This window comes from Synechococcus sp. UW106 (assembly GCF_900474015.1).
In the GTDB taxonomy this organism is placed as follows: Bacteria; Cyanobacteriota; Cyanobacteriia; order PCC-6307; family Cyanobiaceae; genus Parasynechococcus.
The window spans coordinates 57,672-105,333 of the sequence record NZ_UCNV01000002.1; the positions used below are offsets into that span (position 1 = coordinate 57,672).

At 60.2% G+C, this 47,662-nt stretch carries 53 protein-coding genes and 2 tRNA genes (1 of these 55 running past the window's edge); 25 read left to right on the forward strand and 30 right to left on the reverse strand.

Features of this window, described 5'->3' with window-relative positions; translation table 11 throughout:
- Positions 1–260, reverse strand: the 5' portion of a protein-coding gene (locus DXY30_RS01050; RefSeq protein WP_115093010.1) for a GNAT family N-acetyltransferase. Its footprint begins 253 nt before the window's first position; 260 of the gene's 513 nt are visible here — the first part of the coding sequence; its start codon is at positions 258–260; the stop codon falls past the left edge of the window.
- A gap of 3 nt (positions 261–263) precedes the next feature.
- Between DXY30_RS01050 and lysA the strand changes: the two genes are divergently transcribed.
- The 5 genes from lysA to DXY30_RS01075 all read left to right on the forward strand — a co-directional run bounded on the left by lysA (position 264) and on the right by DXY30_RS01075 (position 5,598).
- Entirely contained in the window at positions 264–1,643 is a 1,380-nt protein-coding gene (lysA, locus tag DXY30_RS01055; RefSeq protein ID WP_115093011.1) for a diaminopimelate decarboxylase, read from the forward strand.
- Positions 1,644–1,665: 22 nt separating this feature from the next.
- On the forward strand, positions 1,666–2,496 hold the full coding sequence (gene cdaA / locus DXY30_RS01060; RefSeq protein ID WP_115025105.1) for a diadenylate cyclase CdaA: 831 nt from the start codon (positions 1,666–1,668) through the stop codon (positions 2,494–2,496).
- Positions 2,493–3,275: an isoprenyl transferase gene (locus DXY30_RS01065; protein WP_115093012.1), complete on the forward strand. Its 783-nt coding sequence runs from the start codon at positions 2,493–2,495 to the stop codon at positions 3,273–3,275. The genes cdaA and DXY30_RS01065 overlap by 4 nt, the downstream gene beginning before the upstream one ends.
- Positions 3,272–4,264 (forward strand): biotin synthase BioB, encoded by a 993-nt coding sequence (bioB, locus tag DXY30_RS01070; protein WP_115025107.1) that lies wholly within the window; start codon positions 3,272–3,274, stop codon positions 4,262–4,264. Before DXY30_RS01065 ends, bioB begins: the two co-directional genes overlap by 4 nt.
- 908 nt (positions 4,265–5,172) lie before the next feature.
- Positions 5,173–5,598, forward strand: coding sequence for a cupin domain-containing protein (locus DXY30_RS01075; protein WP_115093013.1), 426 nt, complete (start codon positions 5,173–5,175; stop codon positions 5,596–5,598).
- Positions 5,599–5,612: 14 nt separating this feature from the next.
- On the opposite strand, the gene DXY30_RS13780 is transcribed toward DXY30_RS01075, so the two are convergent.
- Positions 5,613–5,765, reverse strand: a complete 153-nt coding sequence (locus DXY30_RS13780; RefSeq protein ID WP_170951076.1) for a hypothetical protein — start codon at positions 5,763–5,765, stop codon at positions 5,613–5,615.
- A gap of 1,111 nt (positions 5,766–6,876) precedes the next feature.
- On the opposite strand from DXY30_RS13780, the gene DXY30_RS01080 reads away from it, so the two are divergent.
- Genes DXY30_RS01080 through DXY30_RS01090 form a run of 3 tightly spaced genes read left to right on the forward strand, consistent with a single transcriptional unit; the run spans position 6,877 to position 9,382 of the window.
- Positions 6,877–7,830, forward strand: a complete 954-nt coding sequence (locus tag DXY30_RS01080) for a rhodanese-related sulfurtransferase (RefSeq protein ID WP_115093014.1) — start codon at positions 6,877–6,879, stop codon at positions 7,828–7,830.
- A gap of 48 nt (positions 7,831–7,878) precedes the next feature.
- A complete protein-coding gene (locus DXY30_RS01085; RefSeq protein ID WP_115093015.1) occupies positions 7,879–8,850 on the forward strand; it encodes a DUF952 domain-containing protein in 972 nt (323 codons plus the stop codon).
- A gap of 34 nt (positions 8,851–8,884) precedes the next feature.
- A complete protein-coding gene (locus tag DXY30_RS01090; protein ID WP_115093054.1) occupies positions 8,885–9,382 on the forward strand; it encodes a hypothetical protein in 498 nt (165 codons plus the stop codon).
- Here DXY30_RS01090 and lipA read toward each other — a convergent pair.
- Both lipA and recR read right to left on the reverse strand, forming a co-directional pair.
- Positions 9,367–10,266 (reverse strand): lipoyl synthase, encoded by a 900-nt coding sequence (gene lipA / locus DXY30_RS01095; protein WP_115093016.1) that lies wholly within the window; start codon positions 10,264–10,266, stop codon positions 9,367–9,369. The two genes, DXY30_RS01090 and lipA, sit on opposite strands and share 16 nt — an antisense overlap.
- Before the next feature lie 61 nt (positions 10,267–10,327).
- The gene (gene recR, locus DXY30_RS01100; RefSeq protein WP_115093017.1) at positions 10,328–10,906 is read right to left on the reverse strand and encodes a recombination mediator RecR; all 579 of its coding nucleotides are present in this window, start codon (positions 10,904–10,906) and stop codon (positions 10,328–10,330) included.
- A 113-nt stretch (positions 10,907–11,019) separates the two neighbouring features.
- Between recR and DXY30_RS01105 the strand changes: the two genes are divergently transcribed.
- Positions 11,020–11,670: a hypothetical protein gene (locus DXY30_RS01105; protein WP_137006759.1), complete on the forward strand. Its 651-nt coding sequence runs from the start codon at positions 11,020–11,022 to the stop codon at positions 11,668–11,670.
- 3 nt (positions 11,671–11,673) lie between these two features.
- Here DXY30_RS01105 and DXY30_RS01110 read toward each other — a convergent pair whose 3' ends face one another.
- Entirely contained in the window at positions 11,674–12,255 is a 582-nt protein-coding gene (locus tag DXY30_RS01110; RefSeq protein WP_244281187.1) for a nucleoside deaminase, read from the reverse strand.
- Here DXY30_RS01110 and psbP point away from each other — a divergent pair.
- The gene (gene psbP, locus DXY30_RS01115; protein WP_115093019.1) at positions 12,236–12,817 is read left to right on the forward strand and encodes a photosystem II reaction center PsbP; all 582 of its coding nucleotides are present in this window, start codon (positions 12,236–12,238) and stop codon (positions 12,815–12,817) included. The two genes, DXY30_RS01110 and psbP, sit on opposite strands and share 20 nt — an antisense overlap.
- On the opposite strand, the gene DXY30_RS01120 is transcribed toward psbP, so the two are convergent.
- From DXY30_RS01120 to DXY30_RS01130, 3 genes are all read right to left on the reverse strand, one after another.
- Positions 12,818–13,765: an LCP family protein gene (locus DXY30_RS01120; protein WP_115093020.1), complete on the reverse strand. Its 948-nt coding sequence runs from the start codon at positions 13,763–13,765 to the stop codon at positions 12,818–12,820.
- Positions 13,766–13,834: 69 nt separating this feature from the next.
- Positions 13,835–15,934, reverse strand: a complete 2,100-nt coding sequence (locus DXY30_RS01125; protein ID WP_115093056.1) for a cation:proton antiporter — start codon at positions 15,932–15,934, stop codon at positions 13,835–13,837.
- 62 nt (positions 15,935–15,996) lie between these two features.
- Positions 15,997–17,754: an ABC transporter ATP-binding protein gene (locus tag DXY30_RS01130; RefSeq protein WP_170951077.1), complete on the reverse strand. Its 1,758-nt coding sequence runs from the start codon at positions 17,752–17,754 to the stop codon at positions 15,997–15,999.
- 141 nt (positions 17,755–17,895) lie between these two features.
- Here DXY30_RS01130 and DXY30_RS01135 point away from each other — a divergent pair, with 141 nt between their 5' ends.
- Positions 17,896–18,051 (forward strand): hypothetical protein, encoded by a 156-nt coding sequence (locus tag DXY30_RS01135; protein WP_244281189.1) that lies wholly within the window; start codon positions 17,896–17,898, stop codon positions 18,049–18,051.
- A 3-nt stretch (positions 18,052–18,054) separates the two neighbouring features.
- Here DXY30_RS01135 and DXY30_RS01140 read toward each other — a convergent pair whose 3' ends face one another.
- Entirely contained in the window at positions 18,055–18,342 is a 288-nt protein-coding gene (locus DXY30_RS01140; RefSeq protein ID WP_115093022.1) for an RNA-binding protein, read from the reverse strand.
- A gap of 197 nt (positions 18,343–18,539) precedes the next feature.
- On the opposite strand from DXY30_RS01140, the gene DXY30_RS01145 reads away from it, so the two are divergent.
- Positions 18,540–18,734, forward strand: a complete 195-nt coding sequence (locus DXY30_RS01145) for a hypothetical protein (RefSeq protein ID WP_115093023.1) — start codon at positions 18,540–18,542, stop codon at positions 18,732–18,734.
- Between the two features lie 20 nt (positions 18,735–18,754).
- Here the strand turns inward: DXY30_RS01145 and DXY30_RS01150 are convergent, their stop codons facing one another.
- The 5 genes from DXY30_RS01150 to DXY30_RS01170 form a co-directional block, all read right to left on the reverse strand.
- A complete protein-coding gene (locus DXY30_RS01150; protein WP_115093024.1) occupies positions 18,755–19,003 on the reverse strand; it encodes a hypothetical protein in 249 nt (82 codons plus the stop codon).
- A complete protein-coding gene (locus DXY30_RS01155) occupies positions 19,003–20,784 on the reverse strand; it encodes a DEAD/DEAH box helicase (RefSeq protein WP_115093025.1) in 1,782 nt (593 codons plus the stop codon). The genes DXY30_RS01150 and DXY30_RS01155 overlap by 1 nt, the downstream gene beginning before the upstream one ends.
- A gap of 105 nt (positions 20,785–20,889) precedes the next feature.
- Positions 20,890–21,231 carry a phosphomannose isomerase type II C-terminal cupin domain gene (locus DXY30_RS01160; RefSeq protein WP_115093026.1) on the reverse strand — a complete coding sequence of 114 codons (342 nt, stop codon included), beginning with the start codon at positions 21,229–21,231 and terminating at the stop codon, positions 20,890–20,892.
- Positions 21,232–21,244: 13 nt separating this feature from the next.
- Complete coding sequence (locus tag DXY30_RS01165; protein ID WP_115093027.1) at positions 21,245–22,825, reverse strand: ATP-dependent RecD-like DNA helicase; 1,581 nt, start codon at positions 22,823–22,825, stop codon at positions 21,245–21,247.
- The gene (locus DXY30_RS01170) at positions 22,822–26,430 is read right to left on the reverse strand and encodes a UvrD-helicase domain-containing protein (protein ID WP_115093028.1); all 3,609 of its coding nucleotides are present in this window, start codon (positions 26,428–26,430) and stop codon (positions 22,822–22,824) included. The genes DXY30_RS01165 and DXY30_RS01170 overlap by 4 nt, the downstream gene beginning before the upstream one ends.
- A gap of 244 nt (positions 26,431–26,674) precedes the next feature.
- Here DXY30_RS01170 and DXY30_RS13785 point away from each other — a divergent pair, with 244 nt between their 5' ends.
- A complete protein-coding gene (locus DXY30_RS13785) occupies positions 26,675–26,845 on the forward strand; it encodes a hypothetical protein (protein ID WP_170951078.1) in 171 nt (56 codons plus the stop codon).
- On the opposite strand, the gene DXY30_RS01180 is transcribed toward DXY30_RS13785, so the two are convergent.
- The 5 genes from DXY30_RS01180 to DXY30_RS01200 form a co-directional block, all read right to left on the reverse strand.
- Positions 26,842–30,081, reverse strand: coding sequence for an exodeoxyribonuclease V subunit gamma (locus DXY30_RS01180; RefSeq protein WP_115093030.1), 3,240 nt, complete (start codon positions 30,079–30,081; stop codon positions 26,842–26,844). The genes DXY30_RS13785 and DXY30_RS01180 overlap by 4 nt on opposite strands.
- Positions 30,075–30,755, reverse strand: a complete 681-nt coding sequence (locus DXY30_RS01185; RefSeq protein WP_115093031.1) for a metallophosphoesterase — start codon at positions 30,753–30,755, stop codon at positions 30,075–30,077. Before DXY30_RS01185 ends, DXY30_RS01180 begins: the two co-directional genes overlap by 7 nt.
- A gap of 67 nt (positions 30,756–30,822) precedes the next feature.
- Positions 30,823–31,158: a hypothetical protein gene (locus tag DXY30_RS01190; protein WP_115093032.1), complete on the reverse strand. Its 336-nt coding sequence runs from the start codon at positions 31,156–31,158 to the stop codon at positions 30,823–30,825.
- Complete coding sequence (locus DXY30_RS01195) at positions 31,158–31,478, reverse strand: MgPME-cyclase complex family protein (RefSeq protein WP_115093033.1); 321 nt, start codon at positions 31,476–31,478, stop codon at positions 31,158–31,160. The genes DXY30_RS01190 and DXY30_RS01195 overlap by 1 nt, the downstream gene beginning before the upstream one ends.
- A complete protein-coding gene (locus tag DXY30_RS01200; protein WP_115093034.1) occupies positions 31,475–32,224 on the reverse strand; it encodes a pyridoxine 5'-phosphate synthase in 750 nt (249 codons plus the stop codon). Before DXY30_RS01200 ends, DXY30_RS01195 begins: the two co-directional genes overlap by 4 nt.
- Before the next feature lie 80 nt (positions 32,225–32,304).
- Between DXY30_RS01200 and DXY30_RS01205 the strand changes: the two genes are divergently transcribed.
- The 4 genes from DXY30_RS01205 to grxD are packed head-to-tail and all read left to right on the forward strand — an operon-like array spanning position 32,305 to position 34,203.
- Positions 32,305–33,006 carry a 1-acyl-sn-glycerol-3-phosphate acyltransferase gene (locus DXY30_RS01205; RefSeq protein ID WP_170951079.1) on the forward strand — a complete coding sequence of 234 codons (702 nt, stop codon included), beginning with the start codon at positions 32,305–32,307 and terminating at the stop codon, positions 33,004–33,006.
- A gap of 28 nt (positions 33,007–33,034) precedes the next feature.
- The gene (locus tag DXY30_RS01210) at positions 33,035–33,562 is read left to right on the forward strand and encodes a hypothetical protein (protein WP_115093035.1); all 528 of its coding nucleotides are present in this window, start codon (positions 33,035–33,037) and stop codon (positions 33,560–33,562) included.
- 48 nt (positions 33,563–33,610) lie between these two features.
- Positions 33,611–33,859: a BolA family protein gene (locus DXY30_RS01215; protein ID WP_115093036.1), complete on the forward strand. Its 249-nt coding sequence runs from the start codon at positions 33,611–33,613 to the stop codon at positions 33,857–33,859.
- Between the two features lie 20 nt (positions 33,860–33,879).
- Complete coding sequence (grxD, locus tag DXY30_RS01220; RefSeq protein WP_115093059.1) at positions 33,880–34,203, forward strand: Grx4 family monothiol glutaredoxin; 324 nt, start codon at positions 33,880–33,882, stop codon at positions 34,201–34,203.
- 1 nt (position 34,204) lies between these two features.
- Here the strand turns inward: grxD and DXY30_RS01225 are convergent, their stop codons facing one another.
- Positions 34,205–34,477 (reverse strand): DUF6761 family protein, encoded by a 273-nt coding sequence (locus DXY30_RS01225; RefSeq protein ID WP_115025131.1) that lies wholly within the window; start codon positions 34,475–34,477, stop codon positions 34,205–34,207.
- Between the two features lie 74 nt (positions 34,478–34,551).
- Between DXY30_RS01225 and DXY30_RS01230 the strand changes: the two genes are divergently transcribed.
- Positions 34,552–35,319, forward strand: a complete 768-nt coding sequence (locus DXY30_RS01230) for a response regulator transcription factor (protein WP_115093037.1) — start codon at positions 34,552–34,554, stop codon at positions 35,317–35,319.
- Positions 35,320–36,058: 739 nt separating this feature from the next.
- Here the strand turns inward: DXY30_RS01230 and DXY30_RS13790 are convergent.
- A complete protein-coding gene (locus DXY30_RS13790) occupies positions 36,059–36,238 on the reverse strand; it encodes a hypothetical protein (protein WP_170951072.1) in 180 nt (59 codons plus the stop codon).
- 215 nt (positions 36,239–36,453) lie between these two features.
- Between DXY30_RS13790 and DXY30_RS14360 the strand changes: the two genes are divergently transcribed.
- Entirely contained in the window at positions 36,454–36,840 is a 387-nt protein-coding gene (locus DXY30_RS14360) for a hypothetical protein (RefSeq protein ID WP_244281190.1), read from the forward strand.
- A 183-nt stretch (positions 36,841–37,023) separates the two neighbouring features.
- Here DXY30_RS14360 and DXY30_RS01240 read toward each other — a convergent pair whose 3' ends face one another.
- The 7 genes from DXY30_RS01240 to DXY30_RS01270 form a co-directional block, all read right to left on the reverse strand.
- Positions 37,024–37,578 carry a hypothetical protein gene (locus DXY30_RS01240; RefSeq protein WP_115093038.1) on the reverse strand — a complete coding sequence of 185 codons (555 nt, stop codon included), beginning with the start codon at positions 37,576–37,578 and terminating at the stop codon, positions 37,024–37,026.
- Positions 37,575–37,859 carry a hypothetical protein gene (locus tag DXY30_RS01245; protein ID WP_115093039.1) on the reverse strand — a complete coding sequence of 95 codons (285 nt, stop codon included), beginning with the start codon at positions 37,857–37,859 and terminating at the stop codon, positions 37,575–37,577. Before DXY30_RS01245 ends, DXY30_RS01240 begins: the two co-directional genes overlap by 4 nt.
- Positions 37,860–37,894: 35 nt before the next feature.
- Positions 37,895–39,451: a carotenoid isomerase gene (gene crtH / locus DXY30_RS01250; protein ID WP_115093040.1), complete on the reverse strand. Its 1,557-nt coding sequence runs from the start codon at positions 39,449–39,451 to the stop codon at positions 37,895–37,897.
- Between the two features lie 23 nt (positions 39,452–39,474).
- Positions 39,475–40,440 carry a cation transporter gene (locus DXY30_RS01255; protein ID WP_115093041.1) on the reverse strand — a complete coding sequence of 322 codons (966 nt, stop codon included), beginning with the start codon at positions 40,438–40,440 and terminating at the stop codon, positions 39,475–39,477.
- On the reverse strand, positions 40,437–41,807 hold the full coding sequence (trmFO, locus tag DXY30_RS01260) for an FADH(2)-oxidizing methylenetetrahydrofolate--tRNA-(uracil(54)-C(5))-methyltransferase TrmFO (RefSeq protein ID WP_115093042.1): 1,371 nt from the start codon (positions 41,805–41,807) through the stop codon (positions 40,437–40,439). The genes DXY30_RS01255 and trmFO overlap by 4 nt, the downstream gene beginning before the upstream one ends.
- Before the next feature lie 49 nt (positions 41,808–41,856).
- Positions 41,857–41,979, reverse strand: a complete 123-nt coding sequence (locus DXY30_RS13795) for a photosystem II protein Y (protein ID WP_166017357.1) — start codon at positions 41,977–41,979, stop codon at positions 41,857–41,859.
- Positions 41,980–42,172: 193 nt separating this feature from the next.
- Positions 42,173–42,679, reverse strand: coding sequence for a gamma carbonic anhydrase family protein (locus tag DXY30_RS01270; protein WP_371638485.1), 507 nt, complete (start codon positions 42,677–42,679; stop codon positions 42,173–42,175).
- A gap of 86 nt (positions 42,680–42,765) precedes the next feature.
- Between DXY30_RS01270 and DXY30_RS01275 the strand changes: the two genes are divergently transcribed.
- From DXY30_RS01275 to DXY30_RS13460, 4 genes are all read left to right on the forward strand, one after another.
- A tRNA-Lys gene (locus DXY30_RS01275) sits at positions 42,766–42,837 on the forward strand.
- 196 nt (positions 42,838–43,033) lie between these two features.
- Entirely contained in the window at positions 43,034–44,200 is a 1,167-nt protein-coding gene (locus DXY30_RS01280) for an NAD(P)-binding protein (protein WP_244281192.1), read from the forward strand.
- A 13-nt stretch (positions 44,201–44,213) separates the two neighbouring features.
- Positions 44,214–44,287: transfer RNA gene (locus DXY30_RS01285), tRNA-Pro, on the forward strand.
- 205 nt (positions 44,288–44,492) lie between these two features.
- Positions 44,493–44,717: a hypothetical protein gene (locus tag DXY30_RS13460; RefSeq protein ID WP_137006760.1), complete on the forward strand. Its 225-nt coding sequence runs from the start codon at positions 44,493–44,495 to the stop codon at positions 44,715–44,717.
- 120 nt (positions 44,718–44,837) lie between these two features.
- Here DXY30_RS13460 and DXY30_RS13810 read toward each other — a convergent pair whose 3' ends face one another.
- On the reverse strand, positions 44,838–44,993 hold the full coding sequence (locus DXY30_RS13810; protein WP_170951082.1) for a hypothetical protein: 156 nt from the start codon (positions 44,991–44,993) through the stop codon (positions 44,838–44,840).
- A gap of 53 nt (positions 44,994–45,046) precedes the next feature.
- On the opposite strand from DXY30_RS13810, the gene DXY30_RS01295 reads away from it, so the two are divergent.
- Complete coding sequence (locus DXY30_RS01295; RefSeq protein ID WP_115093046.1) at positions 45,047–46,282, forward strand: hypothetical protein; 1,236 nt, start codon at positions 45,047–45,049, stop codon at positions 46,280–46,282.
- A gap of 121 nt (positions 46,283–46,403) precedes the next feature.
- Positions 46,404–47,078 carry a class I SAM-dependent methyltransferase gene (locus tag DXY30_RS13815; protein WP_206749515.1) on the forward strand — a complete coding sequence of 225 codons (675 nt, stop codon included), beginning with the start codon at positions 46,404–46,406 and terminating at the stop codon, positions 47,076–47,078.
- Between the two features lie 298 nt (positions 47,079–47,376).
- Here the strand turns inward: DXY30_RS13815 and DXY30_RS14640 are convergent, their stop codons facing one another.
- A complete protein-coding gene (locus tag DXY30_RS14640; protein WP_256359537.1) occupies positions 47,377–47,490 on the reverse strand; it encodes a hypothetical protein in 114 nt (37 codons plus the stop codon).
- Positions 47,491–47,662: the final 172 nt, after the last annotated feature.

The window sequence follows — 47,662 nt, forward strand, 5'->3', positions numbered from 1 at the left end:
ACTGCCGTGATGTGGAGTTCATCGGCCACCAACCAGCCGCAGGCAACTCCTAACAATGTTTCGGAGTCAACAAGACCGATGCAGAGGCGCCTGGGGTCGTCCAGCTCACGCCGCCATTGGTCAGCCGTCCAAAGACCATCGAGAGCAGTCTGATCCAGAACCAGACAGGCGTGCTGCCATGAGGGATCAAGACGCAGGATCTGCGGGGTCGATCCACCCACCGCAGGGTCGATTCCTAGATTGCCCTTCGACGCCGACACTCCGTGACCCAAACCATCACTAGTCAACGGCCCTTCGAGGCGAACCGGGATGCGGAGAGCCCCAATCGCAACCTGGCACCGCTTACCACCGAGCTCGACGCCACAGACCGACTGGTGGTCGGAGGTTGTCGTCTCAGTGATCTGGCGGCGCGCTACGGCACACCTTTATATGTGCTGGATGAGGCGACCGTTCGCGTCACCTGCCGGGCCTATCGCGAGGCTCTGGCCAAGCACTACGCAGGTTCATCTCTGCCGATCTACGCCTCAAAAGCCAATAGCTCCCTGGTGATGAGCAGCATTGCGGCCTCTGAGGGCTTGGGCCTGGATGCTGTTTCCGCCGGTGAACTGCTGACGGCGCTGCGCGGAGGGATGCCAGGGGAGCGCATGGTGCTCCACGGAAACAACAAATCAGACGAGGAGCTGCTGCTCGCCTACGCCAACAAGGTCACGATCGTTGTGGACAACCAACACGATCTGGACCGCCTGGCCGAACTGGTGCCCGCCGGATCAGAACCAGCGCGCCTGATGCTGCGCTTCACCCCAGGCATTGAGTGCCATACGCACGAATACATCCGCACGGGTCACCTAGACAGCAAGTTCGGCTTCGATCCCGATCAGGTGGAGCCCGTGCTGCGCAAACTTGTGGGACAACCCTGGGCCCAACTCACCGGCCTGCACGCCCACATCGGATCTCAAATCTTTGAACTCGAACCCCACCGTGATCTAGCCGCGGTGATGGCCGACAAACTGAAGCTCGCCCGCGACCTGGGCCATCCCGTCAACGACCTCAACGTTGGTGGCGGACTTGGGATCCGCTATGTGGAATCCGATGATCCGCCGAGCATTGAGCAATGGATCCAGGTGGTGGCCGAAGCCGTCACAGCGGCATGCCGTGAGCGTGGCCTCGAGCTGCCACGGTTGATGTGCGAGCCGGGCCGTTCGCTGGTGGCGACCGCAGGTGTGACCTTGTACACCGTGGGCTCCCGCAAAACGATCCCCAACGTCCGCACCTACGTGGCCATCGACGGTGGAATGAGCGACAACCCCCGCCCGATCACCTACCAATCGCTTTACACCTGTCACCTGGCTGACCGCCCTCTGGCCCAGGCTGACGAAAGCGTGAATCTGGTGGGCAAGCACTGTGAATCCGGCGATGTGCTGCTGAAGGACCTTCCCCTGCCCAGCACCGAGAGCGGAGACATCGTCGCCGTGTTCGCGACCGGTGCCTACAACGCCTCGATGAGCTCGAACTACAACCGGATCCCGAGGCCTGCAGCCATCTTGGTGCATGACGGATCCGCGGAGCTGGTTCAAAAGCGAGAGCAGCCGGATGACCTGCTGCGCTACGACGTTTTGCCAGAACGATTCAACGCGTTACGTTGACGTCAGCGGTTCGTATAGCGGAGTGAACGTGTTGGCGGTGGTGGATCCGCGCCTGGTGCTCGACGTTCTCTTTGCATCTTCCATCGGCTTTCTTCTGTTCTCGCGTGTCAACGAGCAGCGCACCCTTTGGTTGCTGCGGGGCTGGTTGTTCCTTGTGGCAATGGCGTGGTTTGTCCAGCGCTTCGCCAACCTGCCTCTCACCACAAAACTGGTGGACGGTTTGGTGATGGCCTGCTCGCTATCGCTAGCCATTCTTTGGCAGGGGGAGCTGCGGCGCTTGATGGAGCTGCTGGGAACTGGTCGACTAGCGGTGTTGCTGGGGAATCCCCAGAAGGAGTTCCGGGCTTCCGCCGGCACCGTGAGCCAGATCACCGATGCCGCTGGCCGGCTGTCTCAGCTGCGCCGTGGGGCCTTGATCGTTGTTGACCTGGGGAGCGACCTCAGGCCCGAGGATTTTCTCAATCCCGGTGTTGCTATCGGCGCAGTGCTGAGTCGCGAGTTGATGCTGAATCTGTTTGCTGCCGACACACCACTGCACGATGGTGCCGTTCTGGTGCGTGGGAACCGGATCGAATCGGCCGGGGTCATTCTTCCGCTCTCCCGGCACAGCGTGAGTCGTTTCGGCACTCGGCATCTGGCGGCGCTTGGCATTACCGAACGCTTTGATCGCTGCATCTGCATCGTGGTATCCGAGGAAACAGGGACGCTGTCCCTGGCCAACCAGGGCAAGCTGGAACGCCCGATCACAAGCTCTCGCCTTAAGGAACTGCTGCAGGAGCTGTTCAGCACCGCCGAATCGATGCCGCCGGCACGACGTACGGTGGGAAGCTCTCAGTCTGAATCGCTGTCTTGAGCCGCCCTCCGGCCACCAGCACTGACACGGCCGATCGTTCGCTTCTCCCTGCGGACCTCGACCCAGGCCGGCTCCCGCAGCACGTGGCCTTGATCATGGATGGCAACGGACGTTGGGCGAAATCGCGCGGGTTACCTCGGGTGATGGGGCACCGTGCCGGCGTGGAGGCATTGAAAACCAGCCTGCGGCTCTGCAGCGACTGGGGCATCCCAGCCTTGACGGCCTACGCCTTCTCCACGGAGAACTGGTCGCGTCCAGGGGAGGAGGTGAATTTCCTGATGACCCTGTTCGAAGGGGTGTTGCAGGCCGAACTTCAGGCACTGGAAGCCGAACAGGTGCGGATTCGCTTTCTCGGAGATCTGGAAGCCTTGCCCCAGAAACTGCAGCAGTTGATCGCTGACGCCACGACCCGTACAGCCTCCAACAACGGCATTCATTTCAACGTGTGCACGAATTACGGCGGGCGACGGGAACTGGTGCAGGCAGCCCAGCGCCTCGCCCGACGCGCTGCATCGGGGGAGCTCGATCCGGACAGCATCGATGAGAACAGCATCGCCGCTGAATTGTTCACCGCTGGCGAGCAGGATCCCGATCTGTTGATCCGCACCAGCGGGGAACACCGCATCAGCAATTTTCTGCTCTGGCAGCTGGCCTATGCCGAAATCCACGTCACCGACGTGCTATGGCCCGACTTCAATGCCGATGCGTTGAAAGAGGCCCTACTCGATTTCCAACGCCGTAACCGCCGCTTCGGCGGACTCGATCCGATCAGCCCATGACGCTCAGCATCCGCCACAACTGGACCACCGCGGAGATCCAGACCCTGCTGGAACTCCCCTTGATGGAGCTGCTTTGGCAGGCGCAAACCATTCATCGTGAGGCCAACCCTGGCTATCGGGTGCAGCTGGCCTCGCTGCTGAGTGTGAAAACAGGGGGCTGCGAAGAGGATTGCGCTTACTGCTCTCAGTCGATCCATAACAGCAGTGATGTGGCGGCCTTTGAGGCCCAAATGCAGGTGGAACCGGTGCTGCAGCGCGCCCGAGCTGCCAAGGAGGCCGGTGCCGATCGCTTCTGCATGGGCTGGGCCTGGCGGGAAATCCGCGACGGTGCCCCCTTCGAAGCCATGCTTGAGATGGTGCGCGGAGTGCGCGGCATGGGGATGGAGGCCTGCGTGACCGCGGGGATGCTTACCGATCAACAAGCGGAACGATTAGCCGCAGCCGGGCTCACTGCCTACAACCACAACCTCGACACCAGCCCCGAGCACTACGACCAAATCATCTCCACACGCACTTATCAAGAGCGGCTGGAAACACTCCAACGCGTCCGCAACGCCGGTGTCACCCTCTGCTGTGGCGGCATCATCGGCATGGGAGAAACCCTGCGGGACCGAGCCTCGATGCTGCAGGTGCTCGCCAGCATGAACCCTCATCCCGAAAGCGTGCCGGTGAACGGATTGGTGGCCGTTGAAGGCACCCCTTTGGAAGAGCAAGCCCCCTTTGAGCCCTTGGAGCTGGTGCGGATGGTGGCGACCGCCAGAATCCTGATGCCCCACGCCCGGGTGCGGTTGAGCGCGGGCCGTGAATCGATGAGCCGGGAAGCCCAGATTCTCTGCCTCCAGGCAGGTGCCGATTCAATCTTCTACGGCGATGTTCTGCTCACCACTGGAAACCCCGATGTGGAGGCCGATCGCCAGCTGCTCGCCGATGCCGGGGTAACCGCCAACTGGCAGGAGGAGGCTGCTCCTGCCAACTGTGCTCCCCGCTAAACAGGACGCGCCCCATTCCGAACCCCCGACAACATCTGCGGGACGCTTGCAGAGCAACCTTCCGCAATCGTTAGGCCTAACTCCAGTGGGTGTTGATTAACCAGACTGATTTTCGACAGCCCTATGGATGAAACGCCTAAGCAATGAAATCGGCCATCCTTTCCATTGAAAGGACTGAGCGATGTCATCAATTGGTCGAGATCACTCCTCCACAGAAACGTTCTCTAAAGGACCGTTTCATGCTCCACGGAGTGCGTCATCTGTTTAGGCATCATAAATTTTGCATCCGGGTGCAGTTGGCGACACATCGCAACGCTCTTCCCAGTACAGGTCGTGTTGCGACTGGATTGCTTGTCGAGGCTCGGAATCCTGTTTGGATTGCGTTTTATCGACCAAACCGAGAGGGATGCAGATATCAAAAAAACCAGAGCAGATCGTGATCATCGCTATCCTTGCTACTGATTTCTGTCTACTCCTCTAGGCGATAAAAACAATAGGTACTTAACCCGAGAAGAGGAAGCGAAAGAATCACCTCACAAACATGAGGCGACCCTTTTGGCCACGGCTACATCAATCCAGGATGATCAAGACCAGAGAGACATGAGCCACACAGCTCAACAACCATGCCCTTGCTTGTCGCGAAAAAACTTACAAGGCTGTAATCCGATTGAAGGAGAAATAATTCTCTTCTCCTCCCAGCCCAAAGCACCCATTGCATGGGCAAACGCATCACCAAACCAAAAAGGGAAACCTTTCAAAGTCACCTCCTTTGAAGATGAGAAATCTGTAGAACAGATGTCTAGCGGTTGACCATAGGCACTTAAAACTCACCAACTTCAAACAACAAAAATCTGACCCGACAGCCACCAGCCGCCAAATCGGGTAAGAAGGTGCATCATCAAAAGACTATGCCGTTCAAACGTTTTGGCTTGACCGCCGGCATCTTGCTTCTGGCCAGCAGCGTGCAGGCTGCACCTCAGCCAGAGATTCAGGAGTTGTTCAGGGCGAGTCGAACACCAGGCGAACGGATCGTGGCCTATCCGCAGGGCACGCCGGAGCTGAGGGTGGTTCGGGTCAGCCTCCCCGTTGGAGCAACGATTCCACTCCACACCCATCCCTCACCGGTGGTCGTTGTGGTGACGAAGGGCGCGATGACCAACGTGCGCCTTGTCGACGGCAAAGAGGTTGTAAGCGTGGTCGGGCCCGGCAATGGCTTCCTGGAGGGCCACCCGGATGAACCTCACTTCGTGACCAACAAGGGCCCAGAACCAGCAGAAGCAATGGTGACCTTTGCCAGCGTTGAAGGTCTCCCCAACATGATCCCCATGAAGTGAGCCATCAACCCAATTCACAACGAGCGTTGACCCATCTGCTTCAGCATTAATTTGGCATCCTGCTCCGTCAGCGGTGACACCATCCGCAGCACCTTGCGATGGATCTCCTGGGGTGCGGTGACATGGCCCTGCATCGATCCCCAAGACCTTTCCCAGAGTTCAGCCAATTGATTTTTATGTTGCATTGAAGGATGAAAATTCATGCGTCGTCTGCATGAATGATCCGAAGCGCATTGACATAGATGCCAATGAAGATTGCTACTAATACAAAAACCATGCATCGATTTCGTCTAGAGATGTTCTAAGGGCAGAGACGTGAAACAACCTCCCTCAACTGAGTGATTGTCGGGTCCGCTTGCCTCCACCGAATGGGGGACGGACGGCGACCACCAGCCGTCCGTGTAACAATCCTTCTACTGGCACACAGTCTGAGCGGGCGCAGGGCTAGACCAGGGGTAGCCCTTCAGCGAGGAGCCGTGATTGACCCCATCGTCCTTCCATCACTATTTGGCCTCTTTGTTCTTTCCGTCATTCTTGAGGCCATAAAAGACGACCAAGTGCGTCACCACCATCGCCGTTATTGAGTGCTGGTTTAACGCTGCTTCCCCTTCACGAAGCCAGGGGCATTTGATCTGGACGACAACTCCTTGATCAGGGTTGCTGTGATGATCAACGCTACAAAGACAAGTTCCATCGCTAAAGCCAATCAGTACTTGTTGTGAAACACAGTTCCGATGGCTGTGGCTGTGAAGACAACAGCGATTAAAGCGAGTGCCATAGACGGAAGCGGAGCACCTTTCCGTGATGGCATTGAAGTCACTCAAGCGGCCGTATCGAAAAGCACCATCACAGTGGAATCGGCAGAAGTAACTAGGAACGAACCTGACGCGCCAGGGTCAAAATCAAATACGCCGTCACCAAAGCCAGGAGTGCAACCACGATCCGTCTCTGACCCAGAACACCGTTCAAACCAAAGGATCGTCCGGGTGAAGCAGACCGGTTGAGCCTCTTGCTACCAAGCAAGACCTAAACACTGCAAGAAAGACTCATTGTTGGTGGCATCCATGTTGAGCTACACCGGATAGGTCAGAGGCTCAGCCATGAAGATCGACAGCGCAAACGCTCAACCCATGGGAAGCCTCATTTTTGAAGAGGGGCACAAGCCCTTTCATGCCCTGGCCTGTCCACTGCGGCCTGCCTCTGTACGCATCAGCAGGAAAGCCTGAAGGGGACCCAGCGTCCTGATGCAGGCTGGTGGGACGTTGAACCTGGAGCACCGTGGACCCGATCCGCCAAGAGCCTGTGCTGGGGAAAGACAGCCGACTCCTGGTGGCTGCTTTTTATGCCTTCACAGCCCTGGATGACGAGCGTCGCGAGACGTTGCTCGAGACCTTGCCGACGCTCGCTTGCGATGGCAAGGTTCTCGGCTCGGTTTTGGTCGCCCTAGAAGGAGTCAACGGCACAATCAGTGGACCGGAGGTAGGCGTTAACGCAGTGCTGGATCACTTGCGCTCCTCCCTGGAACTCGGCAGCGACCACTTCGCGCGGCTCGAAGTGAAGCGCAGCTGGGCCGACAAGCCGGTGTTTCGCCGCTTCAAAGCCAGGCGCAAAAAAGAGATCGTGACCATCGGCGTGAGCAGCGTGGACCCCCGCGCCAGCGTGGGCACCTACGTGGAACCTGAACACTGGAATGCGCTGGTGGATGATCCCGGCACGCTGGTGATCGACACCCGCAACAGTTACGAAACAGCGATCGGCACGTTTGACGGCGCCATCGACCCCGGCACCGAGAGCTTCCGTGAATTTCCGCAATGGGCGGAAGAAACGCTGCGGCCTCTGATGGAACAAAACGGCAGCCAGCGCATCGCCATGTTCTGCACCGGTGGCATCCGCTGCGAGAAGGCCAGCAGTTATCTGCAACAACGGGGCTTTGGCGAGGTGCATCATCTGCGCGGCGGCATCCTCAAGTACCTCGAGCAGGTGCCGGAAGCCGAGAGCCGCTGGCAGGGGGAGTGCTTTGTCTTCGATCAGCGGGTGGCCCTGAACCACCGCCTTGAACCCGGAGAACACAGCCTCTGCCATGCCTGCGGCCTGCCGGTGTCACCCGAACAACGCACACTGCCGAGCTACATCAAAGGCGTGCAATGTGTGCATTGCGTGGATCGCTTCACCGACGCCGACCGGGAACGGTTTGCGATGCGGCAACGGCAAATCGATCAACAGCGACCTTGAGAGATTCAGACCGCATCGGACAATCCTTGCAAGGACGACTCCGATGCCGTGCTGCCGATCCTCTACAGCTTCCGCCGCTGCCCCTACGCCATGCGCGCCCGCTGGGCCCTGCTGGAGGCCGGTCTTCTGGTGCAGTGGCGAGAAATCGCGCTGAAGGCCAAACCGGCTGAGATGTTGGCGGTCTCCCCCAAGGGAACCGTTCCGGTGCTGGTGTTGCCAAACGGAGAGGTCATCGAAGAAAGCCGTGCGGTGATGCACTGGGCCCTGAATCAGGCGGACCCACGGGAGCTGCTGTGGTCCAGCGACACGTCAGCGCTGATCGAGCAGAACGACGGACCGTTCAAGCACCACCTGGACCGGTTCAAATACACCGATCGCTATCCCGGCACCAACAAGGAAGAGCAGCGGAACGCCGGCCTCACGATTCTGAAAAACTGGAACCAGAGGATCGCCGACCAGGGCTGGCTGCTTGGCGAGCGCATCTCACTGGCGGATGCGGCCATCTGGCCCTTTGTACGGCAATGGCGCATCGCCGATCCTGAAGGATTCGACAACGACAACTCGCTTGGGGCCTTGCACAGCTGGCTCAACCGCTTCCTGGAGGATCCCCGCTTCGAACGGGTGATGCAGCGGGCCGATCCCTGGAGTGCCGGTGGGCAACAGCACCACTTCCCCGCCGATGCCGTGGCGGTGCCCCTCGATCAACCCCTGTTCCACCTAGCCCTCAAGGACGACTGGCAGGCCGCCCAGGCCAACGGCAGCTATCGCATCTCGACGCGAGGTATGAGACTCGATCAAGTGGGCTTCATCCACTGTTCATGGCAGGAGCAGGTGAACGCCACCTTTGAACGTTTTTATGCGGATGCCGGCGATGTGCTGCTGCTGGAGATTGATGCCGCTGCCGTCGATGCTCCCCTGCGCGCCGACGCCATTCCCAGCGGCGAACTGTTCCCCCACCTCTACGGTCCGTTGCGGCTGGAGGCGGTGCGCTCGGTCGTCACCATGCCCGCAGCAGCATGACCTCAGGACCATGACAATGGCCATCTCCCTGTCGATGCTTGAACAACTGGAAGCCGAGGCCCGCGAACAGGGCCTGCTGCTGCGATTGCAGGTGGGCCGTCCCCTGGGACTGTGGAGCCTGCGGCTGGTGGTGGCCCAGCAAGCCACCAGCGGCAGCCTGCTGCTGCTGGGGGAAATGAAGGGCTGGGCTTACCCCGCAGCCACGGGCCTTCAACTCGACACGATGCGGGTGATGCCAACGGCGCCTCCAGGAGTTGGTGATCTGATCTGGGCCGCCACCATGGCTTGGGCCCAGGAGGCCACGCCTTGTTCAAAAGCCCGGTTACTGGCCATCCGCGACGACGAGCGTCAGCACCGACGGCTGGTCCGCTACTTCAACCAACGCGGTTTCGCCACGAGGCGCGAGGTGGAAGCGGCGCTTTGGGATCTTCCCCTCCGGCTGGTCTGGGGCGGAGCCGGGGCCCTGATGAGCGGAGAGATCTCCACCGTTCTGGCACGCAGCCTGCGGGGATGGCGTCAGTCAGCAGCGTGATAGCTACTGCGCACTAGCGGGCCGCTGCGCACCTGGGCAAAGCCAAGTTCACGGGCCACCGCCGCAAGCTCATCAAACTCCTGTGGCGTCCAGTAGCGGGCTACCGGAATGTGATGCAGCGAAGGACGCAGATACTGCCCCAGGGTGAGGCGCTGGCAATCCACAGCACGGAGATCGTTGAGGGTGGCAATCACCTCATCACGGGTCTCGCCCAAGCCGAGCATCAGGCCGCTCTTGGTGGGGATCTCAGGCGCCAGCTCGCGGGCCGCCGCCAGTAAACCGAGGGATCGTTCATAGGTGGCACCCCGGCGCACCTCCCCCTGCAGCCGCTGCACCGTTTCCAGGTTGTGGTTGAAGCACACCGGTTGGGCTGCTAGCACCGTGGCCAGCCGCTCACGCTGGGCCGTCACCGCCCGCGCCTGATCAGCGAAGCCGCCCCAGAAATCGGGGGTGAGCACCTCAAGAGCGATGAGCGGATTGCGGGCCCGGATCGCCGCCATGGTGCTGGTGAACAAGCTGGCGCCATGATCGGCAAGATCATCGCGTGCCACCGCCGTGAGTACCACGTAGCGGAGTTGCATCGCTTCCACCGCATCAGCCACCCGTTCGGCTTCTGCAACATCCACCGGCATCGGTGCCTGCCCCTTGTCCACCTGGCAGAAAGCACAGCTGCGCGTGCAGATCGAACCGCCCAGCAAAAAGGTTGCCGTCCCTGCGGCGTAGCACTCACCACGGTTGGGGCAGCGCCCTTCCTCACAGATGGTGTGCAGGCGGTTTTGCTTCACCAGCCCCTGCACCCGCTCCAACTCCGAGGCGTTACCAATCGGCCGATGCAGCCATTCGGGCAATCGCTCCGCAGGGGGAATGGCGCTGAACTTGCTCATACCGGCGGACGGCCTGTGTTGATTCTGGTCAAGAAACAACGAATCAGGGCACTGACATCAATCAATCAACCGGCCGGCGCCCCTCCAAGGCTCGGCTCAGGGTGACCTCATCGGCGTATTCGAGTTCACTCCCCATCGGCAGGCCGTAGGCGATCCGGCTCACCGGACAGAAGGGCTTCAACAACCGTGCCAGATACAAGCTGGTGGTATCCCCTTCAACACTTGGGGTGAGGGCCAGGATCACCTCGGTGATCTCCTCCTTGCTGATCCGCTGCACCAATGCAGTCACATGGAGAAGCTCCGGACCAATGCCATCCATCGGCGAAATCAGTCCACCAAGAACGTGATAACGACCTTGAAATTCGCGGGTGCGCTCCAAGGCCAGAAGATCCCGGGAATCGGCCACCACGCAGATCACCCCATTGCGGCGCTCCGGGTTACGGCAGATCTCACACTCCGGCTCCGCGGAGAGGTGAAAGCAGGTCTGGCACTGGCCCACCTGGGTGCGGGCCGCTAAGAGGGCATCCGCGAACTGGTGGATCTGCTCCTCGGGCTGATTCAGAAGATGCAACGCAAGCCGCTGAGCCGTGCGCGGGCCGATGCCGGGCAGACGCTCGAACTGATCAATCAGTCGGGCCAACGGTTTGGTGAAGCCGCTCAGTGGTCTGCCGCCAATGCGGGAAATGTAGGAGTTGCAGAGATCATTTGCCGCAACAGACTTTCAGTGGCATGGACTGTGGCGTGGAGAGCGCAATGGCCGACACCCCCCAACGCGACGGCACGGGAGCTCAGGGTTTTGTGTTTCAGGTGGAGCACACCCTGCAGGGCGACTCTCAAGCGCTGGCCATGCGAGAACTGAAGCGGCTACTGGCCGCCGAGCGGAACTGGCCCGGTTGCCTGGACACCGTTGGCCCCGATCAGATCGATTCGGCCACGCCAAACCGGCTGATCACCCGCACGCACTGGCGGGATGTCGACTGTTTCGTGGGCTGGATGGTGAGCCGGGAACGGAGCCAGCTGCTGAAGGCCATGGACGGGCTGGGCTACAGCTGCTCGGCCGAAACCAACTGGAAGGGCTTCGCCGCCTGGGTGGCTGAAGACCCGCAGGCCGATGCCCCACCCACCTGGAAGGTGAACCTGCTGGTGCTGCTATGCCTCTACCCAACGGTGCTGATCCTCAACAGCCTGATCAACCCGCTTGGGCTGGGCTACTCCAGCGCAATTCTTGTGGGCAACATCTGTTCGGTGGCGCTGACGGGTTGGCTGTTGGTACCGGCGGCCCAGCGCATCTATCGCCGCTGGATCAGCGGAGGCAACAGTGGGCGAGGCAACCAACTGGCGCTGCTCTCGATCGCGGCTCTCCTTGGGCTGAGCTGGGCGATCAGTCAGCAGGTCTCCGGTTGAAGCTCAATAGCGGGCTCCATCGGGCAACTGACGGAACTCGGCCCACACCGCCTGCGCTTCGTTCTGAAGGATCTGCTGCATCCGAATCTCCTTTTCAGGCATGGGCCTACGAATGTCGTCATTGATCGCCCGATCAGAGAAGAGATCGTCGTAATCACTCCAGGAGGCCGCGTAGAAGACCTGACGGATGTTGGCCCAATAGGCCGTGGAGTAACACATCGGGCAACATTCACAACTCGAGTACATCACGCAGCCGCTGAGGTCCCAGTTGTCGAGAGTTCGGCAGGCCTGGCGGATGGCATTGACCTCGGCATGGGCACTGGGGTCGTTGTCCTGGATCACGCTGTTGCCTGCGGCTGCGATGACCGCACCGTCCTTGACGATCACTGCTCCAAAGGGGCCGCCGCTTTTGTTCACAACGCCGGCATCACGCATCACCTTGATCGCCTGTCGCATGAAGGCCTGATCCTGATCCGATGCCATGGCGTCCACCGCAACAAGCCACCCAAGGCTGGCAAAGGTCGAGATTTTGGTCAGCTCACAGCGATCAGGCCAAAGCGGCAGAATGACCAGTGGATTGATCACCCTGTTAATGCAGCACTTCCGATCTCTGAGTCGCGTGATTCTTTGCGGCGTCCTGGCAGTGGTGCTGGGGGCCTGCGCAGCGGGACCGACGGCAGGGCTGCAGTCGTATCAGAGCCCGGATGGCCGTTTCGCCTTTCTCTATCCAACCGGTTGGACCGAGGTTCAGGTGAGCAACGGGCCGCGGGTGGTGTTTCACGACCTAATCCACAGCGATGAGACCGTGAGCCTGATGATCAACAAGGTGAGCGAAGACAACGAACTCAACGAACTTGGCAGCGCCGTTGCGGTAGGTGAACGCTTGCGCCGAGAAGTGATCGCCACGGCTGGCAGCGGCCGCACCGCCGAGCTTGTGGAAGCGCAGGAGCGCGAGGTGAATGGCCACACGTTCTACGACCTGGAATATGCCGTGCACCTGGAAGACCGCGACCGTCATGAGCTGGCGACCGTAGTGGTCGACCGCGGCCGGCTTTACACCTTGGCAACAAGCGTCAACGAAGACCGTTGGAGCAAGGTTGGTGAAATCTGCGGCCGGGTGGTGCGTTCACTAACTCTGCTGATCTGATCAGAACAAAAATCTGAAGCGCTGACTGCTGGCCTCACTGGCATCTGCACCACTGCTTGACTTGGCAGGCCACTCCGTATCCAGGTAGCTGATGCCATCGGAGTTGAAAGGCACCGCATTCAAGCTGGAGGCATTGAGATCGGTAGTGCCCATAGCGGTAATTAAGCCACCCAATTCCATCGGCCCCAAATCCGTCTCCAACGCCTGACCCGCAGCAGTAATCAAGGCCGGCAGGCGAATCAAATTCTGCGGTTGTTTCATTTGTTCGAATAGGCCTTTGAGGGCCAACTGCTGCCGTTCCAGCCGGCCGAAATCGCCGCGGCCGTCATTGCGCCAACGCAGAAAACCCTCAAGATCCTTGCCCTTCAATAGCTGAGGGCCTGGCTGCAGGTCGATCACCAAGTTCTGACTGCGATCGACGTAATACAGCCGCTTGGGAACATCCACCTCGATCCCTCCCACCAGGTTGGCCAGGGTTTCGATCGCATCCAGGCGCACCACGATGTGATGGCGGATCGGGCGATTCATCAGTCGAGACAACTCCCGCTCCACCGCCTCCACACCGCCGTAGGCCATTAGCGCATTGAGCTTGATGCCCCCAAAGCCCTCAGCATCGATGTAGCTATCGCGGGGAATCTGGGTAATCGTCGTGGTGGTGCCCTTTACCCGCACCGTGAAGATCACATCGGTGTTTTTGCCGGTGCGATCACGGCCCAGCACCACCACTTCCCTCGCACCGAAGCCAGTCCAGCCGGCGAATGGGTTGGCCAGCGGCGCGGGCTGGGCTGCCGTCACGGGTTGGTCTGACGTCTTTGACGGTTCCGTATTGATCAATCGGCTCAGCGGCACCGAAAGCATGAGGCCGCCGCTAAGACCCACCACCACAGCAGAAACAACCGGCCACCTGGTGGCCTCAGAAGATGGCTTGGCAGGAGGGTCTTGTGCCATGGAATACAAGCTATTCCGCATCTTGGCGTGCAGATCCTGTCTCCGGTAGAGGGTCGGACGGCCTCCCGCTTAAACCAGAGGGTCGCTGATCACCATCGAGGCGCAAGGAAGCTGGCGGATCAATTTGCTGGTGCGATCACTGCCAGGAATCGGCAGACCCGCCACCCGTCTCCGCTGGGTGCGAAGGATCACCAGATCGTGCTCGCGGCTGAGTCGATGAATGGCACCATCGATACCGGGTCCCCGCACGATCACGATGTGGAACCGCTCCGCCGGAATCCCCGGCGGTCGCCAGCGAATCAGCTGCTGCTCCATCCACTGACGGTCCTGCCCGCTGAAGCGAGGGTCGTGCACATGAAGCAGGGTGATCCGGAGGCGCTGTTCCTCCGGGGCTGAATTGATCACCCGCAGCGCCAGTTCGAATTGCTCGCGAGTACTGGCGGAGAGGTCTTTGATCGGAACAAGGATCCGGCCCAGACCGCTGTCGGAGTCGCGGCCAAAGTTCACCACCACCACCGGACAGTGCGCTGTGCGGCAGACCCCATCGACAATGTCGCCCATCAGCCAAGCCCGCAGCTGATCCGTACGAGCAGCACCGATCAACAACAGGTCTGCGGCCTGTTCAAGCGCCGTGCGGCTCATGCCACCAGCAATATCCTCATCCAGCCGCAGCAAGCTGCGGGTGGGGACGGCCAACTGAGCGCCGATGGCCTCAGCCGTGCTGAGCCGCCCGCGAGCCGCTGCAACCGCCCGGTTCAAGCCGCCGCGCATCTCCTCGAGGCTGGGATTCACCATTGCCAGAGGAAGCAGCAGACCTTCAGCCCCCGACGAGCCCTGCACCAAGCGAGCCGCCATGCTCAACAGCCCCTTCTCGGTGCTGGGGTTGGCCACGGGCACCACGATCCGCAAGGGGCGCTGAACAACCTCGTTGACGCCATCAAGAACTGCCGCCTCCTCCCCGAAGCTGACCGGCACCGCATCCGGACTGGGATCCTTGAGCCGAGTCACCGACTGCTCGGTCAGGATCGGCCCCAGGGTGGCCGTCACCACCATCACCGCCAGCACGCTGTTCAGCACGGTCTGATTGAGCAGACCCGCCTGATAGCCGATGAATGCAGTGGCCAGAGTCGCCGCCACCTTGGGCATCGTCAGCGACCACATCATCAAAATCTGGGCGCGGCGATAGCCGAACAGCCGTCCGCTGAGCCACGACGCCAGCCCCTTGCCGCCGATCGCGCCCACCAGCATCAACGCGGTGAACTGAAAATTGCTCAGGCTCTGCCCCAGGCTGCCCAGATCCAACAGCAATCCCAGATCAATGAAGAAGATCGGGATGAACAGCACCCCACCCACGAAGATCACCTGTTCCTTGACCCGGCCTTCGGGCAAAACGGAATTCACCGCCAGGCCGGCCAAGAAGGCGCCGACAATCTTCTCAACGCCAGCCAGCTCAGCGCCCAGGGAAGCCAGGAACAAAGCCACCAAAACGGCGAGCACCATCCTGTTTTCATCGCTGATGCCGCGCAGCACCAGGCGGCGGCCCAGCCAGCGGATGCCCAGCACCACAACCAGGGCAAAGATGCCGATTTTGAGCAGCAACAGGCTGAGGCCCATGCCGCTGAGGCTTCCCTGACCCAGACCAAGACCCACCGCCAACAGCAGCAGGGCCACGATGTCGGTGAAGATCGTGCTGCCCACACTCACCACTACCGACTCATCCTTCTGGGCTCCGTAGCTGCGCACGATCGGATAGCCAAGCGGGGTGTGGGTGGCCATCAAGGCACCGAGCAACAGGCACGACACCGAAGCAAAACCAGCCAAGAGACCAATCGACACGCCCGTTCCCACACCGATCAACAGGATCAGCAGGCCATAAATGAAAGATCGGCGTTTAACCCGGTTGAACTCCTCCAGGTCAATTTCCAGACCCATCGTGAACAGCAAATACACCGCCCCGAGATCTGAAAGCAGCCGAACCGTTTCGCTGGTGCTGTCGACCCAGTTCAAAGCGTGGGGCCCCACGACCACGCCGGCCGCCAGTAATCCCACCAGATCAGGCAGACCGAGCCGCCGGATCAACGGCGGCACCGCCGCACTGATGGCCACCAACAGCGAAAACACCCCGAGGGGGTGATGCATGACATGGCTGATCGAGGCCTGCATGGCCATGGCTGCACCGCCGGCTTGCGGACCCAGCATGGTCACCGCGCCGGCCGCCAACAACGCTTGCTTCAGGAAGAAATAACCCCTTCTCCGGCCTGCACCTGCCAGAGATTGGTGTAGATCCCGCCTTCGGCCACCAGATTGTCGTGGCAGCCCTGTTCCACAATCCGGCCTTGATTCATCACCACAATCCAGTCGGCATGGCGGACTGTGCTCAACCGATGGGCAATCACCAGGGTTGTGCGGTGCTGAGTGATCTGAGTCAACGACCGCTGGATGGCAGCTTCGGTGTCGTTGTCCACCGCTGCGGTGGCTTCGTCGAGCACCAGCACTGGAGCGTCCTTGAGAATGGCGCGGGCCAGAGCAATGCGCTGGCGCTGCCCACCGGATAGACGCTGGCCCCGTTCGCCAACCAAGGTGTCATACCCCTGGGGCAAGGCATCGATGAATCCGGAGGCTTCCGCTAAGCAAGCGGCCTGCTCAATCGCCACCGGGTCGGGATCCGCCACCCCATAGGCGATGTTCTCGGCAACGGTGCCATGGAAGAGGTAGACGTCTTGACTAACCAGGGCGATGCAACGGCGCAGGTCCTGAAGCTGCAGGGTGTCGATGGGGACACCATCCAGGCAGATGCGTCCGCCATCGCGCTCATACAGACGCAACAAGAGTTTCACCACCGTGCTCTTGCCGGAACCTGTGGCCCCGACGATGCCCAGGGTCGAGCCTGCCGGAACTGTCAGATCAAAGCCCTGCAACAGCGCTGAACGCCCTGAATAGGCGAAATCAACGGCTTCAAAGCGAATCTCACCCCGCAGCCGCTGCGGATCAGCAGGGACCATCCCTCCCTGAATCATCACCGGCGTATCGATCAGATCAAGCACCCGCTGCGTGGATGCCATCGAGCGCTGGTACTCATCCAGGGTTCGGCCAATGGCGGTCAACGGCCACAAAAGCCTCTGGGTAATGAACACCAGAACGCTGTAGGTGGCGACCGGCAGTTCACCGGCCAAGGCCTTGAAGCCACCGATCAACAGAATCGCCAAGAAGGCGAACAGGATCGCGAAGCGGATCAAGGGAATGAAGGCTGCCGAGAGACGGATCGCACGGGCGTTGCTCTGGCGGTAGGCCAGGCTTTCAGCGCGCAGGCGCTCCAGTTCGAGTGCCTCTGCAGTGAAGCTCTTGATCGTGAGCATCCCCCCCAAGTTGTTGGCGAGCCGGGAGGCAAGATCACCAGCCCTTGCCCGCACTTCCCGATAACGCGGCGCCAGCTGGCGCTGAAAATGAAGTGATCCCCAGAGAATCACCGGGATCGGCAAATAGGCGAACAGGGCCACCTCCGGCGCCACCATCGCCATGCCAATGCCCACCACCAGAACGGTGGTGATCAACTGCAGGATCTGATTGGCACCTCGATCCAGAAAGCGTTCGAGCTGATTGATGTCGTCATTGAGTACCGACATCAGACGACCGGTGCTGTCCTGCTCGAAAAAGGCCAGCTCCAGCTTCTGTAGATGGTCGTAGGCCTCGAGCCGCAGGCTGTGTTGTGTGGTCTGCGCCAGGTTGCGCCAGAGCACGTCGTAGAGGTACTCGAACAGCGACTCCGCCGCCCAGATCACAAAGGTGAGCAGGGCCAGCATCCACAGTTGCTGGCCCGCCGTCTTCAGACCAAAGCCCGCCAACACAGATTGCTCACCACGCAACACCACATCCAGGGCAAGACCGATCAAGGCTGGTGGCGCCAGATCGAACAGTTTGTTGAGCAGAGAGCAGCTCACTGCAGCGAGCACCAAACGACGCTGCGGGGCGAGGTGACGCAGCAACCGCATCAACGGTGAGCGGCTTGCTGAAGCTTTGCTGAGGGTTCGTTCCAACAGGGTTTTCTCCCTCTGAAGACGCACTACAACGGAAGAACAACCGAAGGAGGTGCCATGAGCCGATCAAGGTCGTTCAACCGCTTTCACCGTTACTTGGCACGGCAAAAACGTCGTGGACTGCGGGCTGTGTTGCCGCAACTCCAGAATCACCAAGACAAACAACCAGGCCCAATCGACGGCAGCGCGGATCGTCTGCATCAACTGAGCCAACGTGAAATGGAGTTGGACCTGTTGGACGCCGAGGCTTAAGCCTCAGCCGCGGTAACCGCCGCCGCCGCCACGGGGGCCGCCGGAACGCTCCCGGGGGGTGGCTTTACTCACGCGAATCATGCGGCCCATCCACTCGACGTCCTGGAGGTCGTCGATGGCTTTCTGTTCATCGGCATCGTTGGCCATCTCGACGAAGGCGAAACCGCGTTTGCGACCTGTCTCCCGATCCAAGGGAAGGCTGCAGTTTTTGACCTCGCCGTACTCAGTGAAGAGATCAACGAGGTGCTCTTGCTCCGCCTGGAACGAAAGATTGCCGATGTAGATGGTCATGGACCGTGGAACCGTTGGACTTGATCGATCGCTTGAGCCGGTTCCGAAAGCTCGGAAAGTGCCAGTGCTCAAACGTGAACCCGATGACGTTACAGGGCAGTCGTATGAAACAACACAAAAAAAAGAAGCAATTCCGAAGACCTGCCCGTGATTCGCCGTTCCACACCATTGTCAGAAGACCCTGACAGAGAAGTGAGATGACATTCGACAGCCTTTACTGCCAAGCCCTGTGCTGGACCACTGACGGGGAACTGGATCCTGGTGACAAGCTTGTGCTGCTCAACAGCCTGATCCCTCAGTCCACACCAACTGAGCAAATCGAGCTGATTCGGGTCGTGGAGAAGCTGGCCCTGCTTCAGCCTGAAGTCACCGTTCAGGTGTGCAATCTCTAACCCAAATCGAGTCCCTGGGATCAGAAGGAGTAGGCCTCAGCCGCCTTGGCCTTGCAGGAGGCCTGGGCCCCCGTGATTCCAGCCCCGTTCTGCACCTCCGCCAGGAAACAGCGGCAGGTGTCTTCCACCATGCCTTCAGGAGGAACCTTCCCAGCGCTCTGCAGCTCGGCCTTGACGGCCGTTCTGCAGAACTGGGTGATCAGGCTGTTGTCCGAAGCCACTACCGAAACAGGGGCCATGACCAGGGCAACAGCCAGAAGCTTGCGCATCAGGAGGCCTGAGTGATCTGCAGTTCGCGGTTCATCACCCGCAAGCGACGCAGATTGTTGAACACATCCTCGGGCATGCCCTTGGGCAGGTCCACCAGGCTGTGGTTATCAAAAATCTGAATGCGACCGATCATCCGTCCCTGCAGACCGGTCTCGCCAGCAATAGCCCCTACCAAGTTGCCCGGCTTCACCCGATCGCGGTGGCCCACCTCAACCCGGTAACGCTGCATGTTCTCCTCGGGAGCCCGCGCCGGTCGGTCGCGCCGCTCTCGGCGTTCTCCCCCATTCCGATCGCGGTCACGGTCGTTGCGACGGGTGTTCTGAATCCAGTCATCATCCCCTTTACGCAGAAGCGGATCAGGACCGATCGCCAAATTGAGAGCCGCCATGGCCAGTTGCTCAGGGCTCAATTCCAGCTCTGTTGCCACCCGCTGCATCAACTCCTGAAGCAGGGCCGCTTCGTCGGCATCGGATCGTTCCGACTGAGCCGCATCACTCAAGCGCTTGCGCAGACGGTCAAGACGTCCCTGGTTGATCGCCGTGTTGCCAGGTACTTCAATCGCTTCGATCGGCTGACCGGTAGCCCGCTCGAGGTTGCGAATGAAGCGTCGTTCCCGTGGGGTCACAAACAGAACGGCTTCACCGGTCCGACCGGCCCGGCCCGTCCGGCCGATGCGGTGCACATAGGCCTCGCTATCGAACGGCATGTCGTAGTTGATCACCAAACCGATGCGCTCAACATCGAGACCGCGGGCCGCAACGTCGGTGGCCACAAGGATGTCGACCGATCCACTGCGAAGCCGCTCCACAGTGCGTTCCCGCTGGTTCTGCGGAACGTCGCCGTTGAGAACCGCCACCTGATGGCCGCCTGCTTCGAGGGTTTCGGCCACCGTCAGGGTGATCGCTTTGGTTCTGGCGAAGATGATGACACCCTCACCACCACAGGCATCCAGAACCCGTTGCAGGGCCTCGAGCTTGTGCGGCATCGGCACCGTGATCGAACGCTGGCGGATTCGCTTGCCCTCCTGATCCTTGGTGCGGATCGTGACCTCAGCAGGGTCCTTGAGATAACGCTTGGACAGGCGACGGATCTCCGGCGGCATCGTTGCCGAGAACAGCACCACCTGCCGCTGCTCAGGCAACTGGCCAAGGATCCACTCCACATCGTCGATGAAGCCCATGCGGAGCATTTCGTCCGCTTCATCAAGCACAAGGCTTCGCAGCCCACTGGTGTCGAGGGTGCCCTGCCGCATGTGATCCATCACCCGTCCAGGCGTGCCCACCACCACATCAACCCCGCGCCTGAGGGCACTGATCTGAGAGCGGAAATCCGTGCCGCCGTAAACCGCAAGCACCTTCAGGTGAGGATGGCCGGCGGAATAGGCCTTGAAGGAATCGGCCACCTGCATCGCCAGCTCCCGGGTGGGGGCGAGCACCAGGGCCTGGGGGGTTTTCTGGCCGCTTTCCAGACGCTCAAGCAACGGCAACGCAAACGCTGCTGTTTTGCCGGTGCCAGTCTGGGCCTGACCCACCAGATCACGGCCAAGCATCAGCTCGGGGAATGCCGCCTTCTGAATTGGGGACGGTTCGCTGTATCCCTTATCAGCCAAGGTGCGCATCATGGCTTCGCTAAAGCCAAAACCAGCAAAACCGGACTCCGGTTCAGACGGCGTGATGGTGGTGGTGAACACCTCAGCATTCGGTTCAGATTCCGGAAGAGCCGATGCAGAAAGATCGACTGCGCAGGCGGAATCGTCGCGCTGCTGCTGCTGTTCAGTCATAGAAGGTGGCTTCGCCTGATTGATCTCTGAAATCAGGCTCACAACCTCCCTGCAACCGAAACAGTTGCGCTCTGGTTGTGTTGCCTACGCTTCAAAGGTTGAAGTTCAATTTATCACCCGGCCGTAATCATCCTGCAGGCGTTCGATGTCGTCTTCCCGCAGATCCTCACCATGCTGAACCTCGAGAATCAGCAAATCAGTGTCGTCTGCACGGGCCCGATGCACGGCGCCGCAGGGGATGGAGAGCATGACGCCAGTGCTGGCCGGTTGCGAGTGATCACCGCAGAGCAGAGCACCTGAACCAGACACCACGGTCCAACTTTCGCTGCGGTGATGATGCCGCTGCAAAGACAACTGCTGCCCGGCGCGTACAAGCAAGCGTTTAACCAAATAGTTCTCCCCCTGGACCAACGTTTCGTACCAGCCCCAGGGACGCTCAACACGCATCAGTTCACCCGAGTCAGATCACTGTCACCAGGTCAAGGCTGACACGGGCACGGGTAATGGCTGTGTACAGCAATCGGCGTTGATGATCAGCAGCCGGTCCATCCTCCAGGGGATCAGGCCAAAGCACGATCACCCGATCCGCCTCACTGCCCTGGGCCCGATGGATGGTGAGGGCGACAGCAGGCTCCACGCGGCGCAAACGGGCTGGATGGAAGCGGCGAACCTCCAGCTGGCCATCCGGGTCCATCACCTGAAACAGCAAACGTCGTTCGGAACCGGCCCCGATGGCAACACCAAGGTCGCCATTGGCTAAACCGAGTTCCGGTTGGTTGCTGCCGCAGATCACCGGCAACCCGACCGGCCAGCGCTCGACTTTGAGCAGGGCACTGGCCCCCAGCAGCGTGCGATGAACATCCTCAAGGCTCCAGGGGCCCCGACGGCGTGGACACAGCAGCAGGTCCTGCTCCAGGGCCTCAAACAATGACCTGGAGGCTGCCATCAGCTCCTGGTCGCTGCAGCGGTCAAGGTCATGCGCCAGCACCTCCAATTGTTTGAGGCGCTGCATCCAGCGCTCACGCACTAACGCCGGAAAACGACGCAAGGGGCTGGGATGCACCTGAAGATTGGCCTGTTCGGGCAAGGCAGTCAGATCCGCTGCGAATGCCGTCAGATCCCCTTGGCGCAGCTGCTGCGCTATCTCGGCCAGGGCACCTCGGTTGCGATAGGTGCGTTCCAAATGCACCGCACCGGCGCCGAAACGGGCGCGAACCTCGGGCTGCTGAAGCCGATGCCAGACCGCTCCACTTCCCACCGGAGGCAGCTGGGCTGGATCCCCCACCAACAGCAGCCGACAAGCGCTGGGCAACGCCTCCAGCAAGGCCTGGGTCAGGGCCAGATCCAACATCGACATTTCATCGATCACCAGAAGGTCCAACTCCAAAGGGCGATGACGGTGTCTGCCGAATCCACGGCTGCCAGCCTCGAGCCAGCGGTGGAGGGTGCTGCAGGGCAACGGAGCCCGCTCGGACAGCACCGCATCCCCCAGGCGCCGGGCTGCCTTACCGGTGGGTGCCGCCAATCCGATGCGTAAGCCGGGATGGCGTGCTTCCGCCCGGGCCAGAATCTCAACCACAGTGCTGGTCTTGCCCGTTCCGGGGCCACCGCTGAGCAGCACGACCGACGCCTGATCAAGGGCGCGCACGGCGGCGCACTGTTCAGTATTGAGACGAGCCGACAGCCCTGGGTCGGCATCGTTGACGGGCTCCGGGAAGGAAGCATGGGCCCGCTCCACCAGCTCGTCCACCACCTGCTCCATGGCCTGCAACCAGCGACGCCAGCCCAGCCGGTCGCCCTGACAGAGCAGGGGGGAGGTCTCCCCCTGCAGCCATCCACTGGCTTCAGCAACGACCAAACGTTCCGGCGTGAGAGCCACCGTCAACTCCCCCTGCTCCAACGCCACGATCAGGTCGCGACTGAGCTCCTCCAACTCCGGGCCATCGACTTGGGGCGGAATCCGACGCCGCAAAGCGGCATGCAGACCGGCCGTAAAGCCGGAAGGCCAACCACTGTTTCCCAGGGGCAGGAGCTCCGTCACGACGTCACCTCAGACAGGGCACGATCAAGAGCTGCGATGCGATCAAGCGGCACGGATTCGACGATGCGGCCAGGGCCGACAGGACCCTCTGGAGAGGGACTCATCGATCCGGGCATCCCCCGCAAGAAGCAGTAGACATAGCCCCCCAGATGCCGCTCGGGGGCGTAATCCGGCAGCCGCCAACGCAGATGTCGATGCAGGGCCACCAGGTAGAGGTGCGCCTGAAGGGGGTAGTGGTGATGCAGCATCTGATCCTCCATCGCATCCTGGGAGTAGTGATGCGGACCGCACAGCCCGGGTTCAACACCGGTGCGCCGCTCACCGATCCAGTTGCTCTTCCAGTCGAGGACCCACCAGCGCTTGTGCTGGGGGTCCTGGAAGACCAGATCGATCGACCCGGTAAGAAAGCCACGACTGTTGATCGACAACGACGCCAAGGCAGGGCTGTAGGACGCACCAAAACGGGCTTGGGCATCTAAGGCAAAGGCAGCGACCAGATCAGCTGTACGCACGTGCTGAACCGGAAGATCAAAGCTGAGTTCGGGCAGGCGCTGGTCCAGGCCCAGCTGATCCAGCGACAACGACCCCAACGGTCCACCCAGGGGCGTCTGAAGGACCTGATCCAAGCCCTTCAACACATCGTTCTGCAGGCCTGGATCGAGGCCAGCCCGCCGTAACTCGGCGGCGATCAGCTCCAGTCGTTCGCTTGGCTCCGGCGCCTCTGCTGCGGTGAAGGGGAACTGTTCGAGAATCCGATGCAGGCAATCCCCCGCCGCAGCTCCACGGGGGAAGGCCGCCAAAGGCCCCGTCTCAGACCACTCTGGTTCCGCAACTGCCGAGACAACTTCCTCGGCCCCTGGGTCACGATCTCGCCCATGCTCATGGAGCCGAATCTCGTCGGATGAGGCAATCCAGGCGGAGTAACTGGCCCGTCCCCAACTCCGATCGATGCGCTTGGGAATCGCACCCAAGGCCAACGTCTCCGCCTGCAGCGGAGGCCGCCAACGCGCCCCACTGGGCAGGCTCTCCGCCAGGGGAGAGATGCGGATAGAAACCTCTCGCTCGCCCAGGGCATCACTCAGCCGTTGATCGGTCAGGCTTTCGATCGCGTCTCCAGCCGCCTCAGCACCAAAGAGCCAGGCAGGCATGGGCGAGCCCTCCTGGCCAAAGGCTCGAGCCCAGATCAGGATGAGCTGGGATTTGGCTCGGGTCACCGCGACATAAGCCAGCCGCTCGGCCTCGGCCATGGCCTCCTGCTGCGCCTGTTGCGCCGCTTGCCAACCCTCACCCCAGTGGACATCCACCCGAACCAGACACTCACCAGAACGGGGGTCACGCCAGAGCGGGCCAGCAACAGCTGGGGGTGACTCCCAGAGATACGGGCAAATCACCACCGGATATTCGAGACCCTTGCTGCGGTGAACAGTGACCACGGCGATGGCGCTGTCGGCCTGATCGCTGTGGGGCTGGCGCGCTTCCGGCACGGGCCGACTGGGGTGTAACCGCTCCCGCCGCAACCAATCAGCAGCAGTGGCCACGTCCAGCCCCTGGAGGTGCATCGCTTCCTGCACCAGCCGAGCTGCCTGCTGAAGATCCCCCAACATCCGTCCCCGTTCCGACAGACCCGCCAGCTGTTCCCCCTTCAGCAGGTCGGCCAGCGCTCCGAGCAGGCCCAGCCGGGGCATCAACTCAGCCAGTCCACGCAAATGCAGAGCCAGCTGATCCAACCGCTCCTGGTCCAGGCCATTTGGCGGTATGCCCATCAATCCCGAGCAGGCCAGCAAGCGCAGGCGAACGTCATCGCCCGGTTCTGCCAGCGCATCGAGGAACCACTGCAAAAGCAGGGCGGCTTCACTCTCGAGCACATCCCCCTGCGTCACCAGGCGCGTAGGGAGACCACAGGCCCCTAGGGCGCGCCGCAGCGCTTCAGCCTGCTGATGGCGGCTCACCAACACACACAGGTCGGCGGGGTTGAGGTTGTCCTGTTGCTGCAGTTGCTCCAGCACCATTGCAGCGAGGCGCTGGGGCATCTCCTCCTCCAAGGCACTGCGGGTGGATGGCGCCTCGGTAGAGATCAACTGCAGTTGCAACGCCGCGGTGTCCTGCGGTGGCATTGCAGAGCTGCGGGGCTGCACCGCGGGCACTGGGAGCCCAGAGCGGGGGAGACCAGGAGCCATCAACCGGTTCAACCCCTCCATCAGCGGTGCCGTCGTACGGAAGTTGTCGAGCAACTGATCGATCCGCTCCACCTGCTGCCGGGCCGCCATGTAGGTCGCCAGATCACCGCCGCGAAAGCGGTAGATCGCCTGCTTGGGATCCCCGACCATCAGCAGCAGATGGCGTTCACCATCGCCGAAGGCCCGCTGCAAGAGGCGCCACTGCACAGGGTCGGTGTCCTGGAACTCATCCACCATCACGGCCCGATAGCGCTGTTGCAGCGACGCAAGCCAAGCGACGTCGCCATCACCGGGATCCATCGCCGCCAACAATCCGGCAAACGTGATCACACCGCGACGGCGGCGGCGGCGGTCCAGCTCCTGCAAGCCTCGCTCCAGCAAGTACTGCCAGGTGCGCTCCAACGGTGCATCCCAGAGCGCTGCTACGGCGGCCTGCAATCCCGGCATCACAAGGCTGGGGTCGGTTTCACCGCACTTCCGCGCGATACGGCACCAACTGGAGGGGTGGAAATACTCCTTCAGTGGCTTCTCATGGGACGCAATCTCCAGCAGCGAGGGAACAGCCGTCTGGACACTGAGCCACTGATTGATCTGCGCACAGCGATCGCTCTTCGGCTTAGCGGAGTAGGGGGTGGTGGAACCACATCCCTGGGCTTTCCATTGTTCCGCGGCCTGGCGGAACCCGGCATCAAGGGCGGCATGGTCCCGATGCCAGAGCGGGAGAAAATCCTCCCAGAGTTGCGCCACCCAGTGGTCCAGCTGCGGTGCGAGGGAGCCGTCCAGATCGATTGCCGCTTCGCTGGCTCCAAAGCGCGGCGGCTGTTCGCCATCGAGTTGCGCTAACCCCCTGCGGAGAGCCTGCGGGGAAAGTCCACGCTGACGTAAACCCTTGAGCTGGTCCGGCGGCAGGCTCAACAGCTCCTGTTGCCAGAGGTCCTGCACCACTTCGGCCTGAAGCGCGGTGGCATCGGTGTCGAGCTGGGGCTCCATCGCAGCACCGTTGCTGAGGGCTAAACGGCGAAGACTGCGTCGGCAAAAGCCATGAATAGTGGTGATATCAGCCCGGTCCAGCTGCTCCAGAGCCACCAGCAAGCGGCGAATCCAAAGCTGACGCGCATCCCCTGAGTCCGTTCCCGCCAGCCAATCCTCAAGAACAGGATCTGGGGCAGAAGCATCTCGACCCTGCTCCAGTTGTTCCAGACCCTGCAACGCCTGCTGCAGGCGCTGGCCGATGCGTGAACGCAGCTCTTCAGCTGCCGCATCGGTGAACGTCACCACCAACAGACTGTCGAGAGCGTGATCGGCCTCCGTAATCAGACGGAGACAGAGATGGGCCAAGGCAAAGGTTTTACCTGTGCCAGCACTTGCCTCGAGCAAGCGGACCCCGGGACTAAGGGGGTAAGAGTTGGCATCGAAGCGCTGAGCCATGGATGAAGTCTGATCGGCACAGACCTCAAGAGCAGTGTTAACTTCTATGAAGCAGCCGGCGAAAGCTGCGAACTGGACTGGGTGCTGTCACGTCCCAGAACAGAAGACGACGTAAGCGAGGGCCTAAAGAACCCTCGCTTTTTTGTGGGCTTATGAAGCGATACGACTCAACCCTTGAGAGAACAAGGGCTTGTGTCGATGCGGTGCCAGCAGCGAACAGGTTGGTAAAAAGCACCTGCCTGTTGTGTCTCCTGAACGTCGCAAGAAATTAGCTCAGCTGCTCGTGCGCAAGGCCGCCGCTGTCGAAAGCATCGGCCAGGAACATCGGGCTTACTTCTTCCGACGTCAGGCGGGTGATCCCATCGTGATCTCCAACGAACGCATGGGCGAGATGTTGGATGAGCTTTTCGTTTAGCGAAGTTGCACCAGGAGGGGGCCGTAGAGCAGCTGGCAAGCCTCTTGGAATCCGTCCTGATCCATCAGCTGCTCCGCGGAGATCTCTGTACCAAAGCAGAGCTGCATCACCGGGGTGGCTCCTTCCTCCTGCCAGGTCGCTCGAAATCCCAGTTCCCCGGAACCCGGTTTGCGCTTCTCTTTGGCCACCATCTGCCAGCCGCTCTTCGGGGGAACCGGCCAGCACAGCACCAGGCCCTGTTGCGCCAAATCCTGAAGCTGGTGCAGCCGATCCATGGCTTCAGCCTCCGGTAACGCAGCCCAACGCAGATGCACCTCAGCTCCGGCAACCCGTGTGCTGCGCGCTACCACCGCTGAACCACCAGCAGGAGCCAGACCCTCAGCACAAAGCAGCAGATGCTGCAACCAACCGCGCATCACGGCCGCGGCCGTAAGCATGCCGGGCTGCACCACCACCTGGGTGTCCCCGGCAAAAAGCAGGGGCCTTGGCAAGCCCGCGAGGACAGGTACCTCCCGCCGGCAGGGGCCGAGCGATGCCAGCTGACGCTGCAGGGCCTGCCAACGCTGCTGCAGATCCTCCTGCTCCAGAGCAGCACCAGCACCCGCAGGAAGCACGCCCTGGCCCGCCAGCAACGCCGTCCAATCTGGAGCCGATCCAAGAATGAAGTGCTCCTCAAGCTCGTGGTTGAGCAGCAGATAGCGCTGCAAACCGTCCAGCTCGAGGGCTTCGAGGTCCTCCACAGCCTCAATGCCTTCACCTGGACGCAACCCCCGCGCCTGCAACCAGGCCTTCTGGGGCTGCTGCATCCAGTTCAGCAACGCTTCAGGGTCCAAAACCGAGACCGAGCTCGGAACGTCACCGTCCCTAGCCAGCGGTTCCCGCCAAAGCGATGACCAGGCCAGCCCCAGGGAGTTCTGGGCCGATGCTGGGGCACGATCGAGGCAGCACCTGGCCTCCAGCTGGCGTCGATCACAACTAAGCGGCGCCTCGGGTCTGAAGTTTTCAGCGGACAGGGGGTTGGCCGCCGGAGTGATCACCAACCCCTCCGTGGAGGCGCCGGCCCGACGCAACTGCTCCTGCAGGACAGCAAGCCACTGTTCCACGGGCACCGCTGGCGGCTGGGGCTCACCCGTGCGCTCCAGCCGACCGCACCAGCTGATCAAAAGATGACGCCGAGCGGACATCAAGGCCTCCAGCAGCACGTAGCGGTCCTGGTCGCTGCTACGGGGGTCCCCCAGACTCCGTTGCTGCTCCAGCAGATGGAAGCCAGGACGCCGGCTCGGGCGAGGGAAGTCAGCGCTGTCGAGCCCCATCAACACAATCACCTTGTGGGGAATCGCTCGCATCGGCTCCAGGGCGCTGATGGTGAGGGCACCACTGCGGTGACCGAAGCGGCCGCTGTCCACCGACAACGCCTCCTGCAGCACCTCCAGCGCCACGGCAGCGTCGAGGTCCAAGGGGCAGTCTTCCGCCCGCAGCCGCCACTCCTCCAGCGCCGCAGCCCAGCTCTGCAACTCGTCGGCCCAGGCTCCACCATCAGCGAACAGCTCCTCCAGCAGGGACTGCAGCAACTGCACCCAGTCATGGCATGGCCGGGGCTGGCGCAAGCGATCCAGCATGCGCGCCAGACGATCCAGAAGACTCCACCAACGCACCAGGCGGTCGGGGTCGAGCCCCTGCTGAAACGGTGCCGCCCCCGCCGGCGCCAGGCCCGGCTCGACCGGCAGCACCAGCCCGAGCAGCCAGCGGTCCAGACACCAGCGCAGGCTGTGCACCTCATCACTCCCGCGCTCCCGGGAATCGAGCCCCCAGCGAAAACCGCTGCGTTGAAGCGTTTGGGTCATCAGCACCGCGTCCTCCGCCGTGAGTCCCTGCTGGCCCTGAAGGGCCGGGTTGGCCAGGAGACGTTCCAGACCCGTAGCTGTGAGGCGCGTGGCCGCCAGCTCCAACAGCGTAAACATCGCCATCGACAACCCAGGACTGCTCTGCTGACTGCGGTCGGTGAGGCGCCAGGGCAAATCGATACCGATGGCAGCCGTGTCGTTGAACACAGAGCTAAGCAGCGGTGCATAGCGCTCAATCTGCGGCGTCATCACCAGCACGTCCCGCGGCGCAAGATCAGGATCGGCCGCCAGCCACTGAAGAATGCGATCACGCACCAATTGCACCTCCCGCCAAGGGCCCGGCGCTGCCTGAAACAGCAGCGACTGGTCGTCGGTGGAACGGGTCAACTCGGAAATGCTTTCGGCATCCACCAGCTGCTGCTGAAGCTGATCGAGCAGGGTGGGCTGACGCTGTGCAGCAGCGGCGATCTGCAGGGACCCCGCAAACAGGTCACCCTCGCGGCGCTCCCCCAGCTGTGCTTCACCGGAGCCTTCCAGCAACTGCTGAAATTCAGCACCCATCCGCCCGAGAACAGCCTCTAAACGAGGCGCTTCAGCCAACCAGCCACCATCGGGTGGGGAAAGCCAGTCCTCCCCAAGTGAGGCCCGCCGACTGCCGCAACGCTGCCAGAGGTCTGGGCAAGGCGTCAGCAGGTAGATCTCCACCTCCAGCAGCCCAGACAAGGCCTGAATGAGATCAACCTGCACCGGCGCCAAAGCGCTGATGCCGAACAGCCTCAACCGCTCCGGCAGTACGGCCGGGTCGGCGTCGCCCCGCCGAAGCGCATCAACAGCCTCACGCACCTGCAGGCCAAAGGGGGCGCGGGACAGCCTTTGAGCCAGCAGCCTCCAGAGAACGGCTTGCCAGTCGTCTTCTGGCCGCGGCCGTTTCCATCGCTCCAGTCGATCTGGGCGATAGAGGGCGTAATCGTCCATGGCATCGGCGATTGACCGTGCGAGCTGCCAGCGATCCCGCGTCAACCCTGAGGCGGTTCCCTCTCGCTGGGCTAACCACACCTGAAGAGGCTGGGCGACCGGTTGGTCCAACAGTTCGGGAAGCAGCTCGAGCACAGCCCAGACCAGCTGGCCCGCCCGCCAGGGATCATCTTCCTGCGCAGGGAGATGAAGCACCTGGCGCACAAGCTGCCGCAAGCGACTGCCCGGAAAAGGGAAACGCACCAGAGAACTGATGCCATTGGCCATGGCCAGCTGCTCCCCCAGCCATCGGCTGGTGGGCCAGGTGTTCACCATCACCTCAACCGTCTCCAAAGGCCCCAGCTGCTGCTCAATCAACTGCCGAGACAGCAAGCGAGCCAAAAATTCAGCCCTGTTACTTCGGTAAACCGTCAGCAAGAGCCTGTATCTGCAGACAGCACAGACGGTCTTTGCTGGAGATCCGAAGGCCTGGGAAAGGATGTGTCCGTTGCAGCCCCCTGAACCTGCACAACAGCATCCGTTTCCGGGCAGAACGCCGACAGACAACCGCCGTAGACCGCCCCTGTATCGATCAGCACGATGCGCTCCAGGCGCTCCACCTGGGGTCGGGGCGTGTGTCCCACAACAACGAGACCAAAACGACCGTCATAGGTCTCCCAGAACGGGTCGCGAATGGAGAGATCCGGCTGGCCATCAGCATTGAATCCGGCGTGGGTGGCGCACCAGCCGTCACCGCGATACACGAGGGGGAGCTGTTGGAGTCGCGGTAGCCACTGTCTCGCGCTGCTCTCGCCCAACTGGCCAACGGTGGCGTGTTGGCTCAAGCCTTCCTGCGATGAAGCAACAACGTGGTTCTCCAAAGCATGGATGAGATCTTGCTCGTGGTTACCGCGCAACCACGTTGCACGGCCCGTCTGGATCAGATCCCAAACCAGATCCATCGTTGCAGGGATGGCCTCACCACGGTTGATCACATCCCCGCAGAACACCAGATGGTCGTTCGGCGGCAGAATCGCAAGCAGTTTGAGCAAAGGCTGGTAGCAGCCGTGCACATCTCCAATCACCCAGTGCTTGCGTCTGCTCTGGTTCAAGACAAGGCCATGGAGATCTCCCAATTCTGTCTACCCCACGGACCCCAGCAATCAACCAAAAAGCAGATCAGAACAAACCGAGAAAACGCTTGCGTTCCGGCTGTTCTGCCGAGTCTGGCTTGGCTTTTTCTGGGGTTGCTCGTCGATAACGGGGCTTGGAATCACCGACGGTAACCAGAGGGTCATTGTTTTTGAACCAAATCCAGTCACGAATTGGGGGCGTCTCGGTGAGATCGCGACGGGTCAGCCTTAACCCCAGCTTGGTCGAAGCACCCAGAAGGATGTCCACCATCGCGTCGCCATCGGCACAGGTTGCCAACGCCTTATTGGTTTTCTCAGCACCATCGAGGGCTTTGACCAGAAGTGCGATGCGCTGCTGAACAGGAAGGGAACTGGGATTCATCAGACGGCATTGGCAAGAGCATCGGGAATCACCTCGGACGGTGCCTCATAGGAGCCCACCACGACGTATTCAAGACGCAGTTTGAGGAAGGTGATGAAGGTGGGGTCGGTGGACACCACTGCAGCAGCTGGTTGAGGGACCTTCGCCTTGACGTCAGCCATCTCTGGCGCCTCAAGAAACACCGGTTGCTTCACCAACCAGAAATCGATCTCCTTTCCCGTCTCGGCGTAGTTGCGCTGACGCTCCCGAAGCACTTCCTCCAGCGGCTCCTCCAGCGTGAGGAAGCGCTCGCTGGCTGCAATGAAGTGATAAGTGGTCATCCGGGCGCCTTTCCGAAAAGGGGATCAAGGCGGGGATTCTGAACCAAAACCTTCATATCCCGCACAGCCTGTTGCAGTCCGACGGCCACTGACCGCGCCACGATGGTGTGACCGATGTTGAGTTCCTCCATGCCAGGAATGGCTGCAATTGGCTCAACGTTCTGATAAGTCAGGCCATGGCCGGCGTTGACCCGTAGACCGAGCTGCCGAGCGATGGCTGTGCCTTCCTGCAACCGCGCCAACTCCTGCGGCTGGGTGGTCCAGTCGGCATCGGCATACCGTCCCGTGTGCAATTCCACCCAGCAGGCACCTGTGCTTCTGCAGGCATCAAGCTGATTGGACTCCGGATCCACAAACAGGCTGACCGGAATGTTGGCTGCCTGAAGGGTTTGCACAAAACCACGCAGGGAGTCTTTTTGTCCTGCCACATCCAGGCCTCCCTCGGTCGTGACCTCCTCACGCCGTTCCGGCACCAGCGTGACCATGTCGGGCTTGATCCTCAGCGCAATGGCCACCATCTCTTCGGTGGCTGCCATTTCCAGGTTGAGCCTGGAGCGCACGGTTTGCCTGAGCAACTCCACATCCCGATCCTGGATATGGCGGCGGTCTTCCCTCAGGTGCACGGTGATCCCATCAGCACCGCCGAGTTCGGCGAGAAGAGCCATCGACACTGGGTCTGGCTCCACGGTTCGCCTCGCTTCTCGAATGTTGGCGATGTGGTCGATATTGACGCCGAGGCTGGCCATGACGAGGCAGTCGTTGGCCGGATCCTATGCAGCTTTGCCTGGGGGCCTTAAGTTCTCAAACGTCGAATTTGTAGAGCCCGTTGCAAGCGGCCCTGGCGACCCGAGAAAGCGCCCTAAGTGTCGGAATCGACCGTTTCTGGGCCCCCCTGGCAATGTTCACCACCCAGGATCTCGCGCTGCGTCTTCAGTTTCGTGAGCGGCTGGTGCTGCATCCGGAGCATCTGCCCCATCAAGGGCCAGTGATCTTGGCGCCAACGCACCGCGCCCGCTGGGATGCCCTGATGCTGCCGATGGCCGCAGGCCGACGGGTCAGTGGCCGCGACTGTCGCTTCATGGTGACAACCACAGAAATGCGTGGGCTGCAGGGATGGTTTCTCCAACGGCTGGGCTGCTTTCCGGTGGACCAGGGACGACCCTCGATGACCACCTTGCGCCTCGCCATCGATCTTTTGGCCGCCGGACAGCAGCTGGTGATGTTCCCCGAAGGAAGGATCTATCGAACCGACCAGGCCATTCAGCTGTGGCCGGGTCTGGTGCGTCTGGCTCAGCTCGCCCAGAGCCGAGGCGTTTCCGTTCCTGTCGTTCCCGTCGGGCTCGGGTACAGCCAGGCCCCACCAAGGCCCTTCAGCCGGGCTGCCATTTGTTTCGGTTCCGCCCTGACGGTGCCACCAAAAGGCGAACGTGAGGCAACACGCCAGTTCAACATCCAATTGGCGGATGCGATGCATACGGCTGAACAAGCGGCCCGTACTGCCGTTGGCCGACCACTAAAAGGCTTCTAAAGTCCGCCAAACTTTTCTAGCTGTTCTCATGGGTTGTCGCGCATTGCTGACAGCTGCTGCACTGGTGGCGACCCTGGGTGTCACTGCGGCTCCTGGCATCGCACAAACGTCAGCAGGAAACCGCGTACTTGCTCAAACCCAAGGTGGTTTCAACCCTGCGGCTGTTCGATCCATGCTCGCCAGCGGCGACGCTGCCGCCAGCCGGGGAGACCTTGCAGCGGCACGGGCTGATTACGACAAGGCACGTCAAGCGTCCAAGCAACTGCTGGCCTTCTACCGCGATCTCAGTGGTGCCTTCCGCGGGCTGGACGCGAGAATTCCCCGTGAGATGGACAACAAGGGCCGTGAAGCCCTGGAGCTGCTTGCCGAAACCAACCTGAGGCTTGCAGCTCTGTTCCGTCGCCAGAACCAGCCGGAAGTGGCTGTTCCAGTGCTGGTCGAGGTGGTCAAGCTGATGACACCCGCCAAGTCCCAGGGGCAGCAGGCCTACCAAAGCCTTCTGGAACTAGGCTTTGTCGAAACGGAGTTCCGAGGTGCATCTGCAGCCGGCCAATGAACCGGTCTGTCAGCATCTGAGCTAGTTCCCACTTGCGCAACCACCGTCATGGTGCAGCCGGATGCCGTTGAAGCCGCGATCCAACAGGTCATTCCAGACGCCCACGTCACCGTCGAGGATCTGACCGGCGGCGGTGACCACCTCCAAGTGACGGTTGTGTCATCCGCTTTCGCGGGCCTTTCGCGCATCCGTCAGCATCAGATGGTCTACGGCGCTCTGCAGCAAGAACTTGCCAGCGAGGCGATTCATGCCCTCGCGCTCAACACCTCAACTCCTTCGGACGCTGCGTCCGCCTAACGCTCAACCCAGGATCAATGATGGACCCCTCCACCAAAGCTCGAATTGAAACTCTGGTCGCCTCCAGCCCGATCTTCGTGTTCATGAAGGGCTCCAAGTTGATGCCCCAGTGCGGTTTTTCAAACAATGTGGTCCAAATCCTGCACTCCCTCGGTGTGGCATTCGAGACATTCGATGTTCTTTCCGATATGGAAATTCGCCAGGGAATCAAGGACTTTTCCAGCTGGCCCACCATTCCCCAGGTTTACGTCAAAGGGGAATTCATGGGCGGCTCTGACATCCTGATCGAGATGTACAACTCCGGCGAACTAAGGGAAAAATTGGAAATTGCTCTAGCGAGCTAACTCAATAGCCCCGGGGATGCTGCATATACAAAGTGCTGACATCCCCGTCAGGGCCAATGAAGCTGGAGGGATCCATGATCCAGCGATCGATTAATTGCTCAAGGCGATGCTGAGAACGAGGGTCAAGAGAACCTGATTTTCTCAAGGCATGCAGATAGCCGTCGGAGTACAGCCGCAGCTCCGAAGGGGTGTGATAGCGCGTGGTCAGCTCCTGGCAGGCATCGCACAGCGACTGGAAATGACGGATAGCTTCAGGGTCGTCGAGTGATGTCATGAGATGCAACAGCAGCCCCTGTTACCAGCCTGCCAGGAAATTCGGCTTAGCGTAGGCGCGCCCGGGCCGATCCAGTGACCTCCACTCCCCACAACCTTTCGGCTGAAACGTCTGCAGCCAGCTCAGATTCGGTTGTGATGCCAACCTCAAACACCGGTCAGGAGCCTTCACGGGTCTTGGTGGTCGAGCCGCATCCAACACTGCGCACGGTGCTGGTCCAGCGGCTCCGTCATGACGGACATCTCACGGCAGCTGTCGCCAATGCCGTTGAAGCTTTGGAGGTCTGTCAGGAACAGTCTCCCGACCTGTTGATCAGCGCGGAACTGCTGGAGCGCAGCTCCGCACTCCGTCTGGCTGAACAGCTGCGTTGCCCTGTGATTGTGCTGACGGCACGCACCGGTGCAGAACCGGTGGTGGGCCTGCTGGATGACGGCGCCGATGATGTGTTGCGCAAGCCTTTCGGTCTTGAGGAATTGGCCGCCCGTTGTCGCACCCTGCTCAAGAGGGGGCACAGCGGTCTGCAGGAACGGGTCACCGTCGGACCGCTCGAAGTGCATCTGCTACTTCGCCAAGTGACGCTGAGGGAGCAGCCGGTGGAGCTCAGCCCTCGCGAATTCGCCCTGCTTTGTGCCCTTTTGATGCCCCCTGGGCTGGTGCGTAGCCGACAGGAACTGCTGCGGATGGCCTGGCCACCCTTCAGTGGCGGCCCTCGCTCCGTGGACACCCAGGTGCTGACCCTGCGCCGCAAGTTGGAGCAGGCTGGTCTGGGCGAGGGCGGTGGAATCACCACCGTGCGTCAGCGGGGCTATCGCTTCAGCCTGGACAACCTGCCGGCGAGCTAGGTCAGGTGTCGTAATTCCAGTCAGAGACTGGATTCTTACCGTCGTTGGATGCGTTGAAATCGACGACCTCGCAAACCTGGGATGTTTGCTCACACCCCTTGGAGACCGTCTAAGGCCTCTGGCGTTGATGTGCGGGTCTTAAAAATCAGGCAGCTTTCTTGGTTCGCTCTGGGTTCCAGACGCCAAACGTCACCGCAAGGGATCGCTTACAAGCAGCAATGAGGAGACGACAAAATCCCACTGCTCCATCACGAATCACCGCCAGGGCAGCATTCAGAGAGATTCGCTACTGCCTTCCGACTCGAGGCGAATTGATTTCTTCAGTTGAGCCTCTTTAGGCGGGACCAAATGGTGTGAGGTCACCCAACCCAATTCACAGACGTGGTTCAAACAGACTTTGACCTGAACCGTTCCACAGGGGAGGTTTGTTAGTTCGGTTGTCATCCCGTAAGACCAACTGGGTCGATTTGAGCGTCTTGAAGCGACTTGGCAACCGCAAACATCTGAACGAAATCAAGAGTTGTTTCCAGCCCAGACGCAGTTGATTTATCCGTTCACACGGGTGACCATGGCGATGTCGACACCCGGGAGCCCCCGCCGTGATCGGATTAACCAGGATTTATTGCAACCAAGGAGAGAAGTTTCTCCTCATCGATGTCGTTTCTGAAGACGCCCCCAAGACTTCTGAAGAGCTTGCGAATGAAGGCTGGGAGATCGAAGCAGAAATACCTGTCTGAAATCAGTCGACGATCACAACGTCAGCCGCGGGGCGACCGTTACAGACGGCTACAGCACCAATGCCGTTCAGAGGTTTCCCGGTCACTTTCTCAATGGTTTCAACGCACTGGTTGAAGTGCCGGCGATCGGTGCGATCTGGATGGCTCCATCGATCACCACAAAGCTGGTCAGTACAGGACAAAGGTGAGCATTGATGAGGCCTTTGACTTTGCTCATTGGCCTGGCCTGGCTGGATTCAGCCTTGGCTCCACATCCTCGATGGACGGACTTGTGCCTGAGTATCCCCAAGCGGTTCTGCGGCATAGATGGCTGTAATGGTTCACAGTGAAGGGGTACTTCGGTCCGAGGACCCAGCGCGAACACTCAATAACGAAATCTCAGAGCTTCAGGCCCGAGTTGCATTCCCTCAACACTGGAGTAGCGGAGAACACGCGCAGCACATTGAGAAACTCCGCCAGCTCCAATACAAAAAGCAGCAGCTGGTTTCCGAATCAAGGCAAGCTCATATGGAGCGAAACCATTACTGAAGATCTTTCCTACAAAACTGAAGGCGCTTGGCTAAGCAATGAGCCACAGCAGATGTTCTGCCAGTTCACAAACCATCGGGATGGCTCTCGAAATGAATTAATTTGCCTGCGCAATTTTCATTGGCGACCACCTGATGACCCAATCCCCCAGGGCAGTCAGCTGATGACGCGCCAAGAGGCTTTGGAGAAATGGAACACGCTCAAGTCGATGGGCTGGAAAAAATGTGCTGGCCCCCTGCAGCAAGGCACTCTCTGAGAATCAACTGCCACTGCATCTGCTTGAGCTGACAGACCAGTTGCAGTTCGGCGTTCACCAACCAGACGTCTTCGCCGGATTTCTGCACCGGAGGATGGGTAGGAATAGTCCTTGGGTTCCGTGGTGTTGAAGCCTGTATCAATCACAAAGCCATCGAGAAGCACGATCCGGGGCTTTCTTTCGTCAGCCTGGATAACCTGCAGGCAAGCCGATCCAGCCTTGAGCCAGGGCCAGGGAAGCAAGCAGTTCGCCGGCAATCATCATCACGGCTAAGCCAGCCAAGAGCTGATAGGTCCAGGGTGGGGTCAAACGACCGATGCCCTTGGTCGACACATTGGTGTTGGCCGCCAGCAGAGCCAGGAATCGATCAAACCGCTCGATGCGTTGCGGCAACAGCTGGTGGCGAAGATCGGCTGCCTTCACGTAATACACCGTTCCGCCCTGACTGGTACTGACAGGGACCAAGCCACGGATGTCCTGCCAACGCATGGTCCAGCCGCGGCGCAGCAACCAGCGGATCCAGGCGGGGTAACGCAACTGGATCCCCTCCGCATCGGTCTCCACCCGTTCACTCAACAAACCAATCACCAACACCAGGCCCAACAGCAGCCCTGCCACCATTAGCCATCGAACCTCAGCAGGAGCGAGCAACGGCAAGGGCAACACCAAAGCCCCGTAGAGGCTGAGCAGGGTGAAGCGGATCAGGGGTGATAGGCCGAAGCGTTCGATGCCGGTCATCGGTCGTCCGGGGAACCCGGCAGCGGTTCGATCAGTTCTGAGGGTTGGTAGGTGCCACCAAACACCTCCTGTTCACGGCCTTTCCAGAACTGGCCCAGACGCATTAGATCGGCGTGGGCCTCCTGCACCTTCTCGAGATACAGCTGAGGATCCATCGAGTTTTTGGCTTCCTTGAGCTTTTTGAGCCGTAGCATTTGCAGATTCCAGGGCTTACTGAGCTCACCCCTCTGCTCGAGGTAGCGGGCCAGATCTTCCGACGACGGCTGAAACTCAGGCGGCATCCCAACTCCTAGGTGAAATCACGCTAAGCAAAAGATCAGGCCGGCAGCGCCCAGGGATTCAGACCAAGGTCGGCTCCGACCCGATGGGCACAGGCAAAACCACTGAAGGCCACAGCATTCAGGCCCTGACCCGGGAAACAGGAATCACCCACGCAATAGAGGTTCTTCAGTCCGGTGCGGTTGAACGGCATCGGCAGCAGACCCGGGAGCTGCATCGCCGGGATCGGGCCGTAGCTGCCCTGAAAGCGCCCGAGAAAGCGCCGATGGCTGCGTGGAGTGCCGATCTCCTTGTGGGTGATGGCCTCCGCAAGGCCGGGCAGGACTGCCTCTAGTCGCTGGATCAATCGCGCGGCATCGGCTTCCTTTTTCTCCCGGTACTGACTGGGCGATAGCCCTTGCCAGGCCTCCATCGATGACGGCGTGAAGGTGTGGACGATGTGATGGCCAGCCGGGGCCAATTCCGGATCCAAAAGCGAAGGCATCGACACGAAGATGACCCCCTGCTCGTCTTCCATCCGGCTCCATTCTTCGAGAAGCAGGTGGTGGCAGTGGGTGCCGGCCGGAATCAGATCGGCCCGAACGCCCAGATGCAGCGAGAGGAAGGACGGCGAAGGCACATAGCGCTTGCGCCAGAACTGCTCCTTGTCAGGCGTGTGGGCAGCATCCACCAGGGCCTGGCCAGAGCTGCGCTTTTCATCACCATCACCCGAGAAGGTGTCCCATCGGGTGGCATTGGAGATCACCCGCTTGGCATGGATGATCTCGCCATCGGCCAGTTTCACGCCCACCGCCTGATCGTTCTCGATCAGTACCTCCGTGACCCGTGCCCGATAGCGAATGGCGCCACCGTGGCGTTCCAATCCCTGCACCAGCTTTTCGGCAATCACGCCAACCCCTCCCTTGGGGTAGTTGATACCCCCTGCATGCCGATCGGAAAACACCATGCCTGCGTTGATCATCGGTGTGCGATCCGCCGGCATCACCGACCAACAGAAGCACTCGATATCGATGAACTTCAACAGCTGCTCGTCCTTGATGTGCTGTCGAGCCACTGCTCCGACATTGAACGGCAGCCAGCGAGCTAGGCCTAAGCAGGCCAGTGGCGCTTTGAAGAACACCTTGGTCAGATAGGCCGGATCCTCCAGGGACAGCAGCGGCATGGCGTCCAAGCAGTTGAATACCTGCCAACAGGTGTCGTAAAAGCGGCGGATTCCCTCGGCCTCGTGGGGAAACCGTGCCGTCAGGTCAGCGATGAACTGCTCGTAGTCGCGATCCACCGCGATGCGCAGGCCACCGGGCATGTGGTATTCCAGCTGGGCGGAGTCGGGAATGGTGTCGCAGTGCTCGCCCACGTCCGCCAAGGCCCGAGTGAGCAGGTTGGTGTATCCCTTCGTCCCGAAGCCAAAGATCATCGAAGCTCCGACGTCGAAGGTGTAACCCGCGCGCTTGAAGGCTCCCCCACTGCCTCCTGGGATCAGATACCGCTCCAAAACGAGGGTCTTCGCTCCTTTCGCCGCCAACTGGCTGGCGGTGACCAAGCCACCGATGCCGGAACCAATCACAACGGCATCCCACTGCTGCTTCTCGCTCATGGCATCGCTTCTTTGACGTGACGCTAAGGGGCCGTCTGCGGCCTTGGATCCGGGCGATGAATCGGTGGCATCACCGTCAGGATCACCTCGGACCTCACCGGCCGGCCGAGTTCTGCACTGCAACGGGCATCAATGTGATGGCGAAGCGCATCAATCACCCGACTTTCCTGGGGCTGCAACGGATTGATGTAAACCACGACAAAGGCTGTACGACCGAGCTGCTGCACGGTGAAGTCCATCATCTGCAGCTGAAGCCCCACCAGTTCCTGCATCAACACAACCCGCGTGCGCTGCAACACATCCGGGTCGGCGGCGCAGCCGGCGGCCTGGGCCATGGCATCACGCAGCGCCGCCAAGGGTTCGCGCAACAAGGCCAGGCTGACCGCAAGCACCAGCAGCGCATCGGTAATCGGCGCCAGAGCGGAAAACGGCGTTGCCAGCAACAACGGAGAGGCCAGCAGGGCCAGGCCTGTGGCCAGGGTGATCACCGCATCGATCCGAGCATTACGGGCCTCCGTCAACAGCAGTAGGGACACCCCCCCAGTGCGGCGCCAATCCCGCCGATGCCGCCAGGCCAAAAGCCCGCACAGCGCTGTCATCAGAACGGTGTAAAGCCCCACCGGTTCCAGATGCAGCGGAGCAATGCTGGAGCCCCGCCACCAGTCGATCAGGGTGGAGCAGGCGCTGCCGACGCCAAAGCCGATCACCCCCAGCAGCACCAGGGAGCGGAACAACACATACAGGGCCTCCTGCCCCTCATAGCCATAGGGCCAGGCTCGATCCGGGGGACGCACAACATTCATGCTGATGCGGCTGGCAATCAAGGATGAACCCACCAGCACACCGGAATAGAGGCCGTCCAACAGCAGAGCCGACGAGCCGGTCAGCACATGGGCGGAAAACCCGGCGAGCGCCATCACTGCATTGGCTCCGACCCCAAAGCGCAGCGAGCGCTGTTCGATCCGGCGAGCCTCAGCAGGGGTGTTCATACCGTCAGAGTCTCAGGTTGAAGGGCCTGCACCAGCTCCAGGTCATGCAAGGCGCGATCGCGGTAAGCGCCATAACGGGCTCGCTTGTCGCGGATCCGCTCCGGTAGATCGGGCAAAAGTCCGAAATTGGGGGGCATCGGCTGAAATTTCGCGGTGGGCGCCTCGCTAACGAAATGCGTGAGGGCTCCACTCATGCAGGTTGACGGCAGATCAATGGGCTCAAGCCCCCGGGCCAACCGAGCCGCATTGGTGCCGGCCAACCAGCCACCGGCAACGGCGGCGGCATAGCCCTCGGTGCCCGTGATCTGACCAGCAGCCAAGAGGGTGGGACGCTGGCGGAATTGCAGCGTGGGCTGCAGCAGCTGTGGCGATTCAAGAAAGGTGTTGCGGTGCATCACACCGAACCGAACGAATTCCGCCTGGCCCAACCCAGGAATCATTTGAAGAACACGCTTCTGCTCTCCCCATTTGAGATTCGTCTGGAAGCCCACCAGATTCCACAGACGACCATCCTTGTCTTCCTGCCGCAGCTGAACCACGGCATAGGCGCGCTTGGCCCGACGCACATCGCGATCATTCACATCACCCCAACGAGGGTCCCAGAGCCCGATCGGCTTCAACGGGCCGTAGCGCATGGTGTCTTCACCCCGACGGGCCAGCTCCTCAATCGGCAGACAGCCCTCAAAGAAGGTGGCGTCGTTCTGATCAAAGTCCTTGAGTTCGGCCTGTTCGGCTTCGAGCAAGGCCTGGCGGAAGGCCAGGTATTGCTCCTTGTCCATGGGGCAATTGATGTAGTCCGCATCACCCTTGTCGTAACGGCTAGCGCGGAACGCAATCGTCAGATCAATGCTTTCGCCATGGACGATTGGGCTCGCCGCATCAAAAAAGTGGCAATCAGCTCGGCCGGTAAAACAGCGCAGATCCTCCGCCAAGGGTTCACTGGTAAGCGGCCCCGTCGCCAGCACCGTGATCGCATCAGCCGGCGGCAGGGTGTGCTGCTCGCGGCGTTCAATCGTGACCAGAGGGTGTTGATCCAGAACTTCAGTGAGCGCAGCGCTGTAGCGACCGCGATCGACGGCCAACGCCCCACCCGCCGGGACAGCGTGGGTGTCTGCCGTGCCGATCACGAGGGATCCCAGCCGACGCAGCTCCTCCTGCAGCAAACCCGCTGCACGGTCGCTGCTCAGGGCGCCGAAACTGTTACTGCAGACCAACTCAGCGAAGTCGCTGCTGTGGTGGGCGGGAGATCGTCGAATCGGACGCATCTCCACCAGGGTGACTGAAACCCCAGCACGGGCGATCTGCCAAGCCGCTTCGGTACCGGCAAGACCGGCACCGAGCACAGTGACGTGGGGAGATTGGGACAACCAGCTGCAGCAAGCAGCCTTCAGCCTACGAAGCTTGCTCGCCTGTGAATCAAGCGCGGCTGCGCTTGAGCATCAGCTGCAACTGACCCACAGCAGCACGACCAATGTTGAAGGCAGCCCAGCTGATGGCGGCGAGGATCGGAGCGACCACAAGGAAAAGACGGGCATCAATACCCAGGACTTGGCCCGTGGTGATCACGCTGAAGGCCGAGTAACCGACGATCACCAGGATGAGGACCAGACCGATGGCAACTCGGACCATTCTTGAAAACGGAAATCAGTGTCGCCGATCTTACGGACTTCTACGTGGATCCCACGACCTTCCTTGAAAGCTGATCAAATTCGCAGCAATCAAGGGGTTGAGTTCAAGGAGTGATTTGAGCGTGGGATGCCGCCAGTCGCGCATAGCGCTGGGCATGGCGGCGCTGCTCTTCGATCGATTCCGGAGGAAGATCCCTTTTCACGACTGCCGGAGCACCCATCACCAGGGTCCCAGGGGGCACATCCCTAGTGACGACTGATCCGGCGGCGACCAGAGCACCTGCACCGACGGTGACGCCATTCAGAACGATGGCACCAATCCCCACCAGGCACCCATCCTCCAGCGTGGCGCCATGGATAACGGCCCGATGACCAATGGTGACGTTGATACCGATATGTACCGGCTGCCCCGGATCGCCATGGAGCACAGCGCCATCCTGAACATTGCTCCCCGCTCCGATGCTGATCTGTTCCAAATCACCACGAGCCACTGCCGTAGGCCAGAGGCTGCTGCCCCCTGCCATCCGGACATTGCCAATGACAACGGCGGAATCGGCGACCCAAGCATCAGCGTCGATCTGAGGATCGGGCCACGGCTTCGATCCAGTCATTACCATGGTTCGGCAGCCACCAGTCTCTCCGGCGACCTGAGTGATAACCTCACTTGGTGCCGTAAACGGCATGCCCAAGCGGGCACGGGTCGCTAGCTCAGCGGTAGAGCATCCGGCTTTTAACCGGCTGGTCCTGAGTTCGAATCTCAGGCGACCCATATCAACGCTTTGATGTCGTCTCGTGACTCAGGCTGGCCATCACTGCGGCGGCTGTTAGAAAGCCGTGAATCCTTGATCAGGCCTACGGTTCAGATGGCGTATTTCGCGTTCTTTGGCGTCACGATTCTTCTGGCTCTGCTGGGTGGACTGTTTTCCAGGGTCGCTGCCGAACGTTATTGGATGTGATCAGGAGCGGTGGCTGCAGCGAACGTGGCTGAGGTTGATCTAGCCGTCGTCGGAGCTGGGCTGTCCGGATGCAGCCTGATCGGTCGATTTCACCAGTTGCAATCAAATCTGAACATTGCGCTGATTGAAGCCGGCCGGGGGCCGGGGGGCAGGGCTGCTAGCCGTCGCAGGAGAGACCAAAGCGGCTGGTTGCTCGACCATGGAGCACCTGGTTTTGCTCTCAAAAACCCTCCCTCCAAGGGGATGGAGGAACTGCTTTCAGCGTTGCAGTCGGCAGGAGTCCTTGAGCGCAACAAGCGTCCTGTGCTTTCGCTGGACGCAGAAGCAGCCTTGTCTGCCACCACCAGCCCTGAGGCCTGCCCGGAGGGCGGGTGGTGGCATGGCGTTCCCTGCATGGCCCGCATCTGCGAAGAGCTGCTTGATGGTGCTGGCTCAGCGCAAGTGCGCCGTCATTTCGAGACCCGCGTGCGCTGGCTGGAGCGACGCAACGATGATTGGCTGCTGGAAAACGAGGATCGGAGCTGGAGCCTCAAGGCCCAGAAACTGGTGCTTAGTGGAACCCTGCTGGCCCATCCCCGCTCCCTGAAGATGCTGGCGTGGGACGACGTCCCCTTGAGATCAGCCGTTGCAAAGGGGGTGGACATCGACCTCGATGCCGTTCTGAGTCAACTTCAACGCATGCGCACCGAGGTGCGCTGGAACTTAATGGTGGACCTCGGCGTGCCAGACCTCAAGGGTGATGTCTTCCCAGCTCAAATCTGGTTGAGCGAAGCTGCCAAGGCGCGATGGAAGGTGGAAAGACTCGTATTTCAGCCTCAACGCGATGGTCGCTGGGGGCTGGTGGTGCATGGTTTGGATTCGGGAGAAGCGATCACGCCCCAAAGCCAGGCTCGCCTGCTCGCCCAAGAGCAACAGCGTCTCGTGAGCCTGTTGCCCGAACTGCTCAAGTCTTCATCGGGTCTATCAGCCGCGCTGAACGAGGCAAAACCCCTGGGCGTGATGCGCTGGGGAGCATCACGCCCCCTCAACCACCCTCTTCACCCAGAGCTTCAATGGTGCCCCAAGAGCGAAGTGGGGTTTTGCGGGGATTGGATCGAGGGCCCTGGCTTTGGAACAGCGGAAGGAGCGATTCGCAGCGGCGTCGACCTCGCTGAACAGCTGCACGCTGACCGCTAATCTCTTAGAGCGCCGGGGAGTGGCGCAGTTTGGTAGCGCGCTTGCTTTGGGAGCAAGATGCCGCAGGTTCGAATCCTGTCTCCCCGATGCCCAACTTGCCAGTCCCCAGCTGGCTTTTAACCCTCTAAACCCCGATCTGGCCATTGGTCATTTCGGGGTTTTTTGGTGCTTATCGGCCGCAAAATGCGAGCTGTCCTGCGAGCCGAGGGCGTTTTTGCCCTTTAAGTTGATGGGGTGGGCCAGCGCAGCGCCAACTGCCTGACCCGTGACCAACTGAACTTGCATTCAGCTGATGACCTCATCATCTCGACCCGCTCGGCTTGTGCGGGGCAAACAAAACGGACTTTCCCGATCACGGGAATACCGCGTCTGGTGGGATATGCACCAGCGGTGCAAGAACCCCAACCTGAAGTGTTGGAAGAACTACGGCGGCCGCGGCATCACCGTCGATCAACGCTGGGGACATTTCCAGCAGTTCTTGGCCGATATGGGGGAACGCCCCAGTGCAGAGCATTAGATTGAACGAATCGACAACGACGGCCCCTATTCCCCAGAAAGCTGCAAGTGGGCCACCAGGGCCGAACAAGCAAAAAACAAACGCACCAGCCTCAGCCCTGCGGATAAAGCGAAGAGAGAATCAGAAAAAGAAGCGAGCAGACAAGAAAAAGCAGCTGAACGATTTCAGCGACAACTCGCCAAACAGGAAAAAATCGCCAAACGACTTCAGCAGCAGTTCGCCCGAATGATTCGGATTGAACGCGCACCAGTGACCGATGCGCAGGCCGCTGAACACGTCCGCAAAACACGGGAACGAATCCTCGCTGAATACGAAGGAGGGCAGAACTGATGGCCTTTTCTTCTGATTGGGTGAAGGGGCTGCGGCAGGCCCTTAAGCAGCAGTTTCCACTCGGTGGGTTCACCGTGCGCGAAATGAAGGGGAAGGTGTTTCTGCAGAAGCGTTGGCCGGATGGGTCGCGCCAGGCTGCAGCCCTGCCCATCAACTGGGGCCCTGGCATTGCGCTGGAGGTGCTCAAGACCGTGGAAGCGGTGAACGAACACCTACAAGCCGGCGCCAGCCTCAAAGATGCAGTGCACCTGCAATGGCCCGAAGACACCAGCACCGCCGCAGGGCGGAAGAAAGTCGGCACCAATTGGCCTGAAGTGGTCGAGCGCTTTCGCATTCACAAGATCCAATCCGGCCAGGTGAAGGCGACCACCTGGGATGAGGCCTATTCCTATGCAATGCGGGAAATCCTCGAAGCCCTGCCTGGTGCGAACAACGGCAAAGCCCTGCTCACCGCGATGGCCAAGGGCGCTCCAGGGTCACGGGGTCGGGTGGTGCGCATCGAGCGGGCGGCGCAGTTTTTGAAATTCGCTGTACGCGAGGTTGGTGTCGATTCCCGGTGGTTGACGCCCCAGGGTGATGACCTGATCGACATCAAAGGTCGGAAGGCTCCCAATACCGAGCCTGAATTCGCCAATGCCGGCCAGGCCATCCCGCTAAAGGATGAGCAGTTCCTGGCCCTGCTGGATGCCATCCCTGATCCGCGCTGGCGGTTGGCTGTCGGGCTGTGCGGTGTCTTCGGGTTGCGGCCCATCGAGCTGAAGTATTGCCGGCGTGATGGTGATGGCCTGCGCGTGGAATATCAGAAACGCACCGCTCGCGGTTGTTCACCGAAACGGACGGTGAAGGCGTTGGATCCGCTCGACGATCCAGGGCTTGGGGCGAAGTTGTTGCTGGAGCTGGAAATGGGTGTCACCGAGTTGCCCCCGCTTGGTGCGACCGATTCAGTGGCCGCAGGGCGGATGAATCAGTACCTGTGCCGCCGAGCCCTGTGGGCTGGATGGCGAGACGAGGTGGTGGCCAATAGGCAGCGGCTCAGCAGTTATTCGCTGCGGCACGGTTACGCCTACCGCTCGGCCATCGTCTACAACCTGCCGGTGAGGGTGGCCAAGGATTTGATGGGCCATTCCCTCGATGTGCACGTCAAGCACTACGGCAGCTTTATCGATGCCAAGGACGTTGGCGAGATGGTTGATGCAGCACGCTCCAGGGTGCTCAATACATCTGGAAGTTGCTGACAACGTCTGCAACTGATCAGCAATCTTTGCCGAATTATTAAAACCAATAACTTTGCGGATTCGCCCTGCAAACTCCTTTCTTTCACGTATTGTAAAGCTGCCATTACTTGCTTTATATCTTTTGACATTCCCACTAGCAATCGACAAAATTAATTTTTTTGAGGAAGAGGGATTAGCAAGAATCATTGCATTCAAATATATATTGAACTCCCTAAAAGCATTTGGCAGAACTTTGCTTTACGACTTGGGATGCGGGCCTTTGACTTTTTCGAGAGTAGCTATCGGCTATGGTTACAAAGTAATTGCTATTGATGGCAGAGATGATCGAATTTCGGCTGAAACCTTAGACAAGATTTCACGCAATAAAGATAAGTTTGAATTTCTAAAAATGAATGTTAAGGATTTTGATGATTTCAGGAGCGGCTCAATTGTTTGCATATTAGGGCTCTTATACCACCTAGACATCGACGAGCAAATTGCATTACTCAAAAGAGTCCCTGCTGATAGCCTATTAATAGTTGATACTCAAATCCACATTCCTGAGCTTGTCAACAAAACTGCCTCCCTTGAAAGAGGCTTATCCTTAGATCTTGTATGCACCAGTGGATACGAAGGTATTCTTTTCAAAGAGCTTGATAATCCAATGGCTTCAATTGGAAACATGGTGTCGTTTTGGCACACTCCGGAAAGCCTTATAAGATTGTTCATTGAATGTGGCTTCTCTAGCATAACAAAGTATGAGCCTACTTACATAAGTAAGTATGGCGCACGAAGTTTTTACCTTGCAAAGCAGTAATTTTTTTGTCAGCATCAACAAAGCTGCGGCTTCCGCTAACGCCTTTTCCTTGTGCCTCAGCTCCTGCTTGAGGGCTTTGATCTCCCGCTGGTCCTGGGCGCGGAGCTTCTCCAGTTCCTTCTGCTCTTTCATGGTCAGAACCGGCTTCTCATTGGCATCATGCAAAGCCTGCCGCCATCCTGCGTGAATTCAAGATTGTAGCTATTGACATCAATACTATCATTCTGAACAATAGAGAAGTCGCAAATGACGTTATTCCCCTTAGAGATTTTGGAGGCATCAGAATTGTAACCAGCGGTCAGGATATGGTCTCCTTGGCACCACCCAAGGTGTAATTACCAGAGCAACCGATAAGTTCATCATTATCCTTTCCTCGATAGAGTGAATCATTACCAGATCCGCCGACGAGGATGTCGTTGTTATCTTATGCCTTGAGGTATAGGTCAATCATTTGACAACAATTAAATCGAACAAAAATCTATATACTTCAATATTTTACTTATCCTTTTAAATGAAATCTAGATCTTCGAAGGCAATTGGATTAAGGCTTGAGCCTTTGAGCAAAGTATGGCGTTTTGTAGATT

Coding starts and splice junctions, on each gene's coding strand:
- bioB (WP_115025107.1), top strand. CDS start 3,272: ATGACGCTCAGCATCCGCCACAACTGGACCACCGCGGAGATCCAGACC.
- DXY30_RS01075 (WP_115093013.1), top strand. CDS start 5,173: ATGCCGTTCAAACGTTTTGGCTTGACCGCCGGCATCTTGCTTCTGGCC.
- DXY30_RS01090 (WP_115093054.1), top strand. CDS start 8,885: ATGCTTGAACAACTGGAAGCCGAGGCCCGCGAACAGGGCCTGCTGCTG.
- lipA (WP_115093016.1), bottom strand. CDS start 10,266: ATGAGCAAGTTCAGCGCCATTCCCCCTGCGGAGCGATTGCCCGAATGG.
- DXY30_RS01105 (WP_137006759.1), top strand. CDS start 11,020: ATGGCCGACACCCCCCAACGCGACGGCACGGGAGCTCAGGGTTTTGTG.
- psbP (WP_115093019.1), top strand. CDS start 12,236: ATGACCAGTGGATTGATCACCCTGTTAATGCAGCACTTCCGATCTCTG.
- DXY30_RS01120 (WP_115093020.1), bottom strand. CDS start 13,765: ATGGCACAAGACCCTCCTGCCAAGCCATCTTCTGAGGCCACCAGGTGG.
- DXY30_RS01125 (WP_115093056.1), bottom strand. CDS start 15,934: ATGGCCATGCAGGCCTCGATCAGCCATGTCATGCATCACCCCCTCGGG.
- DXY30_RS01130 (WP_170951077.1), bottom strand. CDS start 17,754: ATGCGGTTGCTGCGTCACCTCGCCCCGCAGCGTCGTTTGGTGCTCGCT.
- DXY30_RS01140 (WP_115093022.1), bottom strand. CDS start 18,342: ATGACCATCTACATCGGCAATCTTTCGTTCCAGGCGGAGCAAGAGCAC.
- DXY30_RS01145 (WP_115093023.1), top strand. CDS start 18,540: ATGACATTCGACAGCCTTTACTGCCAAGCCCTGTGCTGGACCACTGAC.
- DXY30_RS01150 (WP_115093024.1), bottom strand. CDS start 19,003: ATGCGCAAGCTTCTGGCTGTTGCCCTGGTCATGGCCCCTGTTTCGGTA.
- DXY30_RS01155 (WP_115093025.1), bottom strand. CDS start 20,784: ATGACTGAACAGCAGCAGCAGCGCGACGATTCCGCCTGCGCAGTCGAT.
- DXY30_RS01160 (WP_115093026.1), bottom strand. CDS start 21,231: ATGCGTGTTGAGCGTCCCTGGGGCTGGTACGAAACGTTGGTCCAGGGG.
- DXY30_RS01170 (WP_115093028.1), bottom strand. CDS start 26,430: ATGGCTCAGCGCTTCGATGCCAACTCTTACCCCCTTAGTCCCGGGGTC.
- DXY30_RS01190 (WP_115093032.1), bottom strand. CDS start 31,158: ATGAATCCCAGTTCCCTTCCTGTTCAGCAGCGCATCGCACTTCTGGTC.
- DXY30_RS01195 (WP_115093033.1), bottom strand. CDS start 31,478: ATGACCACTTATCACTTCATTGCAGCCAGCGAGCGCTTCCTCACGCTG.
- DXY30_RS01200 (WP_115093034.1), bottom strand. CDS start 32,224: ATGGCCAGCCTCGGCGTCAATATCGACCACATCGCCAACATTCGAGAA.
- DXY30_RS01210 (WP_115093035.1), top strand. CDS start 33,035: ATGGGTTGTCGCGCATTGCTGACAGCTGCTGCACTGGTGGCGACCCTG.
- DXY30_RS01215 (WP_115093036.1), top strand. CDS start 33,611: ATGGTGCAGCCGGATGCCGTTGAAGCCGCGATCCAACAGGTCATTCCA.
- grxD (WP_115093059.1), top strand. CDS start 33,880: ATGGACCCCTCCACCAAAGCTCGAATTGAAACTCTGGTCGCCTCCAGC.
- DXY30_RS01225 (WP_115025131.1), bottom strand. CDS start 34,477: ATGACATCACTCGACGACCCTGAAGCTATCCGTCATTTCCAGTCGCTG.
- DXY30_RS01240 (WP_115093038.1), bottom strand. CDS start 37,578: ATGACCGGCATCGAACGCTTCGGCCTATCACCCCTGATCCGCTTCACC.
- DXY30_RS01245 (WP_115093039.1), bottom strand. CDS start 37,859: ATGCCGCCTGAGTTTCAGCCGTCGTCGGAAGATCTGGCCCGCTACCTC.
- crtH (WP_115093040.1), bottom strand. CDS start 39,451: ATGAGCGAGAAGCAGCAGTGGGATGCCGTTGTGATTGGTTCCGGCATC.
- DXY30_RS01255 (WP_115093041.1), bottom strand. CDS start 40,440: ATGAACACCCCTGCTGAGGCTCGCCGGATCGAACAGCGCTCGCTGCGC.
- DXY30_RS01270 (WP_371638485.1), bottom strand. CDS start 42,679: ATGACTGGATCGAAGCCGTGGCCCGATCCTCAGATCGACGCTGATGCT.
- DXY30_RS13460 (WP_137006760.1), top strand. CDS start 44,493: ATGACCTCATCATCTCGACCCGCTCGGCTTGTGCGGGGCAAACAAAAC.
- DXY30_RS01295 (WP_115093046.1), top strand. CDS start 45,047: ATGGCCTTTTCTTCTGATTGGGTGAAGGGGCTGCGGCAGGCCCTTAAG.